The following is a 48,320-nucleotide window of genomic DNA, read 5'->3' on the forward strand; positions in this document are numbered from 1 at the left end:
CCGCCGGGCCGCCGCGCCCCGATAGGTTTTCTGCCGGACGGACCCGGCAACGTTCCCCGACCAGGAGTTTTCATGACCCCGTACTTTGCACTGGGCCGCGCCCTTGTTGCGGCCATCGCCCTGAGCCTGACCCTTGCCGCCTGCGGCGGCGACGACGACTCGGACGACGGCGCGACCTCGCCGCCCGAGACCGGACAGCCCGAGCCGCAGCCGCCCGCGCCGCAATTGCGCTGCGCGCCCTGAACGCTCGTTCCGCCCAACCCAACGCAAGAGTAGCCCCATGACCAAGACCTATTCCTCGCCTTTCGCCAGCGTGTCCCCGGCTTTGCCGGGCCGCCGGCAGTTCTTCCGCGCCTCGGCCCAGGCCGCCGGCGCCCTGTCGGCGATGGCCTTGCTGCCCGCCTCGATCCAGCGCGCGCTGGCGGTTCCCGCCGCGGTCGACAGCGGCACGATCAAGGACATCAAGCACATCGTGATCCTGATGCAGGAGAACCGTTCGTTCGACCACTATTTCGGCACCATGCGCGGCGTGCGCGGCTTCGGCGACCGTTTCCCGATTCCGCTGGCCAGCGGCAAATCGGTGTTCTTCCAGCCCGATCCCAAGGGCGGCCAGGACATCCAGCCCTTCCGCCGCGACTCCAGGACCAGCAACGCGCTGATCGGGTCCGGCACGCCGCACAATTTCCCCGATCAGCAGGCGGCCTGGAACCAGGGCAAGATGGACCAGTGGATCCAGTACAAGAACCAGGCCACCATGGGCTTCTTCATGCGCGAGGACATTCCGTACCAGTTCGCGCTGGCCGACGCCTTCACGGTTTGCGATGGCTACCACTGTTCCATCCTGACCGGCACCGACCCGAACCGCATCGTGTTCTGGTCGGGCGCGAACGCCAATCCCGAACTGCGCAAACTGGGGGTGAACAGCACGGACACCGATTCGGAACCCGTCAACTCGCGCTGCTGGCCGAGCCCGTCCAACTGGGTCGCGGGCCGGGCGCAGCTGACGGACGGTTCGGGCCAGATCGACCCCGCGACCGGCGCCTACAACTACAAGTACAAGAACAGCGCCTTCAAGTGGGACACCTTGCCCGATCTGCTGCAGCGCGCCGGCGTTAGCTGGCATATCTACCAGAACATGAACAACAACTGGACCGGCGCCATGCACGGCTGCCTGGCCTTCAAGAGCTTCCGCACCGCGCAGCCGGGCTCGCCGATCTATGAGCACGGTCTGACTGGCGGCCCGGAGAAGAACGACGGCGCCGTCAATTTCCTCGCGCAGCTCAAGCAGGACGTGGCCAATGGCACCTTGCCGCAGGTGTCGTGGGTGCTGCCCACGCAAGCCTTGGCCGAGCATCCGGGCAGTAGCGAAGGCGTGGCCGGCGCGGCCGACTTCATCGCCGACGTGCTGGACGCGCTGACCTCCAATCCCGAAGTCTGGAGCAAGACCGCGCTGTTCGTGACCTTCGACGAGAACGACGGCTTCTTCGACCACGCGGCCATGCCGGCGGTGCCGTCCTATGACGCCAACGGCGTGCTGATGGGCAAGTCCACCGTGCCGCTGGAAGGCGAGTACTTCGATGCTTCCGTGGGCAACTACCTGAAGGCCGAGGACAAGATCACCGGCAACATCCGTCCGTGGGGCCTGAGTTCGCGCGTGCCGATGTACGTGGTGTCGCCGTGGAGCAAGGGCGGTTGGGTCAACTCGCAGGTGTTCGACCACACCTCGGTGGGTCGCTTCCTGGAGCAGCGATTCGACATCAAGGTCGACGCCATCAGCCCGTGGAGCCGCGCGGTCTGCGGCGACCTGACCACCTGCTTCGACTTCGTCAGTCCCAACGATCCGCGCGTGCCCACGCTGCCCGACACTAGCAACTTTCCCGCGGTCAACGCGGCGCAGAAGCTGCTGCCCACGACCGCGGTGACCCAGGCGCCCGCCATCCCGCAGCCGCTGTTCCAGGAGACCGGCACGCGGCTGTCGCGCGCGCTGCCCTATGAGCTGCACACCAGCGCCCGGCTGGGTGCGGACGGCTCGGTCGAACTGCTGTTCAGCAACACCGGCGAAGCCGGCGCCGTGTTCCATGTGTACGACAAGCGCAACCTGGACCTGATTCCGCGGCGCTACACCGTGGAAGCGGGCAAGACGCTGTCCGACACGTGGACCGGCGGCGACTATGACCTGTGGGTCTACAGCAGCAACGGCTTCGTGCGGACCTTTTCCGGCAACACCCAGCGCGGCGCGGCGCTGGAAGTGCAGGTCTGCTACGAGCCGGCGGGCGGCGCCCTGTACGTGAAGGTTTCCAACCGCGGCACGGCCAGCCTGCAGGCAAACCTGCAGTCCAACGCCTACCGCAAGGACGGCCCCTGGACCCTGGCGGTCGAGCCGGGCAAGGTGGCTGAACACCACTGGTCCATCAAGGAAAGCGGTAATTGGTACGACTTCACCGTCACCGCAGAGGGCTTCGAGCGCCGCTTCGCCGGGCGCATGGAGAACGGCCGCGCGAGCGTCAGCGATCCCGCCATGGCGCTGCATCTGTGATGGTCCTGGCATGAACGGGCCGGGCGCGCATCGGGGTGCGCGTCCGGCCGGTCCGCAACAACAAACTACCAACATACTCATGAAGCACACATACGCAATTTTGGCCGCCAACGGTTTGTCGGTGGCGGTCCTGGTGGGCGCGCTGGCCGGGGGGGCGGCCGCGCAGGCGCAGACCGCACCGCCCGTAAAGTGGGACGGCAGCAACCTCGGCTACGGCCCAGGCGCCGGCCAGGGCGTGACCGGCAAGAGCAATCAGGCGATAGGCAAGAGCGCCGGCACCAACGTGACCGGCAGCAACAACATCGGCCTGGGCAACGGCGCCGGCAAGGACGTGAGCACCAATTGGAACGTCGCCATTGGCGAGGGCGCGGGTTCCACGGTCGGCGGCAAGAACGCCAACCAGGCCATCGGCTACTACGCCGGCACCAATGTGCAAGGCGGCTGGAACCAGTCGTTCGGCCGCAGCGCCGGCCAGAACGTCACGGGCGACTACAACGATGCCTATGGCTTCTGGGCTGGCACCGACACGGTGGGCAACAACAATGCCGCCTATGGCACCAATGCGGGGCGCAACGTCACCGGCAACGGCAACTCGGCCTTCGGCCAGGAAGCCGGCCGCAATGTCGTCGGCGACGGCAATCTGGCGCTGGGCCAGAACGCGGGCCAGAACGTGGAAGGCGAAGGCAATCTGGCGCAGGGCAAGAATGCCGGGCAGAACGTGACCGGCGCCAACAACCTGGCCGCCGGCGCCTACGCGGGCTATGGCGTGCAGGGCGACGGCAATACGGCAAGCGGCCTGGCCGCCGGCCGCGAGGTCGTCGGCAACAACAACGTGGCGCAGGGCACGGCCGCGGGTTCGGGCGTGCGCGGCAGCGACAACGTATCGATCGGCTCGAATGCCGGGCGCGGTTCGGAGGCGGATCGCAGCGTGTCGGTGGGCGCGGAATCGTCCGCGGCCACCCAGAGCGTCGCGGTGGGCACCGGCGCGGTCGCGGCGGCGCCCAACAGCGTGGCGCTGGGGGCCGGTTCCACCGCAGCGCGCGGCGCGCAGGAAAACTACGCGGCCTATGGCATGGCGCAGCCCCAAAGCTCGACAGGCGAGGTGAACGTGGGCGGGCGCCAGATGACGGGCGTGGCGGCAGGCAGCGAGGACTCCGACGCCGTCAACGTGGGGCAGCTGCGTGCCGCCAGCAGCGCGAGCGAAGCGCGAGTGGGCGCCGTCGAACACTCCTTGCAGAACCTGCGCAGCGACCTGGATTCCCAGGAGCGCATGCTGAGCGCGGGCGTGGCCGCCGCCATGGCGACGGCCTCGCTGCCGCAAGCCTACTTGCCGGGGCGCAACATGCTGTCCCTGGCCGGCGGCACCTGGAACGGCGAGTCCGGCTATGCCATGGGGCTGTCGCGGGTTTCCAGCGGCGGGCGCTGGGTCTACAAGGTGTCGGCCAACGGCACCTCCCGCGGCGACTTCGGCGGCGCGGCGGGGGTGGGATACCAGTGGTGATGGCGGGCCTGCGATAATGCCGCAAGCGCGGCGGCCTGCGATGAGACGCGGGCCGCCGCCAGCACAGGCATACCCGGATCGGCCCCATGGAAAAGCGTTTGATGCCATCGATGATGGCGCTGCAATGTTTCGAGGCGGTGGCGCGGCACATGAGCTTCACGCGCGCCGCCGAGGAACTGCATATGACCCAGAGCGCGATCAGCAAACAGATCGCGCAGCTGGAGGCGCTGCTGCGCAATCCGCTGTTCCTGCGCGTGCGGCGGCGCCTGCAACTGACGCCCGCCGGGGCCTTGTACCAGTCCGAGGTCAGGGCCATCCTGAACCAGGTGGACATGTCATCGCGCTACATCCTGACCTACGGCAGCGAGACCCAGGTGCTCACCATTGGCACCCAGCCCACCTTCGGCGCGCGCTGGCTGATCCCACGCCTGCAAGGCTTCATGGCCGCGCATCCGGACATCCAGGTCAAGGTGCGCAGCGAAACCCGGCCCTTCGACCTGATGCAGGCCAAGATCGACATCTCCTTTTTCTTCGGCCACGGCACCCTGCCGGGGGCGCAGTGCCGCGAACTGTTCGAGGCCGAGGTGGTGCCGGTGTGCGCGCCCGGCTTTCTGCCAGGCGACAGGGTCGATAGCCTGGAAGCATTGAGCGCGCAGGCGCTGATCCAGTGCGCCTCGCGCCCGGAGGCCTGGCACGACTACTTCTCGCGCCAGCAATTCCAGTCCGACCGCAGCTACCACGGTCCCCGCTTCGATACCTTCTACATGTGCGTGCGCGCCGCCGAAGGGGGTTGCGGCGTGGCGCTGACGCCGCGCCTGCTGGCCGAAGAAGAGCTGCAGGCCGGCAAACTGGTGATTCCCTGGGATTACGTGCAACCCAGTGATGGCGCGTACTTCGTCGCGTATTCCGAGCACTCGGCCGAAGTGCCCAAGATCAAGCAGTTCGTCGCCTGGGTGGAGGAAGAAGCCGCACGCAAGCGCGAGCGCGACGCCCAGCGGGCGCGGTCCATGAAAAAACGGACTGATTAAGCCGATTTTTTTCATTTGATTGCGGGCGCGGCGCATGATGTCATGCGGGCCATCCTTGTTTACCGATGTGCCGAGCCCGCCATGAGTCAGAATTTCGTCAATCCGGATCAGATCCGCGCCTGGTTCTCCCGCGCCATGTCCGACATGTACAAGTCGGAAGTGCCGCTGTACGACACGCTGCTGGACCTGGTGGCCCAGGTCAACGCCCAAACCCTGGCAGCACAACCCGAACTGGCCGCGCAACTGGCGCGCACCGGCGAGATCGAGCGCCTGGACGTCGAGCGCCACGGCGCGATCCGCGTCGGCACCGCGCAGGAGCTCGCCAATATGCGGCGCGTGTTCGCCGTGATGGGCATGCAGCCGGTAGGCTATTACGACCTGTCGCCGGCCGGCGTGCCGGTGCATTCGACCGCTTTCCGCGCCACCCACGAAGCATCGCTGCAGGCCAGCCCGTTCCGCGTCTTCACCTCGCTGCTGCGGCTGGAACTGATCGATGACGCGGCGCTGCGCGCGAAGGCCGCCCGCATCCTGGCCGCGCGCCAGATCTTCACCGCGCGCGCGCTGGAACTCGCCGCCCGCTTTGAAGCGCAGGGCGGGCTGGAAGAAGCCGATGCCTGCGAGTTCGTGGCCGAAGCCCTGCACACCTTCCGCTGGCACAGCGAGGCGACCGTCAGCCTGGACGACTACCATGAACTGCACGGCCTGCATCGCCTGATCGCCGACGTGGTGGCCTTCAAGGGCCCGCACATCAACCACCTGACGCCGCGCACGCTGGACATCGATGAGGCCCAGGCCGAGATGCCGCGCCGCGGCGTGTCCGCCAAGGCCGTTATCGAAGGCCCGCCGCCGCGCAAATGCCCGATCCTGTTGCGCCAGACCAGCTTCAAGGCGCTGGAGGAAGCGGTCCTGTTCGCCGGCGCCGCCGGCCAGTCCGCCGCCGGCAGCCACACGGCGCGCTTCGGCGAGATCGAGCAGCGCGGCGTGGCGCTGACCCGCAAGGGCCGGGCGCTGTATGACGAATTGCTGGACCTGGCCCGCAGCCGCATCAGCGGCGCGCCCAACGAAGGCAACGCCGCCGCCTACATGCAGAACCTGCAGGACTGCTTTGCCGCGTTCCCGGACGACTACGAGCAACTGCATGCGCAAGGGTTGGCGTACTTCCGCTACTTCCTGACAGGCAAGGAGGGCGGGGATCCCGACGCCGGCCTGCAAGACCTGATAGCCCAAGGCTACATCCGCTTCGAGCCGCTGGTGTACGAGGATTTCCTGCCCGTCAGCGCCGCCGGCATCTTCCAATCCAATCTGGGCGACAAGGCCCAGGCCGAGTACGCACAGAACGCCAGCCAGGCCGCCTTCGAGCAGGCCCTGGGCGCCCAGGTGCAGGACGAGCTGGCGCTCTACCAGGACACACAGGACCGTTCGCTGGATGCCTGCATGCAGGCGCTGCGCGCGCAAGCCGGCTCGCCGGTGGCTGCATGAGCCGTCTGGACCGCTGCCTGTCCGTGCGCGACTTCGAGCGCGCAGCGCGGCGCATCATGCCGCGCTGCGTCGAAGGCTACGTGTGTGGCGGCACCGAGGACGGCGCTTCGCTGACCGAGAGCGTGCGGGCGCTGGGCGACGTAGGTTTCCGGCCACGCGGCCTGCGCGTGGTCGACCAGCGCAGCAGCCAGGTCGAACTCTACGGCCAGAGCTACGCCATGCCGCTGGGGTTCGCGCCCACCGGGTTCTCCGCCATCGTTATGCACGAGTGCGACCTGGCGTTGGCGCAGGCGGCCCAGCAGGCCGGGATTCCGTTCATCATCAGCGGCGCTTCCAGCGTGCCGCTGGAACGTTTGCAGCAGGCCACCGGCAAGCGCTGCTGGTACCAGGCCTATCTGCCGGGCAACACCGAGCGCATCGGCAAGCTTATGGCGCGCTTGCGCCAGGCCGAGATCCCGGTGTTGGTGGTGACCATCGACACCTGCGTCGGCGCCAACCGCGAAAACCTGCAGAAACTGTCCTTCACCGTACCCTTCAAGATGAGCCCCAGCGTCATGCTGGACGGCATGCGGCATCCGCGCTGGAGCTTCAATGTCTTTCTGCGCACGCTGCTGGGCAGCGGCATCCCCAGGTTCTCGAACCTGTACGAGGAAATCGGTCCGCCCATCACCCAGGACCCGCCCAACGGCTTTCGCGGCGAACGCGACAAGCTCTCGTGGGAACACATCCGTTGGATCCGCGAGAACTGGCCGGGCAAGCTGGTGCTCAAGGGCGTGATGCATCCCGACGATGCGAGGCTGGCTTGCGCGGCGGGCGCCGACGGCGTGATCGTGTCGAACCACGGCGGACGCCAGCTCGACGGCTGCATTTCGCCCTTGCAGGCACTACCCGATGTGGCGGCCGCGGTGCCGTCCGGTTTCCCGGTCATGGTGGACGGCGGCTTTCGCCGCGGTTCCGACGTGCTCAAGGCCGTGGCCCTGGGCGCGCGCATGGTCTTCACCGGCCGGCCCCAGTTGTTCGGCGCGGCCGTGGCCGGCAGCGCCGGCATCCGCAAGGTCGCGGAGATATTCCGCAGCGAGATTTCGACCAACATGGCGCTGCTGGGCTGCGCCACGCTGGCCGACCTCACCCCGGACCTGATCGCGCCCTTGCGGCCCGCAGGCTCCGCCTGACCTGGGCGGCGCCGCCGCGCCGGGCAGGACTGCCCGCACAACAACAAAAAAGACGGTGCGCATGCCCATGCGCGCCCACTCGTTTTCGACAGGAGGAAACATGAAGAAGATCTATACCAAACTGGCCGGCGCGGCAGCGGTGCTGGCGTGCGTCGCCAGCGGCCCGGCGCAGGCCCAGGCCGGCGCCTATCCGACCAAGCCGGTGCGGCTGGTCGTGGGCTACGCCCCGGGCGGCACTACCGACATCAGCGCCCGCATGATCGCCGACGTGCTGGGCAAGGAATTCGGCCAGACCTTCGTGGTGGAGAACAAGCCTGGCGCCAACAGCAACATCGGCGCCGAGTCCGTCGCCCGTTCGGCGCCCGACGGCTACACCCTGTTCGTGGGATCGATTTCCACCGCGATCAACCAGTCGCTCTATTCCAAGATGTCCTATGACGCGCTCAAGGATCTGGACGCCGTCGCCTTGCTGAATGTGGTGCCCAACATCCTGGCCGTCAACGCCAGCGTGCCGGTCAAGTCGGTGCAGGAATACATCGCCTACGCCAAGAAGAATCCGGGCAAGCTGACTTGCGCCTCGCCCGGCAACGGCTCGTCCGCCCACCTGGGCTGCGAACTCTTCAAGATGAAGACCGGCATCGACATCCTGCACGTCCCGTACCGCGGCAGCGGCCCGGCCGTGGCCGACCTGTTGGGCGGACAAGTCGACTCCATCTTCGACAACCTGCCGCCGCTGCTGCCGCATGTGCGCGCCGGCAAGCTGACCGGTTTGGCAGTCACCACCGGCAGCCGCGTGCCGTTCGCCCCGGAAATCCCCACCATCGCCGAATCGGGCGTGGAAGGCTTCGACGTGGCGGCCTGGTTTGGCGTGTTTGCGCCCGCCGGCACGCCGCCGGATATCGTCCAGAAGGTCAACGCCGCCATCAACAAGGCCCTGGCCTCCGACGCCGCCCTGGCCGCCAGCTACCAGACCAACGGCTTCCTGATGCCCCCGCCGCCCAACACGCCGCAAACGTTCAAGGCCTTCATGGAAAGCGAAACCCGCAAGTGGGGCGAAGTCGTCAAGGCGACCAACCTGCAGATCAACTGATAGGCGAGGGGAGGGGCGTCCTCGGCCCCTCTGGATAGTTCTTGGGGACGGATTGGTAGCCTTCCAGCCACAAAGCGGCACGGAACCACCTGATTCCCGATTTGCGTGATAGAATGTTCGACTTTCCAGGAAAGCACGCTTTTCTGGCTGAAGTTAGCCGACGTGGTGAAATTGGTAGACACGCTATCTTGAGGGGGTAGTGGCGAAAGCTGTGCGAGTTCGAGTCTCGCCGTCGGCACCAAGAATTCGATGCTCCAGCGTTATTGCGAGCATCTGCAAAAAAACCCGCATTCTCACCAGAGTTGCGGGTTTTTTGCATTCGGCCTGGGGCAAGCTGCCCGCCTATCCCGTCATTCCTTCTTGTACGCCAGGTAATCCAGATGGATGCCGATATGGTCGGCGATGTAGCGGGCGTCGTGCCAAACCCCCCAGATGAAGGAAGAGCTGCGGTTGGTGAGGTTGGGCAGGCCGAGGAAATAGATGCCTTTTTCGGCCGAGATGCCACGCTTGTGGATGGGGTAGCCGTTCTCGTCGAAGGTGTCGACGTCGATCCAGCTGAAGTCGACCTTGAAGCCGGTCGCCCACAGTATGGTCTTGATGCCGGCCTCGGCCAGGTTCAGGCTCAGGATGGGGTAGGTAAGGCACTCCGGATCGGGCAGCAGTTTCCAGGCATCGGGCTCGGGCGGCAGGTCCAGGCCGTTCTGCTCGATGTAGGCGTCGGCTTCGCGCAGGACTTCGAAGTAGTCGGCATCGCCCTGGGCGACGTCGCGGCCGAGGTTGTCGGCGAAGTGCAGCACGCCGTTTTCGTAGGAGGTCGTGATGCCGACGAGCTGGATGCCGTCGCGGGCCAGGCGCCGGAAGTCGACGGTCTTGCCGTTTTCATAGCCGCTCACGGCGAAGGCGACGTGTTCGCGCTTGGGCTTTTTCTTGACTTCATCCCACATGCCCAGCGCGCCCAGCCACCAGCAGTAGTCGCGTTCACGGTAGGAGCGCGGCGGACGGTAGTGTTCGCCCACCGACAGGTAGACGGTGCGGCCGGCCTGGCGCAGTTCTTCGGCGATCTGCGAGCCGGAGGCCCCGGCGCCGACCACGAGCACGGCGCCGTCGGCCAGTTGGCCCGGGTTCTTGTAGGCCGAGGAATGCAGCTGCTGGATGCCGGCGCTTTCCGGCACGATTTTCGGGAAGGTGGGGACCTGGAAGGGGCCGGTCGCGGCGACCACGTGCTGGGCCTCGATAGTGCCTTCGGAGGTGGTGACGGTGAAGCCTGGGCGCTTGTCATTGCGCTTGACGCGCAGGACTTCGACGCCGGTGCGCACCGGCGCCTTGAGCATCTTGGCGTAGTCCTCGAAGTACTGGGCCATGCGCTCCTTGGGCGGAAAGACGTCGGGCCCGACGTCATCGAATTTCAAGCCGGGAAAGCGGTCGTGCCAGGCGGGGCCGTTGGCGACCAGCGAGTCCCAGCGTTCGGAGCGCCAGCGTTCGGCGATCCGCTTGCGTTCCAGCACGATATGCGGAACCCCCATGGCGCCAAGGTGCTCGCTCATCGCGATGCCGGCCTGGCCGGCGCCGATCACCAGCGTATTGGTTTTTTCAATTGACATTGCAAGATCCTAAGAAATACCGAGACCCTGGTGCGTCTCGATGCTGACACGAAGATCAAGGACAAGAAGGCCGACGAACCGCGCGCAGGCTTCAGATGCGCACTGAACGATAGGCACGCAGTGTGATCTCGAAGCGCCGAGTTGATAACTTCGTTTTTCGGACGGCTGACTTAGGAAAAAGCAAAGGTGCCGGTTTACGTGGGCGGCGAGGGCCGTCACGCCTGCGGCATCGCGATTTCGTTTTTCCGATGGCCCCCATCAGCATCGGCAACGCACTGCAAAAAGGGCTTTGCCGTATTCTTGAATCCACCAGAACGCTGACGTCGCACCCTTGCGTGCCATGCGGCCACCGCCTGTTTTTCCCGGGATTTTTGCGTCGGGAGACTGAACTCCATGAGTGCAGCAGCCATGCCGAATCGCCCCTTTGCCTCCGATAGCTCCAGCGCGGTCAGCCTGGAGGGAGTGGTCAAGAAATACCGTGATCACACGGTGCTGCAACAGGTGTCCCTGAACATCGAGCGCGGCGAGTTCCTGACGCTGCTGGGCCCGTCGGGCTGCGGCAAGACCACCTTGTTGAACCTGATCGCGGGCTTTGCCGACGCGGACGGCGGTGAGATCTTCATCGACGGCAGGCCGGTCACGGCACTGCCGCCGTATCAGCGCCAGATCGGCATCGTGTTCCAGAACTACGCGCTGTTCCCGCACATGACGGTGGAACGCAACATTGCTTATGGCCTGCGGATGCGGCGTGTGCCGGCCGCCGAGATCGAGCAGCGGGTGCGCGAAGCCATGGCCCTGGTCAAGCTGGACGGATTGGGCGAGCGCAAACCGCGCGAGCTGTCCGGCGGGCAGCAGCAGCGGGTGGCGCTGGCGCGGGCGCTGGTGATCCGTCCCAAGGTGCTGTTGCTCGACGAGCCATTCTCCGCGCTGGACAAAGGCTTGCGCGGCGCCATGCAGGTGGAGATCCGCGATATCCAGCGCAAGTTGGGTGTCACGACGATATTCGTCACCCATGACCAGGGCGAAGCCCTGAGCATGTCGGACCGCATTGCGGTCATGAGCCAGGGAGTGATCCGGCAGGTCGCAGCCCCCGACGAGCTGTATCGCAATCCGCAGGATCCTTTCGTTGCGTCGTTCCTGGGCGACGTCAACATCCTGCCCGCGCACTATCACGGCTCCAGCGCCGAAACCATCCAGTTGCGCCTGGGCGGGGGGCTGACGCATATTCCCCGCCACCGCCTGGTGGGCGGCTCGCACGAGGGACACCGGCTCGATCTCTACGTGCGGCCCGAACATATCAAGCTGGAAAACCTGCATAGCGGGTCGGTCCTGAGCGGCACGGTCGTCAATCACGTGTTCCAGGGCGACCACGTGGATCTGTACCTGGAGGTGCATATCCCCGTGGAAGGACGCCAGCACGTCATGGTGCGCACCTCCGATCTGAATTGCATCCATGAATGGCCCGTGGGCGCCGTGGCGGGGCTTGCGCTGCCCGGCCACGGGGTCAGCGTCTTCAAGGCATCGTCCTGAAGACAGGGTTATCGCACGAGGTTCCACCCTTCCTGGCGGCCGCGCCTGCGCGGCCGCCCAGTTTCCATTCGTCCGCGAGGCACAACGCCATGAACCAGATCCCTGTTGAAATGCAAGCCGTCATCGCCCGCGAGCCCGGCGATGCCACGGTGTTGACGCTGGCAGACCGGCCGGTACCCACACCGGGGCCCGGCGAAGTGTTGCTGCGCGTGCATTCGGCCGGCATCAACCGGCCCGACATCATGCAGCGCCAGGGCTTGAGCAAGCCGGCGCCGGGCGTGACCGACGTGCTCGGACTGGAGGCCTGCGGCGAGGTGGCCGCCTGCGGCCCCGGCGTGCCGGAGTCCTTGCGCGGGCAGCGTCTCATGAGCCTGCTGGCGGGCGGCGGCTATGCGCCGTGGTGCGTGGCGCGGGTGGATCATTCCCTGCCTGCGCCTCAGGGGCTGGACGACGCGGAGGCGAGCGCCCTGCCGGAAGGGCTGTTCACCGTCTGGCACAACCTGTTCGAGCTGGGCCGCTTGCGCATGGGCGAGACTGTGCTGATCCACGGCGGAGGCGGCGGCATCGGCACGCTGGCCATCCAGATGGCGCACGCCGCCGGCGCGCGGGTGGTCGTGACCGATGGCGAACGTGACCGCTTCGACGCCCTGCGCGAGCTCGGCGCCGCCGAGGTGATCTGCTTTCACGACACGGATTTTGTGGCGGCCTGCGACACCCTCACTGAAGGCCGTGGCGTCGACGTGGTGCTGGATATCGTCGGCGGCGACTATGTGCGGCGCAATCTGCAGGCGCTGGCATTCGGTGGACGCCACGTGAGCCTTTCCTTCCTGCAGGGATCGGCCGTCAACGTGGAACTGCTGACCTTGATGCAAAAGCAGTTGAGCCTGCATTCCTCGACCATGCGCCCGCAGACCGATGCCGAGAAAGCCCGCATGGCCGCCGCGCTCAGGCGTCACGTGCTGCCCTTGGTAGCCGCCGGCAGCATCCGACCCAAGATGTCGCAAAGCCTGCCCCTGGCCGATGCCGTGCGCGCGCACCAGTTGCTGGAGAGCGGCAAGGTGTTCGGCAAGCTGGTCCTCAAACCCTGACCTCCGGAGACTGGATTGAAACTACTCTATGCCCCGACATCTCCTTTCGTGCGCAAGGTGATGGCTTGCGCGCACCTGACCGGCCAGGCTGAACGGATCGAATGGCTGGCCAGCGCTGCGCATCCGGTGAACCGCGATGCGCGCATCGCCGCCCACAATCCGCTGGCCAAGGTGCCGACCCTGATCCTGCCGGACGGCAGGGCGCTCTACGACAGCCGCGTGATCTGCGAATACCTGGCCGGTGCCGCCGGTGACACGCAGCTGTTTCCGGCTGGCGAGGCGCGCTGGCTGGCATTGACGCGCCAAGCGCTGGGCGACGGCCTGCTGGATGCCGCGCTGCTGGCGCGCTACGAACACACGGCCCGGCCGGCCGAAATCCAATGGCCGCAGTGGCGCGAGGCGCAGCTGGTCAAGGTGCAGGCCTGCCTGACGGAAATCGAGGCGCAGGCCGACAGTCTGCCGCAAGCGCATCCGAGCATCGGCGACCTGACCATCGGCTGCGCCTTGGGATATCTGGATTTCCGTTTTCCCGAGCTGGACTGGCGCGCTGCGCATCCACGCGCCGCAGCGTGGTTCGCCGAGTTCAACCAATTGCCTGCCATGCAGGCGACCCTTCCCCACGAAACCTGAGACAGCCGCCATGACGACGCCGAGCGCGACCCCATCATCCTCCACCGTCTGGTTCCTCAACGGGCCGAACGCCAATCTCTACGGACTGGATGCCAACAAGACCTACGGTTCGGACAGCTTTCCCGTGTTGCAGCAGCGCTGCGAAAGCAAGGCTGCCTCGCTGGGCATCCAGCTGAACTTCGTCCAGTCCAACCACGAAGGCCAGCTGGTCGACTGGATACAGGAAGCCCGCGGCAGCGCGCAGGGCGTCATCATCAACGCGGCCGGCCTGACCTATTCATCGGTGCCCATCCTCGATGCCTTGCTATCCTTCCCGGGCAGGATCATCGAGGTCCACATGAGCAATATCTGGCGGCGCGAGGCCTTCCGCCATCATTCGTATATTTCCAAGGCCGCCGATGGCGTCATCGCGGGGCTGGGCGGCGATGGCTATGAACTGGCCATCGAGGCCATGTCCCGCCTGATAAACCGCAGTACCTGAGGTAGACCGCCCATGCATGCATCCTCCCGCCCCACCGTGTCGGGCGCCATGATCTTCTACAGCGAATTCGACGACTACACGGCCTGGCGCGACGCCATGCAGGCGCGCCTGCCGGACCTGCGCATGGTGCATGGCAGCGAAGCGCATGATCCGGCCAGCATCCATTACGCGCTGGCCTGGAAGGCGCCGCAGGGCTTCTTCGATCGCATGAAGAACCTGCGCCTTATCGTGAATCTGGGCGCGGGCGTGGATTCGCTGGTGGGCCGCGAGGACCTGCCGGCCGGCGTGCCCATCACCCGCATCACCGATCCCAATATGGCGCGCATGATGGCGGGCTACGTGCTGTTCGCCGCGTTGCGCTATGCGCGCGACATTCCATATTTCGAAGCGGCGCAGCGCCGGGGCGAGTGGGCCTACCGCCATCCGCGTTCGCCCGAGGACGTGCGCGTGGCGGTACTGGGCCTGGGCGAGCTGGGCGCCTGCGCGGCGCAGGAGCTGCGCCGCCAGGGGCTGACGGTGCTGGGCTGGTCGCGCAGTCCGCGCAACATCGAGGGCGTCGAGTGCCACAGCGGCATGGAATCGCTGGACACGGTGCTGTCGCACGCCGACATACTGGTGGTGATGCTTCCGCTGACGCCGCAGACTCGCGGCCTGCTGGATCGCGAGCGCTTGCAGCGTCTGCCCCGCGGAGCGGCCCTGATCAATGTGGCCCGGGGCGCGCTGGTGGACCAGGCCGCCCTTACCGATCTGCTGCGCAGCGGTCATCTGGGCGGCGCGACGCTGGACGTGTTCGAGCGCGAGCCCCTGCCAGCTGGCGACCCGCTCTGGGCGATGGACAACGTGCTGATCACGCCGCACCTGGCTTCGGTGGCCATTCCAGCATCGGCCGCCGGACAGATTGTCGACAACATACTGCGCGTCAGCCAGGGCCTGGAGCCCGCCAATCGCGTCGATCCCGCGCGCGGCTATTGAGGTTGGGCCTTGCGGAGGTCAGGGTTCTTTAGCCGCCGAGGCTGCCCTGCGCCATTCCGATGCTCGCCCCGGTGGGGCTGCGCTTCGGAATCCCGCAGTCCGGACGCCGGCGACTCAAGAACCCTACCTCACAGAACCGAAGTGAGGAGCGGCAGCGCTTTGAGCTTGCGGATGTCAGGGTTCTTTAGCCGCCGAGGCTGCCCTGCGCCATTCCGATGCTCGCCCCGATGGGGCTGCGCTTCGGATGGCTCCGGGGTCCTCGGCTGGCAGTCGCCCAATGCGTTGGTTTTGGACCCCGTTCATGGGCAGATAGCGTGAGTCGGTGGCCGGGCGGAGGGATCCGAAGCGCAGCCCCACCGGGGCGAGCATCGGAATCCCGCAGTCCGGACGCCGGCGGCCCAAGAACCTGACCTCACAAAGCCAATCGGCAACATTCCACCCAGAACTCTCTAGTGGTTGTCCTCGATATTGAGGATCCTGCCCAGCCCCAGGAAGCGATTGGCGAAGATCAACAGGGTGGCGGTCACCACGATGTACACCACCGACAGCGCGGCCAGGGTCGGATCGGCGAACTCGCGCACATAGTTGTACATGGTCACCGGCAGGGTCTGCGTGTTCTGGGTGGTCACGAACAGCGACGCGGTGAACTCGCTGAACGACATGATGGCCGCGAACAGCCACCCGCCGAACAGACCGGGCGCCAGCAAGGGCACCGTGATCGTGAACAGCACCCGCACCGGCGAGGCGCCCAGGCTGGCGGCGCTCTGCTCCAGGCGCTCATCCAGGTTCTCCATCGAAACATAGACGCTGCGCAGCACGAAAGGCAGGACGAGCATGACGTGGCACAGGATCACAATGCCGTAGCCGCGGTCCACGTTCAGCTGCGCCGCCAGGATCAGCAGGCCCAGCCCCACCGTGAAATGCGGAATCACCAGCGGCGAAAGCAGGATGGCTTGCAGGATGTTCTTGCCGGGGAACGCCATGCGCTTTACCGCGATCGCCAGGCCGGTCCCGATGATCAGCGCCAGCACCGATGACCAGAGCGTAACTACCATGCTGGCGTGAAAGCCGTCACGGAAATCGGAGTAGGTGAACACGCGCTCGAACCAGCGCCAGGACCAGGCCTGCGGCGGAAAGGTGAGCAAGGCCTTGTCATTGAACGAGGCCAGCACCACCACCACGACCGGCAGCAGCACGAAGGCAAGGATGAGCGTGATCAGGACGGGCGCCCCGACTCGCAGCCACAGGGGCAGGGATTTGCGGATACTCATGTCAGTGTCCTCCGATGGCCTTGAGGCGGCGCGTGACGCGGCCGAGCAGCATTAGCGAGATCGCCGTCAGGCCCAGGCCCATGACGCTCAGGCTGGCCGCCAAGGGAAAGTTCATGGATGAGAATCCCAACTGGTAGACCAGCGTGGAGACGGTCGGCACGCGGCCCCCGCCTATCATCTGCGGCGTGGCGAAGGCGCTGAAGGTCCAGGCGAAGGACGTAGTGATGCTGGCCAGGATGCCTGGCATGGACAGCGGCAGGGTAATGGTCAGGAAGGTGCGCACCGGCCCCGCGCCCAGGCTTTCGGCGGCCTTTTCGTAATCGCGGTCGATGTGCGAGATGGCGGTGGCCAGCATCAACACGACCACGGGGATGGTGACATGCACCAGCGCCACCAGCACGCCGAGGTGGCTGAACATCAGCGTCAGCGGCGTGTCTATCATGCCCAGCTTGAGCAGCATCGAATTGATGAATCCCGTGCTGCCCAGCACGATGATCCAGGAATAGGTGCGCACGATTTCGCCCAGGAAGAGCGGCGTGATGGAAACGATCAGGATGAAAGACTTGATGTAGCGGTTGCGTACCCTGACCAGGGCGTACGCCAGCGGATAGGCCACGAGCAGGGAGCAGACCGTGGTTTCGACGCTCAGGCGCAGGGTGTTGGTAAAGGCATCGAGATAGATCTGCTTGCCCAGGCCCGAGAAGTTATTCAGCGTCAGGCCGCCGACATCCAAGGAGCCGGGAATGAAGGTGCGCAAGCTGTACTGCAGCACGGCCGCCATGGCGACGCAGATGCACAGCGCGATGAAGCTTGCCGGGGAGATCAGCCATCCCCTCAGTGTGGAACGCGCATCCATGGTGTACCCATCCATCGTGTACGGTGAGAACGAGGAGAGGCCGCGGACCGTGAGGCCGCGGCGTCCGGCAATCAGTTCATGATGTTCTCGGTGAACCACTTGCGCCACTCGGCGGTCTTCTCGGCGCGCAGCTTGTCGTCGATGACGATGGCCTGGGTATCCCATTGCTGCTTGGTCGTGAATACGCCAGGAAGCGCGGCGTCTTCGGGCGAGACCTTGGCGTCGTCGACCACCGGGCTGGCTTTCTTGGCGGCCACGATCTTGGCCTGCACCTCTGGCGACAGCGCGATGTTCATGAACTTATAGGCCAGGTCGGTTTTGGCGCTGCCTTTCATGATGGCCATGGTGTCCACGCCCAGCACCGCGCCTTCCTTGGGCATTGCCACCTTGATCGGCACGCCTTGGCCGATCATGTAGTACGCATTCATGGACAGCACGATCTGCACCGGCGTCTCGCCGGCGGCGATCAGTTGCTGGCTGTTGGCGTCGTTGGTGTAGAAGGCCTTGAAGTTGGGTTTCAGGGCCTTGAGCTTGTCCTGGCCTTTTTCCCAAGTGCGGGCGTCGCCGCCAGAGAGCAAGGCTGAAATGTCGATGATGTGGCTGGGATCGAAATCCGGCGCCGACAGCTTGTTTTTCAGCGCCGGATTCCAGAGGTCGTTCCAGCTGTTGAAGGTGATGCCGGGTGGAATCAGGTCGGGGCGATAGCCGATGGTGTACACATACGCCCAGCTGCCGATGTGGTACGGGCTGATCCTGGCCCGGTCGACCAGGTGCGAGTAATTGGGAATCTTGCTCAGGTCGAGCTTCTCGTACAGGCCGGCATTGACATAAAGCCAGCCGATGTGCGACGTGGTGAAGGTGATGTCGCTTTCCGGCTTGGTGGCGAGTTTGGCTTTGTTCAGGCGGTCTATGGTGCCGCCCGTGATGTACTTCACCGGCACGCCGGTCTGCCGTGTGAACTCCTTGCCGATGCTCTCGTCGATGAGATCGCGGAAGCTTCCGCCCCAGGTGCTTACCACCAGGGCATCCTGCGCTTGCGCCGTGCCGGCGAGAGCCGCGCCGGCAAGCATGCCCGCGCAAATGAGTCTTTTGATCATGACAACCCCTTGTCTATGTGGCCGACTACAAAACCTGCTCCAGGAAATTCCTCAGGCGCTCGCTCCTGGGCGAGGCAAAGAACTGTTCGGCGGGCGCCGTCTCGATGATTTCGCCCCGCTCCATGAAGACGCAGCGGTCAGCGACTTTGCGGGCGAAGCCGATCTCGTGGGTGACGCAGATCATGGTGATCCCGGTCTGCGCCAGGTCCTCCATGATGCGCAATACGGAGCCGACCGACTCCGGATCGAGCGCCGATGTCGGTTCGTCGAAAAGCATGATGCGCGGACGCAGGCAAAGGGCGCGGGCGATGGCCACGCGCTGCTGCTGTCCGCCAGAAAGCTGGATCGGATACTTGTCGGCCTGTTCGATCACATTGACCTTGGCGAGGTACTCGCGTGCCGTCTGTTCGGCCTCGGGCGTGGACATCTTCAAGGCGACCTTCAACGCGAAGGTGCAATTGGCCAGCACCGTCATGTGCGGAAAAAGATTGAAGTTCTGGAACACCATGCCCAATTGGCACCGGACTTTTTCCACGTCCTGGGGGTGGCGGGTCAGCGCGGTGCCATTGACGTGGATGTCGCCGGAGTCATGCTGCTCCAGATGGTTGATGCAGCGGATGAGCGATGACTTTCCGGATCCGGAAGGCCCGCAAAGGACGACGATTTCGCCATTGGACACCTCGAGGTGGATATCCCGCAGGGCGTGGAAGGCGCCGTAGAACTTGTTCAATCCCGAGATGGATACCGCGGGCGCGCAGTCGGCAAGGGCGGAGGAGTAAGGCGGCGTGATGCTGGACAGGATGGCAGTCATGATGATTCGCGCTCTGGTGGACGGTCGGCCGGGGCGGTTCAGATTCTGACGAGATAGCGGTTCAGCCTGCGATCCGCGATCGAGAACCCAAGACGTATGCTGTTGGTGATGCACCAATAAATGGCCGCCGCCGTGATCAAGGGCGTGAACGGGTCATAGGTATAGTCGAATACGGTGTTGGCGGCCGCGGTAAGGTCGACCAGCGTGATGGCGCTGACGGCCGCCGTGCTCTTCACCATGATCAGCAACTCATTCTGATAGGCGCGCAGCACGTAGCGCGCGACCAGAGGGATGCGCAGGCGGAACAGGATTTGCGCAGGCTTCAGGCCCAGGGTCTGTGCGGCTTCGATGGTGCCCTTGGGAATCGCCGCCAGCCCGCCACGGATGATCTCGGCCATGAAGCCCGAGTGGGTCAGTGCCAGGCCCAGCCACGCGCAGACATAGGCGTTGGAAAAGACGTTCCAAAGAAAGGTGTCGCGCACGATGGAGAACTGGGGCAGTCCGCTGTAGATCAGATACAGCAGCACCAGGCTGGGCACGCCGCGGAAGAAGCCGATGTAGCTGCTGGCGAAGAGGGCGCGCGGGCCTGGCCGGAAGCTCGCCAGGGCGACCGGCAGCGCCAGCAGCAGGCCGATGACCAGCACAGGCAGCAGCACGGCGAATGTGGTGCCGGCGCCCGCCAGCAATTTGGGCAAGCTGTCCCAGGCTACCTGGAAGTCAAAGTGCATGCGAGGCTCCCTTGGTCACGACGGGATGGAAGCCGCGCGCCGCCCATGTTTCGACGCGGCGGGCCACGTAATAGGTGAGCCAGGTCATCATGAGGAAGAAGGCGGCGGCGAGCAGGTAGTAGACGAAGGGTTCCTTGGTCACGCCGGACGCGAGCTTGGCGTAGGCCATGATTTCCTTCAGGCCGATCAGGGAAATGAGGGCGGTGTCCTTGAGCACGACGATCCACATATTGGTCATGCCGGGCAGGGCCAGGCGCAGCATCTGCGGCAGGATCACCTTCAGCCAGATGGTGGTGCGCGGCACCAGCAGCACCCGTGCGGCTTCGAACTGTCCGTGGGGCACGTTCTGGATCGCGCTGCGTATCAGGTCGGCCAGGTAGGCGCCGTAGACCATGCCCAGCGCCGCCACCGCGGCCATGAAGGGCGTGATCTCGACACGCTGGCCGACGCCGAACGGCGCGAGCAGGCTGGCGACAATCTCCGAGCCGCCGTAGTAGAACAGGAAGCCGACCAGCAGCGAGGGCACGCCCGTGAAGATGGAGGCGTACGGAATCCAGATGATCCTGGCCAGCAGTGTTGGCCGCAGCGTGATCAGGGCAAAGAACGTTCCAATTGCGAGCGCCAGCAGATAGGCGCAGACGGCGACCTGGATCGTCATCAGCGCGCCGGTCGCGAGTTGCTGCACGAAACCCATCGAAGGCATGAGGCAGTCCTTGCAAGCATATGAAGAATTCCGCCCAGGCCCCGGCGGTCTGACGCCGGACGGCCCTGGCGGTGTGCGCGGATCCGGCTAGCGGCAGGCCGCCTCTTCGGGCAGGAGCTCCACTTCCATGTAGGGTTTGCGCAGCTTGGTGAAGGTGCAGTCCTTGATGATGGCGTCGACCGTGGCGCTCATGCGGTTGAGCAGTTCGCCGCTGTCCTTGCGGGCGATCCAGCTTGAGCCGGCTTCGCCGCCGCCGGTCCACAGGTCGCCGCCGGCGAATTTCCAGCCCTTGCCCTGGGGCTTGGACAGGAACTCGTTGGTCCAGCTGATCTTGGGGCCGAGACTCATATCCAGCCGGCCATTGGCCAGGTCGAGCCGGATCTGGTCGGGGTTGTCGTAGAACACGATCTGCACCGCGTTGCCGAATGTCTCGCCCACGTACTTGGCTTGCGCCGATCCGCGTTGCAGGCCGATGCGCACACCTTTGAGGCCTTCAGGCGTGAAGGTGTAGTTCTTCGCTTCTGGCACCACATAGGAGTCCGGGTTGAACAGCACCGGACGTCCGAACAGTACTTTTTCCTTGCGCTCCGGCAACGGTTTGGTCTGGCTGACCACGGCATCCAGCTTCTTCTGCAGCAGCGCCGGGATCAGGGCCTTGAAGTCCATCACCACGATTTCGCAATCGGCTTTCATCCGCTTGCACATCTCGCGCGCCAGATCGGGTTCGAAGCCCGTCAGGCGGCCCGAGGGGTCGACCATGCTGAACGGCGGATAGCTCCCCTCGTTGCCCAGCACCAGTTTCTCGGCCTGGGCGGGCGCCAGGGCGAACAGCGAGGCGCCCGCGAGCGTCAGCACCGTGATGGTTTTTTGAAGATGCATTTTTATTCCCCTTGTTTATTGGTCATGCACTTCGGCGAAGTGCTTACATCGTGTTGTCCCTGGACAGGTTGGCGTTGAACAGCGACCCGTAGCCGGGCTTGGCGCCTGCCGCGCCGGTGAGATCCAGGCAGTGCCAGAACGAGGCCTGGATGGCCGAGATCACCGGCTTGCCGAGCTTCTGCTCCAGCGCCTCGATGGCCCCGACGGTCCTGAAGTTGGTGCACGAGACGAAGATGGCCGTCGCGTCGGGGTGGTCGACCGAGAGCACGTGGTCGTAGACTTTCTCCAGCGATACCTCGGCCAGCGCGTGGTCATCCGAGATGCCGAGGCAGGCGCTCTTGACGACCTCGTGGCCGTTTTCCTGCAGGAAGCGGATGGCGCGCTCGTGGATCTCCGGGAGATAGGGCGTGGCCAGCGCAACCTTGCCGGCCTTGACCTTCTTCAATGCTGCGAGCGTGGCGGTGGAGGCCGTGGTGATCATCGGCCCCGGCACCCACTGCCGCAGCTTCTGGATCAGAGCCTGGTCGTAGGCCGTGCCATGCAGAAAGGAGGCGCTGGTCCCGCCGAACAGCAGCACGTCGATCGGGGCGGCGCCGGCCAGGCGAGCGGCCTGTTCGAGCTCGGGGGCGTTCATCATCTCCTCGATGCCCTGCACGGTGACCTTGGGCAGCTTGATGCGCGCCGTATGGGTGGACACGCCGCGGGCGGACATGGCCCACATTTCTTCTTCCATCACGACGCTGGAGGCGATGTAGATCAGGCCGATGCGGGCAAGGTCGCCAGAGCCGTCGTAGCGGAATCGGGGATAGGCGGCTTGCGCGGGAGTTGAGGCGGTGTTCATCCGGATCCTCTGTAAGGGGAGGTTGCTTCAGATGGCGTCGGTCATCGATCCGGGGCCGGGCATCGCCGCGACTGCCGCACCGGCCGCGCCAGCGAAAGCCAATAATGAGAGAGACGATCCGAGGGACCAAGTCGCCTTTTCCGTTGGCATGAATAGATTTTCCTGATGGCCTGGCGAGGCCCCCGAAGGCATGGTGAGGCTCATCGTCGCGAGCGTCGCCCGCGTCAGGATTTCCGAGACGGGACACCAGAAAAAACAAATAGGCTGCGGCCCCGCTTGGGCAGACCATCAGCGGGCAGGTCAAGGCCTTGGGCCATGCTGTTAGCCAGGCAGGCGTGGGGTCTCCGGATAAACCCTAATACTGATACGAGCCATGAAGCATAAGCGCATACGCACCTTCAATACCAAGGCGACCTACCCCGAACAGAAACTCGACAACGATCTGTGCCAGGCCGTCGTCGCGCGCGGCAGTACGGTCTTCTTGCGCGGGCAGATCGGCCAGAACCTGGACACGTCCGAGAGCGTCTGCATCGGCGATGCCGCAGGCCAGACCGAGCAGGCGATGAAGAACATCGACATGTTGCTCAAGGAGGCCGGCGGCGAACTGCAGGACATCTGCAAGATCACGATCTACATCATCGACCCCCGTTATCGCGAGGAGGTCTATCGCGTGGTCGGAAAATGGCTCAAGGGCGTGTTCCCGGTATCCACCGGCATCGTGGTATCGGCGCTGGCGCGTCCCGAATGGCTGGTGGAAATCGACGCGACTGCCGTTATTCCGGATTGACGCCACAGGAGGCCCAGGTCATGACTTTCTCCATTATTGCCCGCTGTCCGGCCACCGGCCAATTCGGCGCGGCCGTTTCGTCCTCTTCGCCCGCGGTCGCGGCGCGCTGCATCCGCGCGCGAGCGGGAGTGGGCGCGGCGGTCAGCCAGAACATCACCGATCCCGCCCTGGGGCCGCTCATCCTTGATGCAATGGGCCAGGGCCACTCGCCCCAGCGCGCCTTGCAAGTCCTGGCCGAACGCCCCTTTATCAGCTACCGGCAATTGATGGCGATCGACGCCACGCAGGCGCCGGCCATCTTCACGGGCGCGAACGCGTTGGGCCGGCTGGCCAGCGCGCAGGGCGAGCACGCCGCGTGCGCCGGCAATATGCTGGCGTCGCTGGATGTACCCGCCGCCATGCTGGCGGCATTCGAGCAAGCGTCGGGCGCGCTGGCCGAGCGCCTGATGCAGGCCATGTTGGCGGGCCAGGCTGCTGGCGGCGAAGAGGGGCCGGTGCATTCGGCCGGGCTGCTGGTGGTGGCGGACCTGGACTGGCCCATCGTCGACCTGCGCATGGACTGGGTGGAGCAATGTCCAGTCGAAACGCTTTACGAGGCCTGGAAGGTCTACGAGCCGCAGATCCAGGATTACATCACCCGCGCCAGGGACCCGCGCGCCGCGCCGAGTTTCGGCGTGCCAGGCAATCTGTGACCGCTTGCGCCAGCCGGCTAGTGCGAGAAAACCCGAGGAGCGCCATGCCCCCTTATCCGGGCATAGTGGATACACTTTTGCTCGGTGCGGCTGATGCCAGCGCCGGGCCACGGTGGCGGCCCGCAAGGCGGAACGCCACCTCCCTCCAGCCTGCTCCAGTTTTCTCATTTCGGACTATGCTCAATCGCATTTCGCTGCGCCAGATGGAGTACTTCGTTGCCACGGCCAAGCATGGCAGTATCGCCGCGGCATCCAGCCAGATCCACATCTCGGCGCCTTCGATTTCGGCCGCCATCGCGCATGTCGAAACCGAGCTGGACGTGCAGTTGTTCGTGCGGCATCCGTCCAAGGGCCTGGCCCTGACGGTGCTCGGCCAGCAGGTCATGAGCGAATGCGAAGACCTGCTCGAGCGCGCGTCGCGTCTCTACAAGATCGCGTCGGTTTCCAGCAATGCCATCCAGGGCACCTTGCGCGTGGGCTGCTTCCAGTCGCTCACGGCCATGATCGCGCCCGAGGTGATCTTCGGATTTTCACGGGCATTCGCCAAAGTCGAGCTGCATATGACCGAAGGCGACCAGCAGTTGCTGATCGACAAGCTGCACTCGCTGGAGATCGACGTTGCGCTGAGTTACGACCTGAGACTGGGCGACGAAATATCGTTCGAGGCGCTAGCGCGCCTGCCGCCGCATGTGGTGGTCAGCGAACTGCATCCGCTGTCGCAGCAGATCGCGGTGACGCTGGAAGAGCTGGCCCGCCTGCCCATGGTGTTGCTGGACCTGCCCTTGAGCCGCGATTACTTCATGTCGCTATTCGCGAAGTTCGGCCTGGAGCCGAACATCGTGGCGCGCTCACGCTCGGAGGAAGTGGTGCGGTCCATGGTCGCCAACGGAATCGGCTATGCCTTGTTCAACGTGCGGCCGAAGTCCACGCAAGCGCTGGATGGCAAGAGGCTGGTGCGGCTGCGCCTGGTGGGTGAACACCGCCCCATGCTGCTGGGCCTCACCACTTACAAGCCGATGAAACCGTCGCGCCTGACGGAGGTGTTCATGCAGCGCTGCCGCGCCTATATCTCCGATCAGTACATTCCAGGCATGAGCGAAGGCAGTTTCTTCGACCCGTACGTGCCTCCTGAAAGCAAATGAACCGGCGGCGCGCTCGTGCGCCGTCCGCCTCCTGCAGGTCCATGCCATGAGCACACCGACCCCCGACAACAGTCCAGACCTATTGCGCGAGCTGCTCGCGTTTCAATCCGTCACGTTGACGCCCAATATCGAACTGATCGAGCGCGTGCGGGAGCTGCTGGCGCAGGCCGGCATCGCGTCCACGCTGGCGGCGGACCCGCAAGACGCCCGGCGGAGCAATCTGTTCGCGTCCGTCGGCCCCTTGGATGTACCCGGCATCCTGCTCTCCGGCCACACCGACGTGGTCCCCGTGGCAGGCCAGCCCTGGACCTCGCCGCCCTTCGAGGCGACCGTGCGCGATGGGCGCATCTATGGGCGGGGCAGCGCGGACATGAAGGGCTTCGTCGCCTGCGCCGTGATGGCCATGATCCGCGCGGCCCATCAGCCTCTTGCGCGGCCCTTGCATCTGGCGCTTTCGTTCGATGAGGAAATCGGCTGCGTAGGGGTGCGCCATCTGCTGCGCGCGCTGGAACACATGAAGCCGGCTCCGCTGCTCTGCGTGGTGGGCGAGCCCACGCTGATGAAGATCGGCACCGGCAACAAAGGCAAGGCGGCCTATCGGGCCATGTGCTGCGGCCAGGCGGGCCACTCCGGGCTGGCGCCGTTTTTCGTCAATGCCATCCATACGGCCAGCGATCTGATCGGCGCGCTGCGTGACGTGCAGCAGGACCTTGCCGAACACGGTCCGCGCGAAGCCGGCTATGACGTGCCGTACACGACGGTGCATGCAGGCACCATCAAGGGCGGCACGGCGCTCAACATCGTGCCGGCGGAATGCGAAGTCAATTTCGAGATCCGCAACGTCGCGCAGGATGACCCGAATCGGATCCTGGCGCGGGTGCTGGAGTTGACCAGGGCGAAAATGCGCGCCGCGGGCGCGCGGGCGGATGCCGCCCCGCCTCGGATCGAGCTGGTCAACAGCTATCCTGGCCTTGCCACGGCGGACGATTCGGCGGCCGTCGCGCTGCTGGCCTCATGGCTGCCGCCAGACACGCCGCTCACCAAGGCCGCCTTCGGTACCGAAGGCGGGCTGTTCCAGCAGCTATGGGCGCAAACCTCGGTGCTGATCTGTGGGCCTGGCAGCATCGAGGTGGCGCACAAGGCCGATGAGTACGTCGAGCTTTCGCAGCTGGAGGCCTGCGACGCCATGCTGGAGAAGTTGACGCAGTATCTGACGATTTGATCCGCTTACAAATCACGACGCGGCTCGCACCTGGCGGCCGGCAACGTTTCGAAGCAATTGCCCGTGGAACCCTGAATTCAAGAGCCTGCTATAAAGTCGGCTACAGCTTTTCTGTAGGGCCAGGAAATGTCCATTCAAATGTTGAGCCGCTGGGGTGTGGCGCTTTTTGCGGCTGTGCTGATGGCCGGCTGCTCTTCGAGCGGTCCCAAGACTTCGGATCAAGGTTCCAAATCGTATTCCGCCACCGCCCGCGCCGAAGGCGAGTGTGCGAAGCGCAGCAAGTGCATCTATAAAGGCGCGTACGAATCAGGCGAACGCAACTACGCCGAAGCGGAAGCCAAGCGCCTGAACATCGCCGAACTGGAGCGCCTGCGCCGCGCTTTCGGCAATTGAAACTGGCAGGAAACCGGCGCGCGCCCACGCCCGAAGAAATCATGCGGCACTACGACGCGGACCCGGACGAGGATCCCTGGGTTCGGGGCAAGCCTGCGCCGGAACTGGTCGCGGTCGTACCCTATGACCCCGATTGGCCGGTCCGCTATGGCCGGCTTGAGTCGCAGGTGCGCGAGGCGTTGGGACCGGTCGCGCTGGCGGTCGAGCATATGGGTTCGACGGCGGTGCCGGGCCTGCCGGCCAAGCCGGTGATAGATATCGATCTGACGGTAGCCGACCCCGTGCAGGAGGACGCTTATGTCCCCGCCCTGGAGGCGGCGGGTTATCTGCTGGTCTTGCGGGAGCCGTCCTGGCACCAGCACCGCCTGCTGCAGTTGGCCGCTCCGCGCGTGAACCTGCACGTGTTTGGTCCGGATTGCCCCGAGAACATCCGGCACCGGATGTTCCGCGACTGGCTGCGCCAGCATGATGCCGACCGCGATCTGTACGCCCAGGCCAAGCGCGAGGCGGCGGCCGGGGTGATGCAGGTCATGGAGTACAACAAGCGCAAGGAGGCGGTCCTGCGCCAGATCTACGAGCGCATGTTCCGCGCCGCCGGCTTCATCTGAGGCGCGGCGGCCCGGATCATCCCTGTCCGCTTCAGTAGTGGCTCTTGAGTGGTACGGCCGGGTCGGCCAGCACGTCACGGGGCAGGTTCAGCCCCAGTTCCAGCAGCTTGCGCGCGGCCAGGTGGTCCATTGGCGCGTTGATCGATTCGACGCAGACCAGATGGCCGTCGGCGAAGTGCAGAATCGAGAAGCTGCCGGGCTTGGCGCCCGGACGCAGGACGCGTTCGGTATCCGGCGGCGCCAGGCCGGCGATCTGCAGGCGCAAAGCGCCTTGATCGGACCAGAACCAGGGCAGGGCGTGATACGGCGTCTTCGTGCCGAGCAGGACGCCGGCCAGGGTGCGGGCCTGGTCGTTGGCGTTCTGCACCGATTCCAGCCGCAAGGTCTTGCCCCAGCGCGCATACGGAAAGGACGTGCAGTCGCCGATGGCGTAGATGCCCGGCGCCGAGGTCTGCATCAGTCCGTCGACCACGATGCCGTTCAGGCAGTCCAGGCCGGCGGCTTGCGCCAGCGTGATCTCCGGTACCGCGCCGATGCCGGCGACCAGCAGGTCCACGGGATGTTCCACGTCATTGACCACGACGCTGCGCACGCGGCCGTTTTCCGTGCGGATGTGTTGCAGGTCGGAGGATAGGCGCAGGTCGACGCCGGAATCGTGCAGCACGCGGGCGACGTGTTCCGAGGCTTCGGGCGATACGGAGCGCGCCAGCAGGCGCGGCGCGGATTCGAAGACGGTGACCGGGCGGCCCAGGGCGCCAGCCGTCGCGGCGATTTCCAGGCCGATGAAGCCACCGCCCACGACCGTGACCGAAGGCGCATCCGCGATCGCGGCGCGCAGGCGCGCGGCGTCGTCGGCGTTGCGCAGGTAGATCAGGTTCTGCAGTTCGTCGGGCACGTCGGGCAGGCGCCGCGCGCGTGTGCCGGTGGCCAGCACCAGTGCGTCATAGTCGAGTTGCTTGCCTGAAGCCAGCGTCAGCCGGCGCGCGTCGCGGTCAATGCCGACCGCGGGGTCCGCCAGCAGGACTTGCACGCCGGCGTCGGCGTAGACCGCCTCGGCGCGCAGCAGCTGGATCGGAGCTTCCGGATCCTTGATGTAGGTCTTGGAGAGCGGCGGCCGGTGGTAGGGCAGCGAGGCCTCTTCGCACACCAGCGTCAGGCTGCCGGGAAAGCCGCCTTCTATCAGGCTGGCGCACAATTGCGCCGCCGCGTGGCCGCCGCCCACGATTACCACCTTCTCCATGCATGACTCCTGTTCTGCCTGGCCCGGTTTCGGGCCGAATCGGCAATCCTACCGCAGGTGGCGGTGGGAGGGGCTGCATGAAGGCGGCGGCGGGCGTTGCGTGTCTTGGGGGAAGGGTCAGGCTGGGGTGTTCGGTGCAGTTTTTGGGGACAGGGTCAAGCGCCTGGCAACATGTAGCGGGCGGAAACGGCCAGGATGCGCTGGGCCGATTCGCGCAGCCTGCGGGCTTCGCGGTGGGCGTTGAGGGAAACCGCGGCGTCGTAGCGGCGCGCGCTGAGCGGACCGGCCAGCAGCACCGGACGGCGGGTAAGGATGGGGGATATCAAGCGTTGCATGTGGAGCATTCCTGCGGGCGCCAGGCCCAGTCGATGCCAGCTATCGTAAGGCGGCCAGGGGCGGCGGCCAACGAATTACCTTTTATATGAATATCCGGCGCGTTCCTGGAAGTCAGGCGGGCTGGCGGATATCCGAACGGCAGTATCGCCCGCGAGTGTGACAGCCATATGCCAATGCTCCGCCACGTTCCAGGCGCGGCCGGAGCCGGGGCTTGTCAGTTCTAATACTACGCGGTAGCATTAAAAAAACGAATGCTGGATCGGAGACAAAAATGGCATTGCCCCTGGAAGGTCTGCTGGTGATCGCTGTGGAGCAGGCAGCCGCAGCGCCGTATGCCTCGTCGCGGCTGGCTGATGCCGGCGCGCGCGTCATCAAGATCGAACGCGCGGCCGGCGATTTCGCGCGCGGCTATGACGGGGCGGTCATGGGCGACAGCACATATTTCGTCTGGCTCAATCGGGGCAAGGAATCAATCGTTCTCGATTTCTCGCAGCCTGAGGATCTGGCGCTGCTGCGCACGCTGATCTTGCAGGCTGACGTGCTGATCCAGAACCTGGGCCCGGGCGCGGCGGAACGCGCCGGCTTCGGCTGGAAGGAAATGCGGGCCGCCAATCCCCGGCTGATTACCTGCGACATCACGGGCTATGGCGAGTCGGGCCCCTATGCGGAGATGCGCGCCTACGACCTGCTGGTGCAGGCCGAATCGGGCATCGCGTCGGTGACCGGCACGCCGGAGGCCCCGGGCAGAGTGGGCATATCCGCCTGCGATATCGGCACCGGCATGTATGCGCACGCGGCCATCCTGGAGGCGCTGTTGCAGCGCGAGCGGACAGGGCAGGGCAGCGCCCTGCACGTGTCGTTGTTCGACGCCATGGCCGACTGGATGACCGTGCCCCTGCTGCACTACGACTACGCCGGCACGGTGTGGCCGCGCGTAGGCCTCGGACATCCGACCATCGCTCCCTATGGCGCCTTCGCCTGCCAGGGCGGCCAGTCGCTCCTGATCGGCGTGCAGAACGACGGCGAATGGCGCCGCTTCGCTTGCGATGTGCTGCTGAAGCCCGAATGGGTCGACGACGAGCGCTACCGCAGCAATCGCGACCGCGTGCTGCATGCCGAGGAATTGAAAGCCGCAATCGAAGCTCTGCTGAGTACGGTGGCGCTGGAGGAATTGCGGCGGCGTCTGACGCTGGCGAAGATTGCCTATGCGTCAGTCAACGGCGTCAAGGAATTGTCGGCGCATCCGCACCTGCGCCGCTCGGAGGTACGCACCGCGCACGGGGTGGCGTCCATCGTGGCGCCGCCAGTCCAGATCCGGGGCGAGCCGCGCCGCCTGGGCGAAGTGCCCGCCATAGGCGCCCATACGCAGGCGGTCCGCGATGAGTTCGCGGGCGCCGGCCGGCAGGCCTGAGGGTAGAATTTCGCGTTTATTTCCGCCACAGCAAGGACATTATGGGACGGCCCAGCCTGATAGACAGCACGGAAGGGATCGAGAAGCGGCTCGCCATTCTCGATGCGGCCGCGTCCGTGTTCATGAACCTGGGCTTTTCAGCGGCGTCGCTGGACGACATCAGCGTAGCCTACGGTGCGACCAAAGGCATCATCTATTACTACTACCGCAATAAGTCGGCGCTGTTCTTCGCCGTGCAGCGGCGCGCGATGGAACTGACCCGCGAAGCGATCGAGCCGCATGCGCTGTCGGCCGAACGGCCGGCCGTCAAGCTGCGGAAGATGGCGCATGACCATACCGTGCTGATGATGGAGCATCTGGCCTACCTGCGCGTCGCGGCGCAAGGGTTGGAACTGCATCTGACGGGGCGCACCACCGCGTCCGAACGTGCCGAACTGGAGGAAATCCTCAAGTTGCGGGCGGCGAATGAAGCCTTGTATATGCGTGTAATCGAGGAAGGCGTGCAGTGCGGCGATTTCCGCGCCATGGACGCCAAGCTGCTGGTCAAGCCGCTGCTGGGGGCTTTGAACTGGACTTCGCGCTGGTATCACCCGCGCAAGAACGAAACCGCCAAGGACCGCGAGCGCGTTGCCAGCGAACTGGCCGGCTTTGCGGTCAGCGCCTTGTTGCCGCATCCGCAGTAAAGCCGGGCCGCGCGAACGGACCGTTCCGCGCGGCTTTTTTTCTAATCATTTTAATACTGCTTGGTATTATTCAAACTACAGGACGACAGCGATTCATGGCTCCGAAAATCCTGGTGGAACGCGCCGGTTTTGTGACCACGGTAATCATCAACCGGCCCGAGGTGCGCAATGCGTTGGATCGCGAGGCGGCCTCCGAACTGGCGCGAGCGCTGCGCGAATTCGATGCGGACGAACAGGCCCGGGTGGCCGTGCTGTGCGGCGCCGGCGGCGCCTTCTGCTCAGGCGCTGATCTGAAGGAATTGGCGGGAGGCACCGACTACGAGCCCTGGGCAGGCAGCCCGGACGGCCCTTTGCATGCGCCGCTGTCCAAGCCCGTCATCGCGGCGGTGGCGGGGCATGCCTGCGCGGGCGGGTTGGGCGTGGCGCTGTGGTGCGATCTGCGCGTCGCGGAGGAAAGCGCCTCGTTCGCCGTACTGTCGCGCCGTTGGGGCGTGCCGATGAGCGATGGCACGACCGTGCGGCTGCCACGCCTGATAGGCATGAGCCGCGCCCTGGACATGTTGCTGACCGCCCGTATTGTGCTGGCTCCGGAAGCCGAGCGCTTCGGGCTGGTAAACCGAGTGGTGCCGGATGGACAAGCGCGTGCCGAGGCCGAGGCGTTGGCACGTCAGATGGCGCAATTCCCGCAGATCGCGATGCGCTCGGACCGGCAATCGGCCTATGCCCAGATCGCCTTGTCCGAGCGCGATGCGGTGGCTGCGGAGATGGCCTACGCCGCCGCCGCGCGCAAGCTGGAGGCGCGCGCTGGCGCACAACGTTTCGAGCAGGGCGCGGGGCGCCATGGCGCCTTGCCCGAAGCCGATTAGGAGAGAACCATGCGAGCCGTCATCTGCCGCGGGCTGGACGATCCCAGCCAAGTCAGCGTCGAGACCTGCGCCGCGCCGCCTTTGCGGGCGGACAGCGTGCGCATCGAAGTGCATTCCTGCGGCGTCAGTTTCGCCAACCTGCTGGTGTTGCAGGGCAAGCACCAGAACCGGCCGCCGCTACCCCTGACGCCAGGCACCGAGGTGGCGGGCATCGTGCGGGAATGCGCCCCGGGCGTGACGCTGTTCCGTCCGGGCGACCGGGTGGTGGCGGGCGTGCAGTCGGGCGGCTTTGCCAGCGAAGTGGTGGCGCCGGTCGACACGACATTCGCTCTGCCCGACGGTGTGGATTTCGATAGCGCCGTACAGTTTCCAACCATCTACGCCACGGCCTATGGCGCGCTGCGCTGGCGCGCGCATTTGCAGCCGGGCGAGACGGTGCTGGTGCACGGGGCCAGCGGCGGCAGCGGGCTGGCGGCCATCGAGATCGCCAAGCGGCTGGGCGCGCGCGTGATCGCGTGCGCCAGCACCCAGGCCAAGCTCGACGCGGCGCGGGCGCACGGTGCTGACCACGGGCACAACTACCGGGAAGGCGGCTTCCGCGACGCGGTGCTGGCCCTGACGGATGGGCGCGGCGCCGATGTGATCTTCGATCCGGTGGGCGGCAAGGTGTTCGAGGAGTCGTTGCGTTGTGTCGCGCCTGAAGGACGCTTGATTCCGATGGGATTCGCTGGCGGTGACATTCCGCAGATTCCCGCCAACATCCTGCTGGTCAAGAACGCCACCGCGATCGGCATCTATTGGGGCTACTACATGGGCTGGGGCAGGGTGCCTGTCCCGCCCGAGCGCAGGGCGGCGGTGCGCGCCGCCTTCGCCACGATGTTCGATTGGGTCGTCGAAGGGGCGCTGAAACCCTACACCCAGCAGACCTACCCGTTGGAGGCATACGCGGCTGCATTGGCCGCGCTGGCCTCCCGCGAGGTCATCGGACGGGTCGCCTTGCATCCGCAGTCATCTTCCTGACCGCGAAACGCTGGCGCCCGCAATTCCAAAAGACAACAGAGCACACAAAGGAGTTGGAGACATGAAGCGATTGACCACTTTGCTCGCAGGCGCCGTGCTGGCGCTGGGCGCCCAGATCAGCCACGCCTATCCCGACAAGCCGATCCGGCTGATCGTCCCGTATCCTCCCGGCACGGGCACCGATACCTTGGCGCGCTACACCGCCCGCCAGCTGGAGGCCAAGCTGGGGCAACCCGTGATCGCCGAGAACCGTCCCGGAGCTAGCGGCATCATCGCGACCCAGGCCGTCGTGTCGGCAGCGCCCGATGGCTACACGCTGCTGCTGGCGGCCAATGCGCCTGTGGCGACCAACGTCGCCGCATTCGCCAAGCTGCCCTACGACCCCTTGGTCGATCTGGCGCCGGTGGCGGTGCTGGCGCAGGCGCCCATGGGCTTTTATGTTTACCAGGATTCGCCCTACAAGACGGTCGCGGACCTGGTGGCGGCCGCCAGGAAGGACCCGAAGAAGCTGAACTACGGGGCGGGCAGCGCCACCTACCAGATTGCCAGCGAATGGTTCCTGTCGCTGGCGCAGGCCAGCGCCAACGGCATTTCCTACAAGGGCGCGGGGCCGGCCTTGAATGATCTGGCGGGCAAGCAAGTTGACTTCGTGATCGCTGAGTACAGCGGCGCGCAGGCCCTGGTGCAGGCGGGCAAGCTGCGCTTGCTGGCCGTGACGACCGATAAGCGATTGGCCAGCGCGCCGGACGTGCCTACCTTGCAGGAACTGGGCTACAAGGACTTCTTCAAGGTGGCGTGGTGGGCAATGTTCGCGCCGGCCAAGACGCCCGCGCCGGTCGTGAAGACCCTGCAGGACGCGCTGCTGGAGATCTACGCCGATCCCAAGACGCAAGCCTTCCTGGCGCAGAGCAATTTCATCTCCTTCATTGGCGACGCAGCCGCGCTGGCCAAGTTCCAGAGGAAAGAGATCGAGCTTGAGATTGCCACGGCCCAGAGCGCCAACATCCCCAAGCAATAGCGCCCAGCCCACACGACAGGACGCTTCTCCATGAACATGCAAGCTACGCTCGCGTGGCCGTTCTTCGAGCCCCGGCATCGGGACCTGCTGCGGCAGGCCGACGCCTGGCTGGAGGCAAGGCCCGCCTGGACCGCGCCGCAAAGCCGGGCGGAGATGGACGAGCAATGCCGCCGCCTGGTGGCCGGCATGGGCCAGGCGGGCCTGCTGGCTCACGCCGTGCCCGACCCGTTCGACGCCAGCGCCCGCATCGACACGCGCGCGGTCTGCCTGCTGCGCGACCGGCTGGCGCAACATGGCGCGCTGTTGGATTTCGCGTTCGCCATGCAAGGCCTGGGTTCGGCCGCCATTGCGCTGGACGGTACGCCCGCGCAGCGGCAACGGTATCTGGCTCCCGCCCGGGCAGGTCGCCGCATTGCGGCGTTCGCGCTGTCGGAGGCGCAGGCGGGTTCCGACGTGGGCGCCTTGTCGTGCGCGGCCAGGCAGGATGGCGACGCCTATGTCCTGGACGGCGAGAAAACCTGGATTTCCAACGGCGGCATTGCCGACCACTATGTCGTCTTTGCGCGCGATCCGCGCAGTGCAGGCGCCAAGGGGATATCGGCTTTCATCGTGGACGCGGATACGCCGGGACTGGAGATTGCGGAGCGCATCGACGTCCTATCCCCGCATCCGCTGGCCACTCTGAAGTTCACCGCCTGCCGTGTCGCGGGCGGGCAATCGCTGGGCGAGTTGGGGCAGGGCTTCAAGCTCGCGATGCGCACGCTGGATATCTTCCGGACCTCGGTGGGCGCGGCGGCGCTGGGCTTTTCGCGCCGGGCGCTGCAAGAGGCCACGCAGCATGCGCTGCAACGCGAGATGTTCGGCAAGACGCTGGCCGATTTCCAGCTGACCCAGGCCAGGCTGAGCCAGATGGCAACCCAGACCGACGCCTCGGCGCTGCTGGTCTATCGCGCCGCCTGGGCCCGCGATGCGGGGCAGGGTTCGTCACGCGATGCGGCCATGGCAAAGCTGGCCGCCACCGAGCATGCGCAGCAGGTGGTGGATGCCGCCTTGCAGATGCATGGCGGGTTGGGCGTGCGGACCGGGCACATCATGGAGCAGCTGTACCGCGACGTGCGGGCGCTGCGCATCTACGAGGGCGCGACCGAGGTCCAGCATCTGATCATTGGACGCGATCTGTTGCGCGAGGCGCGCGAGCAGTCCGCGCCGGCGGCAGCCCTCCAATCCACTCCAGGCCCGAACAGGGCAACCCCTAATCAGGAACGAGCATGACAGGCCCTTTGTCCGGTATGCGCGTCATAGACGCCAGTAACTTCGTGTTTGGACCGATGGCGACCCAGTTGCTTGCCGACATGGGCGCCGATGTGATCAAGATCGAGCCGCCGCAGGGCGACCCGATGCGCATGGTCGGCAAGTCGCGCAACGCCAGGATGGGATCGTTCTTCCTGAACCTGAACCGCGGCAAGCGCAGCGTGGTCCTGGACTTGAAAAATGCCGCCGACGTGGCGCGGCTGGACACATTGCTGGCCAGCGCCGACGTCTTCGTGCACAACATGCGGCCCGCTGCCGCCAGGCGCCTGGGCATAGACTACGACAGCCTGGCGCAGCGTCATCCACGGCTGGTCTATGCCGTGGCTCTCGGTTTTCACCAGGACGGCCGCTACGCCGAGCGTCCTGCCTACGACGACGTGATCCAGGGCATGAGCGGCGTGTCCGGCCTGCATGCCAGGATGTATGGCGAGCCGGGCTTCATTCCGATGCTGTTCACCGACAAGCTCTGCGGCGTCTATCTGGCGGGCGCCATCGCGTCGGCGCTGGTGGCGCGAGCCGCCAGCGGGAAAGGGCAGCAGGTGGAGGTTCCCATGTTCGAAACCATGGCCTCTTTCAATCTGGTCGAACATCTGGCCGACAGCATCTTCAGCGGCTCGGAGACGGCGGCCGCGCCGCGCGGCTATGAGCGGGTCTTCAGTCGCTACCACCGGCCCTTGAAGACCCGCGAGGGCCATGTCTGCCTGGTGGCCAACACGGACGGGCAGTGGCAGCGCTTGTTCGCCTTGCTGGGTCGGCCCGATTTGGCCGCCGACTCGCGGTTCCTGACCATGGGGGATCGTATCCGCCACGCCGAACCCTTATATGAGGAAGTCAGCCGCAGCCTGCTGGAACGCGACGCGGCAGAATGGCTGGCGCTGTTCCTGGCGCACGACATTCCCGCGGGACCGGCCAACAGCCTGGATGACCTGTTGCGCGACCCGCATCTGGCCGACGTGGGCTTCTTCGAGACCGTGGAGCACCCGACCGAAGGCGAACTGCTTTGCGCGACCACGCCGCTGCGGTTCTCCGCAAGCCCCAGAGCGTCCGCGGGCGCGGCGCCCGGGCTGGGCGAGCACAGCGCCGAACTGCTGGGCTAGGGGCTGCGCAGCGCTAAATCACGGATCATTCGGGCGGTTTCAGCCGCGACGGCACCTCGCCCACGTCGCTGCACACCGCCAGCACTTCCGCGGGCTTCCTGCTCATGGACAGGTAGACATGGCCGATACTGCTGTCGAAGTAGGCGGTCTCCAGCTTGCCCAGCACGACGCTGTCGCCGTTTTCGAACTGGATGCGGACCTTGCCCGACAGCACCACCGCGAATTCCTGGCCCGGATGCCGGATGTAGTCCTCGAACTCGACCACCTTGCGCGAGTCGATGAGCGCCAGCATGGGCGTCATCTTCTTGCCGGGGTACTCGCCCATCAGCAGGCGGTAGTGGTAGTTCTCGGTGACGTAGTCGCGGGCGTCGCTGAGCTTGTTCTTGACGAAGGTGGGGGCGACGGCGGCCTGCGAGGCGTCCGGCAGCATGAACATGCGGGTCATGTCTATGCCCAGCGCGCCCGCCAGCGCGGCGAATTTCTCGTAGCTCAGGGCGATCTGCCCGAGCTCTGCTTTCGACAGCGTCGACACCGCGATGCCGCTGGCGCGGGACAGCGCCTGCAAGGTCATCTTGCGCGCCTTGCGCTCGGCCCGCAGGCGAGCGCCCATTTCTTCCTTGCCCACGATCTCGGGCGGGGATGTAGTGCCGGGTAGGGCCATGTAGCGATCTGGCAGGTAGGAGTTGGTTGGGGGCAGGGCCCGCAAGCCCCGCCGCGTATGCCGGATTGTAAGGGCTGGCGGGGCTCAGGCTGCCGTCCGGTTGAGGACGCGGCCGGCGTGCTGGCCGGTGAAGGACTGGTCTACCCAGACGGGCGCGCCGTTGACGTAGACCGAGTGGATGCCCGCGGCGCGCTCGGTGGGGCGCTCGAAGGTGGCCGAGTCGGCCACGGTGGCGGGGTCGAAGACCACCAGGTCGGCGTAGTAGCCGGGCAACACCTGGCCGCGCTCGGCCAGGCCGAACTTGGCGGCGGTCAGGCCGGTCATTTTCCAGACCGCGGTTTCCAGCGGGAACAGGCCCAGGTCGCGCGAATAGTGGCCCAGTACGCGGGGGAAGGTGCCCCACAGGCGCGGATGGGGGCGTTCGTCGTGGGGCAGGCCGTCGGACCCGATCATGGTGGGGCCGAACGCCAGGATGCGCTGCACGTCGGGCTCGTCCATCATGAAGTAGATGGCGCCGGCGGGTTGCAGCTCCGGCACCACGTCGTACTTGGACTTGCCACGTTCGGCGGCGATTTCTTCCAGGCCGCGTCCACTCAGCTCGGGATAAGGCTTGCACCAGGTTATCAGCGTGCGGCCCGCCAGCAGCACGCGGTCTTGCTTGAGCATGGTGGAGCCGGCCACGTAGGGATAGGCGTCCAGCGACACGTCCTGGCTGGCCATGGCGGCCTCGATCAGGGCCAGCGTCTCTTTGGAGCGGCCGAAGTTGGGCTTGCCCATGACCTTGTGGTGCGAAATCACGACCGGCACGTCCAGTTCGCGGCCGATGCGGAAGGTTTCTTCCAGCGCCTCCACGATGTGCTCGCCTTCATCGCGCATGTGGGTGGCGTAGACGCCGCCATGCGTGCCCAGCGGGCGGCAGACCTCGATGATTTCCTCGGTGCTGGCATGGGCGGCGGGCGGGTAGAACGCGCCGGTGGAGATGCCTATCGCGCCGCTGGCCAAAGCGTCGTCGGCCAGCGCCTGCATGGCCTGGATCTCTTCGGCCGTGGCTTCCCGCTTCAGGTCGGGCATGACGGCGGCGCGCAGGGTGGAATGACCCACCATGCAGGCGGCGTTGACGGCCGGCGGCGCGGCGCGCAAGGCTTCCAGGTAGTCGGAGAAGCGCCCGAAGCGGAACGAGCCGCCCTCGTCCAGCAGGTCCAGCGGCGCGGGCGGGCTGGCATGCGCCAACGGCGCCAGGCTGATGCCGCAGTTGCCGGTGACCACGGTGGTGACGCCCTGCGAGATCTTGGGCGTCATGTCACGATGCCTGAGCAGATAGTTGTCGTCGTGCGTGTGCGAGTCGATGAAGCCCGGCGACACCACCTTGCCCGCCACGTCGATGCGGCGGCGGGAGCTGCTGGCGCTCAGGTCGCCGACGGCGGCGATCCGGTCGCCGCGCACGCCGACGTCGGCAAGCCGGCCCGGCGAGTTGGTGCCGTCGATGACGGTGCCGCCGGCAAGGATGTAGTCGAACGAGGTGGCGTCGGTCTGGGACATGGGTATCTCCGGCTAGGCGTGGATGGCGAAATGGCAGGCGACCTGCTGTTCGGGGGCGATCTGGCGGGGTTGCGGCGCTTCCTCGGCGCAGCGCGGCTGCGCCAGCGGGCAGCGGGTGCGGAAGGCGCAACCCGAGGGCGGCGACAGCGGGCTGGGGATCTCGCCCTTGAGGACTTCCACGGGCTTGCGTTCGCCCTGGCGGGCCGATGGCACCGCGGCCAGCAGGGCGCGGGTATAGGGGTGGGCGGGGCGTTCGAAGATGGCTTCGCGCGTGCCGGTCTCGACGATCTTGCCCAGGTACATCACGGCGACGCGGTGGCTGATGTGCCGCACCACACTCAGGTCGTGCGAAATGAAGACGTAGGTCAGCCCCAGGTCGCGTTGCAGGTCCATCAGCAGGTTGATGACTTGCGCCTGCACCGACACGTCCAGCGCCGACACCGGTTCGTCGCAGACGATCAGGCCCGGGTCCAGCGCCAGTGCGCGGGCGATAACGATGCGCTGGCGCTGGCCGCCGGAGAACTCGTGGGGATAGCGGTCGGCGGCATCCGGGCGCAGGCTGACGCGCGCCAGCAGCTGCGCGACGCGGTCGCGGATGGCGGCGCGGCCGTGGCCGAAGGCACGCAGCGGCTCGCCGATGATGTCGCGTACCCGCATGCGCGGGTTCATCGACGAGAACGGATCCTGGAAGATGAACTGCATGCGTTGGCGCATGGCGCGCAGTTCGCGGCTGTTCATGGCGGCCAGGTCGCGGCCTTCCAGCAGGATGCGGCCCTCGGTGGGATCGGTCAGGCGGATCAGGCATTTGCCGGTGGTGGACTTGCCGCAGCCGGATTCGCCCACCAGGCTCAGCGTCTGGCCGCGCGGCACCGACAGGGACACGCCGTCGACCGCGCGCAGCACCTTGGCGCCGCTGCCGCTGTCCACGGGGTAGTGCTTCTTCAAGCCGATGACTTCCAGCATGGGTGCAGCCTCGGCGGCGGGCGCGGCTACGGCGCTCGAAAGAGGAATGTCGTGCAGGTTCATGGCGGGCCTCAGGCGGTCAGGGCGGCGGGGGCGGGTTCGGCCGCGCGGGCCCAGCACCAGACTCGGTGGCGGCTGCCGGCGTCGGCGGCGGGCGGCGCCTGCTCGGTGCAGCGCGGCTGCGCTTCCGGGCAGCGCGCCGCGAAGGCGCAACCACGCGACTCGGGCGTCATGACCGGCACGATGCCGGGCAACTCGGCCAGCCGCGCCGTGTGGTCCTGGCCTGCGGCAAAGTCGGGGAGGGAGCGGATCAGCGCCTGGGTGTAAGGATGCTGGGCGTGGTCCAGGATGTCGTCGACGCTGCCTTCCTCTACTTTGCGCCCGGCGTACATCACGATGACGCGCTGGCACATCTGCGCCACCACGCCCAGGTCATGGGTGATCAGCACGATGGAGGTGCCCAGCCGTTGCTGGATTTCCCGCAGCAGGTGCAGGATCTGCGCCTGGATGGTGACGTCCAGCGCGGTGGTGGGCTCGTCGGCGATCAGGATCTTGGGCTGGCAAGCCAGCGCCATGGCGATCATGGCGCGTTGGCGCATGCCGCCGGACAGCTGATAGGGATACTCGCGCACGCGGCGCGCCGGGTCGGATATCTGCACCAGTTCCAGCAGCGATTCGGCCTGCGCCATGGCCTCGCGCCGCGACAGACCCTGGTGCAGCATGAGGGATTCGCTGATCTGCTTACCCACCGTGAACACGGGGTTCAGCGAGGTCATGGGTTCCTGGAAAATCATCGAGATCTGGTTGCCGCGGATCGCGCGCATGGCTTTTTCAGAAAGCCCCAGCAGATCCTGGCCGTCAAACTCGATGCGGCCGCCGGCCACGCGTCCGGGGGCGCGCAAGAGGCGCATGATGGACAGGGACGTGACGCTCTTGCCGCAGCCGGATTCGCCGACCAGGCCCAGGGTTTCGCCGGGCATCAGGTCGAAGGAGAGCCGGTCCACGGCGACTACCGTGGTTTCGTCGCCGTCGAAACAGGTGGTGAGGTCATGCACGCGCAAGACAGGTTGGGTTTGCATGTGCGCTCCTACAGTTTCTTGGCCAGGCGGGGATCGAGCATGTCGCGCAGCCCGTCGCCCATCAGATTGACGGCCAGGACGGCCACGCCCAGGAACAGGCCTGGATACAGGATGATGTGGAAGGCCACGGCCACGAAGTTGCGGCCTTCGGCCATGATGTTGCCCCAGCTGGGGATGTGGGGCGGTATGCCCACGCCCAGGAAGCTCAATACGGCTTCGGTCAGGATGGCGGATGCCGCGATGAAGGTGGCCTGCACCATCAGCGGCGCGAACAGGTTGGGCAGGATGTGGCGCAGCAGGATCGCGGGCACGCGCGTGCCGGACGAAATCGCGGCCTCGATATAAGGCTGCTCGCGTATCGTCAGTACCAGCGCCCGCACCAGCCGCACCACGCGCGGCACTTCCGGGATGACGATGGCAATGATCACGGTGCCCAGGCCGCCCTTCAGGGTGGCCATCAGGGCGATGGCCAGCAGTACCCCGGGTATGGCCATCAGGCCGTCCATGATGCGCATGATGAAGGCGTCGATGCGGCGGAAGTAGCCCGCCGCCATGCCCAGGGCCACGCCGGCGACGGTGGAGACCACCGCCACCACGATGCCGACCACCAGCGAGACGCGGGCGCCCCAGACGGTGCGCGAATAGACGTCGCGGCCCAGCGCGTCGGTGCCGAAGAAGTGTTCGGACGAAGGCGGCTTCATGCGCGCCAGCGGATTGATGTCCTGCGGGTCGACGGTGGCCAGCCAGGGCGCGGCCAGCGCGATCGCGGCCAGGGCCAGCAGGATGGCGCCGCCGATATACAGCATGGGATGGCGGCGCAGCGCGCGCAGGATGCGGCGGTGGCGCGGCCGCCGCGCGGGCAGGGACAGGGTATCGGTAGTCATGCGTAGCCCCGGTTCAATAGCGTATGCGCGGATCGAAGAGCCGGTAGCTCAGGTCGACCAGCAGGTTGATCAGGACATAGATGCCCGAGGCCACCAGCAGCACGCCCTGGATGACGGGGTAGTCATGGCGCAGCACGGCATCGATGGTGAGGCGGCCCAGGCCGGGAATCGCGAACACGGTTTCCGTGACCACCACGCCGCCGATCAGCAGGGCCACGCCCACGCCGATGGTCGTGACGATGGGATTGGCGGCATTCTTCAGCGCATGCCACACGATGGGGCCCGCAGCCAGGCCCTTGGCGCGGGCAGTGCGGATGTAGTCCTCGGACAGGGCTTCCAGCATGGTGGCGCGCGTCATGCGCGTGAGCAGCGCCATATAGACCAGGCCCAGGGACAGACAGGGCAGCACCAGGTGGCGCAGGTAGGGCACCACGCCGTCCGCCAGCGGCTTGTAGCCCTGCACCGGCAGCCAGCCCAGCTTGATCGAAAACCCATAGACCAGGCTGTAGCCGATCAGGAACACCGGCACCGAGAACGCGCAGACCGCGCCTATCATGACCAGCCGGTCCAGCCAGCGCCCCGCGTGCCAGGCCGCCAGCACACCCAGCGGAATCGCCACGATCACCGCGAACAGCATGGTGAAGATGGCGATGGACAGCGTCGGCCCCATGCGTTGGCCGATCAGCTGCGAGACCGGCATCTGCGTCGACATGGACGTACCCAGGTCGCCGGTGGCGATGTGGCTGACCCAGATGCCGAACTGCTGCAGCAGCGGCTTGTCCAGCCCCAGGTTCTGGCGGATCTTCTCCACGTCGTCGGCGGTGGCGTTGTCGCCCGCGATCACGGCCGCGGGATCGCCCGGCGACAGATGGATCAGCAGGAACACCACGACCGCGACCACGGCCATGACAGGAATGACGGCCGCGATGCGGCGCAATATGTATTTCACGCTGGTTTCCCCCGGCTTGCGGCCGGACGCAAGCGGCGTCCGGCCCCTGCCTTACGGCTTCTCGATGTTCCACATCACCGGGATGCCGGTCTTCAGCAGCTCGGTGTGCGTGAGGCCGCGGAACGCGGACACGGGCTTGAACTCGCCCCACATGACGTAGGGCACGCTCTGGTAGGCGCGCGCCTGCATCTGCGCGGCGATGTCCTTGCGCTTGGCCGGGTCCGTTTCGCGGATCCAGCTGGTGCGCAGCGCGTCGAGCTCCTTGTCGCAGGGCCAGCCGGGCAGGCTGTTGCCGCAAGCGGCGGACATCCAGGGGTTGGTCACCGGCGTGCTGGCGTCGTAATAGCCGCCCCAGGTCAGGAACACGTTCCAGCCGCCTTGCGCCGGCGGATCCTTCTTCAGGCGGCGTCCGGCCAGCGAGGCCCAGTCCATGGATTGCAGGTCGACGTTGATGCCGGCCTTCTTCATGTTCTGCGTCAGCACCATGACGGCGGGCGCGCTCAGGTGGTCCGTGGGATACAGGATCACGACCTTCTCGCCCTTGTAGCCGGCCTCCTGCAGCAACTGCTTGGCGCGCGCCGGATCGGTCTTGGCGTAGGGCGCCGCGCCCGCGTCGCTGGCCAGGGGCGAGCCGCAGACGAAGAGGCTGGGGCAATAGTCGACGCGGTATTTCTCCGGGTAGCCCATGGCCGACAGCATTTCTTTCTGGTTCACCAGGTGGTACAGCGCCTGGCGCGCAAGCGGGTTGTCGAACGGCGGATGCAGCGAATTTAGGATGACCATGCCCTGCGTCGCGACAGACGTGTTCAGGGTGATGTCCTTATTGGTTTCCAGGACGGGCAGGAAGTCGGGCGTGGTCTGTTCGATCATGTCGACTTCGCCGTTCATCAGGGCGGCGGTGGCCGTGTTGCCGTCGGGGATGTAGACCCATTCGACCCGGTCCACCTTGACGTTCTTGCCGCCCGCCAGGCCGTCGGCCGGTTCGGCGCGCGGCACGTAGGCCGGGTTCTTCACGTACACGACCTTGTTGCCCGGCACCCATTCGTCGCGCTTGAAGAGGAAGGGACCCGAGCCGACCATTTCGGTGACCTGGGTGTTCGGGTCCGTCATGGCCAGGCGCTTGGGCATGATGAAGGGCGGCATGCCGGAAGGCTTGGACAAGGCGTCCAGCACCAGGCCGAACGGCTCCTTGAGCGTCAGGGTGAAGGTGTTGTCGCCGGTGGCGGCGAGTTCGGCGCCGGCGGCCATCATGGCTTGGCCCAGCGTGTCCTTCTTGGCCCAGCGCTGGATCGACGCCACGCAGTCCTCGGCCTTGACCGGCGTGCCGTCGTTGAACTTCAGGCCGGCACGCAAGGTGAAGGTCCAGGTCTTGCCGTCCTCGGACGTGGTCCAGCTATCCACCATCTGCGGCTTGACCTGGCCGCGGCTGTCCTGCGAGAACAGGGTGTCGAACACCATGTAGCCGTGGTTGCGCGTGATGTAGGCCGTGTTGAACAGCGGGTCCAGCGTCTTGAGGTCCGCGTGCGGCACCAGGCGCAGGGTTTTGGTCTGCGCCAGCGCGCCGGTGGCGGCTCCCATGGCCAGCAGGGCGGCTGCGCCCAGCAAACTGAAACGTCTGATCATTGTTATCCCCTTGGTTATTCCTGCGCCCATGCCGGGCGGTGATGGATCGCGCCTCAGGCCGTGAACGGCCACTTCGGCAATTTGCGCTTGGTGTAGGGCAGCGCGTTGTAGTCGGTCGTGATGGCGCCCGGCGTCTCCACGTAGATGACGTGGCGGCCGACCTTCGAATACGAGGCGTAGAAGTGCTGCGACGATTTCACGATGACGAGTTTCATGGCCTGCAGGTCCACGCCGAACTGCGTGAACAGGTCGGTGCCCATGGCCTGGGTGCGGTTGGTGGTCAGCGCGAGGGTCACGCCCTGGCTGCGCACGATGGCGGTGTCGCCCAGCAGCGCGGGCGTGCCGGCCAGTCCAGTCATGACGGCATCGCGCTTGAGAGCCAGGATTTCGCAGTCCAGGTCCAGCGGCTGGCCGGACACTGGCGCGACCTTGCCGCCGATGCGCAGCTGGATGCGCGCGCCCGCGCCGGCCTCGAAACAGAGCTGCACGGCCACCGGGTCCCAGAACGGGCCGGTTGCGACGTTGCTGATGCCGCGCGCCAGCACGCGCTCCAGGATGAAGGTGGCGTCGCTGGGCGCGCCGCCGCCGGCGTTGTCGGCGGAATCCGCCAGCACCACCGGAAAGTCGTTCAGCGCCAGCGCCTGGTCCAGCGCTTCGTCGGCGCCGGGATAAGGCGGCGCCAATTGTTCGCGAAAGCCGATGATCTCTTCGCCCAGCGCGCGTGCCAGGGCTTCGGCCTGGGCCTGGTCGCCGTCGGTGTAGACCAGCACCTTGGAACCCATGTCGGGCGTGTCTCCCCAGGGGAAGCCATGCGCGATGGATACCGACAGCACGCCTTCCTTGCCCTCCATGGCGAGCAGGCGGTCCACGAAGCCGCGCATGGGTTCGCGGCTGGTGTGCATGATGGAAATCATCTCGCAGTCGTATACGGCGCGCGTGGGTTTGATGCGGCCTTCGGCCCGGGCCACGCACAGGTCCACCAGGTCGTAGGCGCGTTCCAGGATGTCGGTGTGCGGATACTCCTTGAAGCAGACCAGGAAGTCGGCGCTTTCCACCATGTCTGCCGTCATGTGGCAATGCGGATCCAGTTCGGCGCCGATCACGGCATCGGGACCGACGATCTCGCGCGCGCGGCGCAGCAGGTCGCCTTCGCAATCGTCATAGCCGTCGGCCACCATGGCGCCGTGCAGGCCGAACAGGGCGATGTCGACCTTGCCCGCGCGGCGCAAATCGTCCAGCAGTTCGTCGCGCAGGGTTTCGTAGGCGTGGCGGGTGGTGATGCCGGCCGGCGTCGCGCCCGCGGTCAGACCCTCTATCAGGGTCCAGTCCTTGCCCTGCGCGCGCTGGCGCGCCGCCCACAGCGGTCCCGAGAACATCTGCATGCGGTCCGGATGCTGGCCCGCGGGGTAATAGCCGCGAGCCCGGTAGGCGGACAGCCCGGTCGGGATGGGAGAGAAGGTGTTCGTCTCGGTCGCCAGGGACCCGGAAAATATTTTCATGCTGCCGCTCCGCGTAAGGGTGTGCTCAGGGGGGCGCAGGCGTTGCCGCGAGCGCGAGGGAAAGGCCGCACCGCCCGGCGTCGGCCCGGCGGCGTCAAGCAATCGAACCGGCCCGCGTTGCGGGCTCAGGCTTCGGACACGGGGCCCGGCGTGTAGCCGCCGTGGGTCGCCGCCGCGCCCAGCCAGGCCTGCACTTCGATCTCCACGTCCACGCCCATGGCCAGCTTGGCCTCGACCGTCGAGCGCGAGGGGAAGTCAGAGGAAAAATGGCTGCGGTAGGCGTCGTTGAACTGTGCGAACAGTTCCAGGTCTGTCAGCCACACCGTGACGCGCACCACGTCCTTGAGCGTGGCGCCCGCCAGGGCCAGCGTTTCCTTGATGCGCTCGATGGCGGCATGGGTCTGGACGGTGATGTCGCCGCGCACGACCTGGCCGTTGGCGTCCATCGGGATCTGGCCCGACAGGAACAAAAAGCCGCCGGCCTGGGTGGCGCGGGAGAACGGCAGGGGCAGGGGGCTGGGATAACGGGCTATGGTGGTCATGATGGACTCTCGCAGGCTAGGGGGAGGTTCAGCGCAGGCGCGCGGGACGCACGGCTTCGGCATCCACGCCGTGCGCATGCAGATGGGCCGGCAGCGGCTGGCGCGTGAGCAGCGCGGCGGCCAGTTCGGAGGTCGCCGCGGCCGTCTGGATACCATAGCCGCCTTGCGCCGCCAGCCAGAAGAAGGCGGGCGCATCGGCGTCCCAGCCGACCACGAAATCGCCGTCGCGCACAAAGGAGCGCAGGCCGGCCCAGGTGTGCTTGGGGCGGCGGATGGTGAGCGAGGTCGCGGTTTCGATGCGGTAGATGCCGGTGGCCACGTCCAGTTCTTCCGGCACCACGTCGTGCGCGGCGACCGGATCGGCGTTGGCCGGAGAACCCAGCAACTGGCCGGCGTCGGGCTTGAAGTAATAGCTTTCGTCGACCCCGACCACGGCCGGCCAATGGGCAAAGTCCACATCCGGCGGACCGGAGAACGTAAAGGCGGTGCGCCGGCACGGCTGCAGGCCGACCGGCGAGGCGCCGCAGAGAGCCGCGGCGTGGTCCGCCCAGGCACCGGCGGCGTTGACCAGCGCCCGCGCCCGCAGGCTGCGGCCGTCGGCCAAGGTCAGGGTCCAGACGCCGTCCGCGTGCGCGGCCGACACGACTTCGGCTTGGTTGTGCAGCACCGCGCCCTGGCGCGTCATGCCGCGCAGGAACCCCTGATGCAGGGCATGCACGTCGATGTCGCGGGCGTCCGGTTCCTCGATGGCGCCGCAGATCTGCTCGCCGCGCAGGCAGGGCACGCGTTCGACGGCCTGGGCGGCGTCGATCAGCGTCACATTGGGCGATTGGCTGCGGAAATCGTCGTAGACCTCGTGCAGCAGGTCCTGCTGCTCGGGCGTGGCGATGTACAGCACGCCGCGCGGGCTGAGCAGCGGATGCTCGCTGAAGCCCTGCGGCGGATTTTCGTAGAAGGCGCGGCTGGCGCGGGTGAGCGCCTTGATCTGGGCCGTGCCGTAGGTTTCCATGAACATGGCCGCGGACCGGCCGGTGGAGTGGTAGCCCGGCTGGGCCTCGCGTTCCAACACGGCGACCGAGGCCGTGGCGCTCAGGCGGTAGGCCACGGAAGCGCCGGCGATGCCGGCGCCGATCACGGCGTAATCGTATAGGGGTTCTGCTGTCATTTTGTCGGAAGCGAGAATTCTCTTATTTGATAATTCTCGAATACGATAGTTTTTTGACGGCAGACAAGTAATAGGGGAAAGCCCCGATAGAGGAGCTCAGGGGGTCAGGTCAAGCGCGTGCCGTTGGGAACCTGGTCGTCCGGCACCGCCAGCACGATGCCGCCGGCTTCGTCCGCGAAACCCAGCACCAGCACCTCGGATCTCATTGGCCCGATCTGGCGCGGCGGGAAATTCACCACCGCCATGACCCGCTTGCCGGCCAGTTCTTCCAACGTATAGCGCGCCGTGATCTGCGCCGAACTTTTCCGGATGCCCACGCCCGCGCCGAAATCTATCGTCAGTTTGTAGGCGGGCTTGCGCGCCTCGGGAAAGGCCTGCGCCGATTGGATCGTGCCGATGCGGATGTCGACCTTGAGGAAGTCGTCAAAGCCGATGTCCGCGGCGGCTGGGATGTTCGGGTCCTGGATGTAGTGCACGCTGAGTCCTTTATTTGGGCTGTCTCTTGTCTGGCACCGAGCCGATTTGGTTCATGAACAGAACAGTTTGTTCTGCTTGATAGGGTGTTTTTTTGGCTCTGGTACGTATTCGGAACAATCGTGGGTCGTTAGAATTCCTCAAGCATTTTCCCCTATCTACTCGTCGGAAGGCCATATCGCCATGAGCAACGCATATCTGGACGCCCTCAAGCAGCGTCGCACGCAGTATTCGCTGGGCCGCAACCTGTCGATCTCCAAGGAGGAACTGACCTCCCTGATCCAGGACGCAATCAAGCACAGCCCCTCGTCGTTCAATTCGCAAAGCTCGCGCGCCGTGATCCTGTTCGGCGCCGAGAGCGAAAAGCTCTGGAACATCGCCATCGACGAAGTGCGCAAGGTCGCGCCGGCCGAGAGCTTCGCCCAGACCGAAGCCAAGCTCAAGAGCTTCGCCGCGGGCGTGGGTACCGTGCTGTTCTACGAAGACCAGGGCGTGGTGCAGGGCCTGCAGGAAAAATTCGCGTTGTACGCGGACAACTTCCCGGTCTGGTCCGAGCAGGCGGGCGGCATGGCCCAACTGTCGGTCTGGAGCACCCTGGCCAACGCCGGCGTGGGCGCCAGCCTGCAGCACTACAACCCGCTGATCGATGCCCCGGTCGCGCGTGAATGGAACGTTCCGGCCTACTGGAAGCTGCGCGCGCAGATGCCGTTCGGCTCCAACGAAAACGGCTTCGGCGAAAAGGCGTTCATGGACGACGCCGAGCGTTTCCGCGTAGCCGGCTGAGGTGTTGGCGCGCCTTCAACGGCGCCCAAATGAAAAGCC

49 protein-coding genes and 1 tRNA gene are annotated in these 48,320 nt (G+C 66.0%); 27 read left to right on the forward strand and 23 right to left on the reverse strand.

Annotated features, from left to right (window positions below; genetic code table 11):
- Positions 1–72 precede the first annotated feature (72 nt).
- The 8 genes from AC6LKD_RS20285 to AC6LKD_RS20320 all read left to right on the forward strand — a co-directional run bounded on the left by AC6LKD_RS20285 (position 73) and on the right by AC6LKD_RS20320 (position 9,047).
- Positions 73–243, forward strand: coding sequence for a hypothetical protein (locus tag AC6LKD_RS20285; protein ID WP_013391955.1), 171 nt, complete (start codon positions 73–75; stop codon positions 241–243).
- Between the two features lie 37 nt (positions 244–280).
- A complete protein-coding gene (locus tag AC6LKD_RS20290) occupies positions 281–2,536 on the forward strand; it encodes a phosphocholine-specific phospholipase C (RefSeq protein WP_498117278.1) in 2,256 nt (751 codons plus the stop codon).
- A gap of 79 nt (positions 2,537–2,615) precedes the next feature.
- A complete protein-coding gene (locus AC6LKD_RS20295; RefSeq protein WP_498117279.1) occupies positions 2,616–4,037 on the forward strand; it encodes a YadA family autotransporter adhesin in 1,422 nt (473 codons plus the stop codon).
- An 86-nt stretch (positions 4,038–4,123) separates the two neighbouring features.
- Entirely contained in the window at positions 4,124–5,065 is a 942-nt protein-coding gene (locus tag AC6LKD_RS20300; protein WP_119450858.1) for a LysR substrate-binding domain-containing protein, read from the forward strand.
- Between the two features lie 81 nt (positions 5,066–5,146).
- Entirely contained in the window at positions 5,147–6,544 is a 1,398-nt protein-coding gene (hglS, locus tag AC6LKD_RS20305; protein ID WP_498117280.1) for a 2-oxoadipate dioxygenase/decarboxylase HglS, read from the forward strand.
- Complete coding sequence (locus AC6LKD_RS20310) at positions 6,541–7,716, forward strand: alpha-hydroxy acid oxidase (protein ID WP_498117282.1); 1,176 nt, start codon at positions 6,541–6,543, stop codon at positions 7,714–7,716. Before hglS ends, AC6LKD_RS20310 begins: the two co-directional genes overlap by 4 nt.
- 100 nt (positions 7,717–7,816) lie before the next feature.
- Positions 7,817–8,806, forward strand: coding sequence for a Bug family tripartite tricarboxylate transporter substrate binding protein (locus tag AC6LKD_RS20315; RefSeq protein WP_498117283.1), 990 nt, complete (start codon positions 7,817–7,819; stop codon positions 8,804–8,806).
- A 156-nt stretch (positions 8,807–8,962) separates the two neighbouring features.
- Positions 8,963–9,047: transfer RNA gene (locus AC6LKD_RS20320), tRNA-Leu, on the forward strand.
- Between the two features lie 109 nt (positions 9,048–9,156).
- Here the strand turns inward: AC6LKD_RS20320 and AC6LKD_RS20325 are convergent.
- Complete coding sequence (locus tag AC6LKD_RS20325; protein ID WP_492277233.1) at positions 9,157–10,407, reverse strand: flavin-containing monooxygenase; 1,251 nt, start codon at positions 10,405–10,407, stop codon at positions 9,157–9,159.
- Between the two features lie 215 nt (positions 10,408–10,622).
- On the reverse strand, positions 10,623–10,817 hold the full coding sequence (locus AC6LKD_RS20330; RefSeq protein ID WP_492277232.1) for a hypothetical protein: 195 nt from the start codon (positions 10,815–10,817) through the stop codon (positions 10,623–10,625).
- On the opposite strand from AC6LKD_RS20330, the gene AC6LKD_RS20335 reads away from it, so the two are divergent.
- From AC6LKD_RS20335 to AC6LKD_RS20355, 5 genes are all read left to right on the forward strand, one after another.
- Positions 10,816–11,937 carry an ABC transporter ATP-binding protein gene (locus tag AC6LKD_RS20335; protein ID WP_041652541.1) on the forward strand — a complete coding sequence of 374 codons (1,122 nt, stop codon included), beginning with the start codon at positions 10,816–10,818 and terminating at the stop codon, positions 11,935–11,937. The two genes, AC6LKD_RS20330 and AC6LKD_RS20335, sit on opposite strands and share 2 nt — an antisense overlap.
- 89 nt (positions 11,938–12,026) lie before the next feature.
- Complete coding sequence (locus AC6LKD_RS20340) at positions 12,027–13,025, forward strand: NAD(P)H-quinone oxidoreductase (protein WP_498117284.1); 999 nt, start codon at positions 12,027–12,029, stop codon at positions 13,023–13,025.
- 15 nt (positions 13,026–13,040) lie between these two features.
- Entirely contained in the window at positions 13,041–13,655 is a 615-nt protein-coding gene (locus tag AC6LKD_RS20345) for a glutathione S-transferase (RefSeq protein ID WP_207468655.1), read from the forward strand.
- Positions 13,656–13,665: 10 nt separating this feature from the next.
- Entirely contained in the window at positions 13,666–14,136 is a 471-nt protein-coding gene (locus AC6LKD_RS20350) for a type II 3-dehydroquinate dehydratase (RefSeq protein ID WP_013391966.1), read from the forward strand.
- Positions 14,137–14,148: 12 nt separating this feature from the next.
- Entirely contained in the window at positions 14,149–15,108 is a 960-nt protein-coding gene (locus tag AC6LKD_RS20355; RefSeq protein ID WP_498117285.1) for a 2-hydroxyacid dehydrogenase, read from the forward strand.
- Between the two features lie 449 nt (positions 15,109–15,557).
- Here the strand turns inward: AC6LKD_RS20355 and AC6LKD_RS20360 are convergent, their stop codons facing one another.
- From AC6LKD_RS20360 to AC6LKD_RS20395, 8 genes are all read right to left on the reverse strand, one after another.
- The gene (locus tag AC6LKD_RS20360; RefSeq protein ID WP_013391968.1) at positions 15,558–16,379 is read right to left on the reverse strand and encodes an ABC transporter permease; all 822 of its coding nucleotides are present in this window, start codon (positions 16,377–16,379) and stop codon (positions 15,558–15,560) included.
- Between the two features lies 1 nt (position 16,380).
- Positions 16,381–17,235 (reverse strand): ABC transporter permease, encoded by an 855-nt coding sequence (locus AC6LKD_RS20365; protein ID WP_013391969.1) that lies wholly within the window; start codon positions 17,233–17,235, stop codon positions 16,381–16,383.
- 71 nt (positions 17,236–17,306) lie between these two features.
- A complete protein-coding gene (locus AC6LKD_RS20370; RefSeq protein ID WP_013391970.1) occupies positions 17,307–18,332 on the reverse strand; it encodes an ABC transporter substrate-binding protein in 1,026 nt (341 codons plus the stop codon).
- Positions 18,333–18,357: 25 nt separating this feature from the next.
- On the reverse strand, positions 18,358–19,143 hold the full coding sequence (locus AC6LKD_RS20375) for an amino acid ABC transporter ATP-binding protein (protein WP_498117287.1): 786 nt from the start codon (positions 19,141–19,143) through the stop codon (positions 18,358–18,360).
- 38 nt (positions 19,144–19,181) lie between these two features.
- Positions 19,182–19,871 carry an ABC transporter permease gene (locus AC6LKD_RS20380; RefSeq protein WP_013391972.1) on the reverse strand — a complete coding sequence of 230 codons (690 nt, stop codon included), beginning with the start codon at positions 19,869–19,871 and terminating at the stop codon, positions 19,182–19,184.
- On the reverse strand, positions 19,861–20,574 hold the full coding sequence (locus AC6LKD_RS20385) for an ABC transporter permease (RefSeq protein ID WP_332012208.1): 714 nt from the start codon (positions 20,572–20,574) through the stop codon (positions 19,861–19,863). The genes AC6LKD_RS20380 and AC6LKD_RS20385 overlap by 11 nt, the downstream gene beginning before the upstream one ends.
- An 87-nt stretch (positions 20,575–20,661) precedes the next feature.
- Positions 20,662–21,453 (reverse strand): transporter substrate-binding domain-containing protein, encoded by a 792-nt coding sequence (locus tag AC6LKD_RS20390; protein ID WP_013391974.1) that lies wholly within the window; start codon positions 21,451–21,453, stop codon positions 20,662–20,664.
- Between the two features lie 43 nt (positions 21,454–21,496).
- Positions 21,497–22,294 (reverse strand): maleate cis-trans isomerase family protein, encoded by a 798-nt coding sequence (locus AC6LKD_RS20395; RefSeq protein WP_013391975.1) that lies wholly within the window; start codon positions 22,292–22,294, stop codon positions 21,497–21,499.
- Positions 22,295–22,667: 373 nt separating this feature from the next.
- Here AC6LKD_RS20395 and AC6LKD_RS20400 point away from each other — a divergent pair, with 373 nt between their 5' ends.
- From AC6LKD_RS20400 to AC6LKD_RS20425, 6 genes are all read left to right on the forward strand, one after another.
- Positions 22,668–23,081 carry a RidA family protein gene (locus AC6LKD_RS20400; RefSeq protein ID WP_013391976.1) on the forward strand — a complete coding sequence of 138 codons (414 nt, stop codon included), beginning with the start codon at positions 22,668–22,670 and terminating at the stop codon, positions 23,079–23,081.
- 20 nt (positions 23,082–23,101) lie between these two features.
- Positions 23,102–23,773, forward strand: a complete 672-nt coding sequence (locus tag AC6LKD_RS20405) for a DUF1028 domain-containing protein (protein WP_498117288.1) — start codon at positions 23,102–23,104, stop codon at positions 23,771–23,773.
- A gap of 176 nt (positions 23,774–23,949) precedes the next feature.
- Positions 23,950–24,915, forward strand: coding sequence for a LysR substrate-binding domain-containing protein (locus tag AC6LKD_RS20410; protein WP_498117289.1), 966 nt, complete (start codon positions 23,950–23,952; stop codon positions 24,913–24,915).
- Between the two features lie 46 nt (positions 24,916–24,961).
- Positions 24,962–26,137 carry an acetylornithine deacetylase gene (gene argE / locus AC6LKD_RS20415; RefSeq protein WP_498117290.1) on the forward strand — a complete coding sequence of 392 codons (1,176 nt, stop codon included), beginning with the start codon at positions 24,962–24,964 and terminating at the stop codon, positions 26,135–26,137.
- A 126-nt stretch (positions 26,138–26,263) separates the two neighbouring features.
- The gene (locus AC6LKD_RS20420) at positions 26,264–26,530 is read left to right on the forward strand and encodes a hypothetical protein (RefSeq protein WP_498117291.1); all 267 of its coding nucleotides are present in this window, start codon (positions 26,264–26,266) and stop codon (positions 26,528–26,530) included.
- 41 nt (positions 26,531–26,571) lie between these two features.
- Positions 26,572–27,138 (forward strand): GrpB family protein, encoded by a 567-nt coding sequence (locus tag AC6LKD_RS20425; protein ID WP_498117292.1) that lies wholly within the window; start codon positions 26,572–26,574, stop codon positions 27,136–27,138.
- A gap of 31 nt (positions 27,139–27,169) precedes the next feature.
- Here the strand turns inward: AC6LKD_RS20425 and AC6LKD_RS20430 are convergent, their stop codons facing one another.
- Together AC6LKD_RS20430 and AC6LKD_RS20435 are read right to left on the reverse strand one after the other, a co-directional pair.
- Entirely contained in the window at positions 27,170–28,378 is a 1,209-nt protein-coding gene (locus tag AC6LKD_RS20430; protein ID WP_498117293.1) for an NAD(P)/FAD-dependent oxidoreductase, read from the reverse strand.
- 155 nt (positions 28,379–28,533) lie between these two features.
- Complete coding sequence (locus AC6LKD_RS20435; protein ID WP_498117294.1) at positions 28,534–28,713, reverse strand: hypothetical protein; 180 nt, start codon at positions 28,711–28,713, stop codon at positions 28,534–28,536.
- Between the two features lie 272 nt (positions 28,714–28,985).
- On the opposite strand from AC6LKD_RS20435, the gene AC6LKD_RS20440 reads away from it, so the two are divergent.
- The 7 genes from AC6LKD_RS20440 (at position 28,986) to AC6LKD_RS20470 (ending at position 36,120) form a co-directional block, all read left to right on the forward strand.
- A complete protein-coding gene (locus AC6LKD_RS20440; RefSeq protein ID WP_175213885.1) occupies positions 28,986–30,125 on the forward strand; it encodes a CaiB/BaiF CoA transferase family protein in 1,140 nt (379 codons plus the stop codon).
- Positions 30,126–30,166: 41 nt separating this feature from the next.
- Complete coding sequence (locus tag AC6LKD_RS20445; RefSeq protein WP_013391985.1) at positions 30,167–30,808, forward strand: TetR-type transcription factor C-terminal domain-containing protein; 642 nt, start codon at positions 30,167–30,169, stop codon at positions 30,806–30,808.
- Positions 30,809–30,903: 95 nt separating this feature from the next.
- Positions 30,904–31,674: a crotonase/enoyl-CoA hydratase family protein gene (locus tag AC6LKD_RS20450; RefSeq protein WP_013391986.1), complete on the forward strand. Its 771-nt coding sequence runs from the start codon at positions 30,904–30,906 to the stop codon at positions 31,672–31,674.
- 9 nt (positions 31,675–31,683) lie between these two features.
- Positions 31,684–32,694, forward strand: a complete 1,011-nt coding sequence (locus tag AC6LKD_RS20455; protein WP_498117295.1) for an NADPH:quinone oxidoreductase family protein — start codon at positions 31,684–31,686, stop codon at positions 32,692–32,694.
- Positions 32,695–32,755: 61 nt separating this feature from the next.
- Positions 32,756–33,712 carry a Bug family tripartite tricarboxylate transporter substrate binding protein gene (locus AC6LKD_RS20460; protein ID WP_498117296.1) on the forward strand — a complete coding sequence of 319 codons (957 nt, stop codon included), beginning with the start codon at positions 32,756–32,758 and terminating at the stop codon, positions 33,710–33,712.
- A gap of 30 nt (positions 33,713–33,742) precedes the next feature.
- Positions 33,743–34,984 carry an acyl-CoA dehydrogenase family protein gene (locus tag AC6LKD_RS20465; RefSeq protein ID WP_498117297.1) on the forward strand — a complete coding sequence of 414 codons (1,242 nt, stop codon included), beginning with the start codon at positions 33,743–33,745 and terminating at the stop codon, positions 34,982–34,984.
- Positions 34,981–36,120: a CaiB/BaiF CoA transferase family protein gene (locus AC6LKD_RS20470; RefSeq protein WP_498117298.1), complete on the forward strand. Its 1,140-nt coding sequence runs from the start codon at positions 34,981–34,983 to the stop codon at positions 36,118–36,120. The genes AC6LKD_RS20465 and AC6LKD_RS20470 overlap by 4 nt, the downstream gene beginning before the upstream one ends.
- Positions 36,121–36,145: 25 nt before the next feature.
- On the opposite strand, the gene AC6LKD_RS20475 is transcribed toward AC6LKD_RS20470, so the two are convergent.
- The 11 genes from AC6LKD_RS20475 to AC6LKD_RS20525 form a co-directional block, all read right to left on the reverse strand.
- Positions 36,146–36,781 carry a helix-turn-helix domain-containing protein gene (locus AC6LKD_RS20475; RefSeq protein ID WP_041652551.1) on the reverse strand — a complete coding sequence of 212 codons (636 nt, stop codon included), beginning with the start codon at positions 36,779–36,781 and terminating at the stop codon, positions 36,146–36,148.
- 84 nt (positions 36,782–36,865) lie between these two features.
- Complete coding sequence (locus tag AC6LKD_RS20480) at positions 36,866–38,320, reverse strand: N-acyl-D-amino-acid deacylase family protein (RefSeq protein ID WP_498117299.1); 1,455 nt, start codon at positions 38,318–38,320, stop codon at positions 36,866–36,868.
- A gap of 12 nt (positions 38,321–38,332) precedes the next feature.
- Entirely contained in the window at positions 38,333–39,346 is a 1,014-nt protein-coding gene (locus AC6LKD_RS20485; protein WP_492274939.1) for an ABC transporter ATP-binding protein, read from the reverse strand.
- 8 nt (positions 39,347–39,354) lie between these two features.
- The gene (locus AC6LKD_RS20490; RefSeq protein ID WP_498117300.1) at positions 39,355–40,362 is read right to left on the reverse strand and encodes an ABC transporter ATP-binding protein; all 1,008 of its coding nucleotides are present in this window, start codon (positions 40,360–40,362) and stop codon (positions 39,355–39,357) included.
- Between the two features lie 8 nt (positions 40,363–40,370).
- Complete coding sequence (locus AC6LKD_RS20495; RefSeq protein WP_498117301.1) at positions 40,371–41,246, reverse strand: ABC transporter permease; 876 nt, start codon at positions 41,244–41,246, stop codon at positions 40,371–40,373.
- Positions 41,247–41,259: 13 nt separating this feature from the next.
- Entirely contained in the window at positions 41,260–42,195 is a 936-nt protein-coding gene (locus tag AC6LKD_RS20500; protein ID WP_013391996.1) for an ABC transporter permease, read from the reverse strand.
- Between the two features lie 51 nt (positions 42,196–42,246).
- A complete protein-coding gene (locus AC6LKD_RS20505; RefSeq protein WP_013391997.1) occupies positions 42,247–43,818 on the reverse strand; it encodes an ABC transporter substrate-binding protein in 1,572 nt (523 codons plus the stop codon).
- A 53-nt stretch (positions 43,819–43,871) separates the two neighbouring features.
- The gene (locus AC6LKD_RS20510) at positions 43,872–45,317 is read right to left on the reverse strand and encodes a M81 family metallopeptidase (RefSeq protein ID WP_498117302.1); all 1,446 of its coding nucleotides are present in this window, start codon (positions 45,315–45,317) and stop codon (positions 43,872–43,874) included.
- 125 nt (positions 45,318–45,442) lie between these two features.
- On the reverse strand, positions 45,443–45,859 hold the full coding sequence (locus AC6LKD_RS20515) for a RidA family protein (RefSeq protein ID WP_013391999.1): 417 nt from the start codon (positions 45,857–45,859) through the stop codon (positions 45,443–45,445).
- Positions 45,860–45,887: 28 nt separating this feature from the next.
- Positions 45,888–47,024 (reverse strand): NAD(P)/FAD-dependent oxidoreductase, encoded by a 1,137-nt coding sequence (locus tag AC6LKD_RS20520; protein ID WP_498117303.1) that lies wholly within the window; start codon positions 47,022–47,024, stop codon positions 45,888–45,890.
- Between the two features lie 104 nt (positions 47,025–47,128).
- Entirely contained in the window at positions 47,129–47,500 is a 372-nt protein-coding gene (locus tag AC6LKD_RS20525; RefSeq protein ID WP_498117304.1) for a tRNA-binding protein, read from the reverse strand.
- Positions 47,501–47,681: 181 nt separating this feature from the next.
- On the opposite strand from AC6LKD_RS20525, the gene AC6LKD_RS20530 reads away from it, so the two are divergent.
- The gene (locus AC6LKD_RS20530; protein ID WP_498117305.1) at positions 47,682–48,281 is read left to right on the forward strand and encodes a nitroreductase family protein; all 600 of its coding nucleotides are present in this window, start codon (positions 47,682–47,684) and stop codon (positions 48,279–48,281) included.
- Positions 48,282–48,320 lie beyond the last annotated feature (39 nt).

Source organism: Achromobacter sp. D7-1, assembly GCF_059760445.1.

Excerpts from the sequence above, each read along its gene's own strand:
- AC6LKD_RS20285 (WP_013391955.1), top strand. The coding sequence starts at position 73 with ATGACCCCGTACTTTGCACTGGGCCGCGCCCTTGTTGCGGCCATCGCC.
- AC6LKD_RS20290 (WP_498117278.1), top strand. The coding sequence starts at position 281 with ATGACCAAGACCTATTCCTCGCCTTTCGCCAGCGTGTCCCCGGCTTTG.
- AC6LKD_RS20295 (WP_498117279.1), top strand. The coding sequence starts at position 2,616 with ATGAAGCACACATACGCAATTTTGGCCGCCAACGGTTTGTCGGTGGCG.
- AC6LKD_RS20300 (WP_119450858.1), top strand. The coding sequence starts at position 4,124 with ATGGAAAAGCGTTTGATGCCATCGATGATGGCGCTGCAATGTTTCGAG.
- hglS (WP_498117280.1), top strand. The coding sequence starts at position 5,147 with ATGAGTCAGAATTTCGTCAATCCGGATCAGATCCGCGCCTGGTTCTCC.
- AC6LKD_RS20310 (WP_498117282.1), top strand. The coding sequence starts at position 6,541 with ATGAGCCGTCTGGACCGCTGCCTGTCCGTGCGCGACTTCGAGCGCGCA.
- AC6LKD_RS20315 (WP_498117283.1), top strand. The coding sequence starts at position 7,817 with ATGAAGAAGATCTATACCAAACTGGCCGGCGCGGCAGCGGTGCTGGCG.
- AC6LKD_RS20325 (WP_492277233.1), bottom strand. The coding sequence starts at position 10,407 with ATGTCAATTGAAAAAACCAATACGCTGGTGATCGGCGCCGGCCAGGCC.
- AC6LKD_RS20335 (WP_041652541.1), top strand. The coding sequence starts at position 10,816 with ATGCCGAATCGCCCCTTTGCCTCCGATAGCTCCAGCGCGGTCAGCCTG.
- AC6LKD_RS20330 (WP_492277232.1), bottom strand. The coding sequence starts at position 10,817 with ATGGCTGCTGCACTCATGGAGTTCAGTCTCCCGACGCAAAAATCCCGG.
- AC6LKD_RS20340 (WP_498117284.1), top strand. The coding sequence starts at position 12,027 with ATGAACCAGATCCCTGTTGAAATGCAAGCCGTCATCGCCCGCGAGCCC.
- AC6LKD_RS20350 (WP_013391966.1), top strand. The coding sequence starts at position 13,666 with ATGACGACGCCGAGCGCGACCCCATCATCCTCCACCGTCTGGTTCCTC.
- AC6LKD_RS20355 (WP_498117285.1), top strand. The coding sequence starts at position 14,149 with ATGCATGCATCCTCCCGCCCCACCGTGTCGGGCGCCATGATCTTCTAC.
- AC6LKD_RS20360 (WP_013391968.1), bottom strand. The coding sequence starts at position 16,379 with ATGAGTATCCGCAAATCCCTGCCCCTGTGGCTGCGAGTCGGGGCGCCC.
- AC6LKD_RS20365 (WP_013391969.1), bottom strand. The coding sequence starts at position 17,235 with ATGGATGCGCGTTCCACACTGAGGGGATGGCTGATCTCCCCGGCAAGC.
- AC6LKD_RS20370 (WP_013391970.1), bottom strand. The coding sequence starts at position 18,332 with ATGATCAAAAGACTCATTTGCGCGGGCATGCTTGCCGGCGCGGCTCTC.
- AC6LKD_RS20375 (WP_498117287.1), bottom strand. The coding sequence starts at position 19,143 with ATGACTGCCATCCTGTCCAGCATCACGCCGCCTTACTCCTCCGCCCTT.
- AC6LKD_RS20380 (WP_013391972.1), bottom strand. The coding sequence starts at position 19,871 with ATGCACTTTGACTTCCAGGTAGCCTGGGACAGCTTGCCCAAATTGCTG.
- AC6LKD_RS20385 (WP_332012208.1), bottom strand. The coding sequence starts at position 20,574 with ATGCCTTCGATGGGTTTCGTGCAGCAACTCGCGACCGGCGCGCTGATG.
- AC6LKD_RS20390 (WP_013391974.1), bottom strand. The coding sequence starts at position 21,453 with ATGCATCTTCAAAAAACCATCACGGTGCTGACGCTCGCGGGCGCCTCG.
- AC6LKD_RS20395 (WP_013391975.1), bottom strand. The coding sequence starts at position 22,294 with ATGAACACCGCCTCAACTCCCGCGCAAGCCGCCTATCCCCGATTCCGC.
- AC6LKD_RS20400 (WP_013391976.1), top strand. The coding sequence starts at position 22,668 with ATGAAGCATAAGCGCATACGCACCTTCAATACCAAGGCGACCTACCCC.
- AC6LKD_RS20405 (WP_498117288.1), top strand. The coding sequence starts at position 23,102 with ATGACTTTCTCCATTATTGCCCGCTGTCCGGCCACCGGCCAATTCGGC.
- AC6LKD_RS20410 (WP_498117289.1), top strand. The coding sequence starts at position 23,950 with ATGCTCAATCGCATTTCGCTGCGCCAGATGGAGTACTTCGTTGCCACG.
- argE (WP_498117290.1), top strand. The coding sequence starts at position 24,962 with ATGAGCACACCGACCCCCGACAACAGTCCAGACCTATTGCGCGAGCTG.
- AC6LKD_RS20420 (WP_498117291.1), top strand. The coding sequence starts at position 26,264 with ATGTCCATTCAAATGTTGAGCCGCTGGGGTGTGGCGCTTTTTGCGGCT.
- AC6LKD_RS20425 (WP_498117292.1), top strand. The coding sequence starts at position 26,572 with ATGCGGCACTACGACGCGGACCCGGACGAGGATCCCTGGGTTCGGGGC.
- AC6LKD_RS20430 (WP_498117293.1), bottom strand. The coding sequence starts at position 28,378 with ATGGAGAAGGTGGTAATCGTGGGCGGCGGCCACGCGGCGGCGCAATTG.
- AC6LKD_RS20435 (WP_498117294.1), bottom strand. The coding sequence starts at position 28,713 with ATGCAACGCTTGATATCCCCCATCCTTACCCGCCGTCCGGTGCTGCTG.
- AC6LKD_RS20440 (WP_175213885.1), top strand. The coding sequence starts at position 28,986 with ATGGCATTGCCCCTGGAAGGTCTGCTGGTGATCGCTGTGGAGCAGGCA.
- AC6LKD_RS20445 (WP_013391985.1), top strand. The coding sequence starts at position 30,167 with ATGGGACGGCCCAGCCTGATAGACAGCACGGAAGGGATCGAGAAGCGG.
- AC6LKD_RS20450 (WP_013391986.1), top strand. The coding sequence starts at position 30,904 with ATGGCTCCGAAAATCCTGGTGGAACGCGCCGGTTTTGTGACCACGGTA.
- AC6LKD_RS20455 (WP_498117295.1), top strand. The coding sequence starts at position 31,684 with ATGCGAGCCGTCATCTGCCGCGGGCTGGACGATCCCAGCCAAGTCAGC.
- AC6LKD_RS20460 (WP_498117296.1), top strand. The coding sequence starts at position 32,756 with ATGAAGCGATTGACCACTTTGCTCGCAGGCGCCGTGCTGGCGCTGGGC.
- AC6LKD_RS20465 (WP_498117297.1), top strand. The coding sequence starts at position 33,743 with ATGAACATGCAAGCTACGCTCGCGTGGCCGTTCTTCGAGCCCCGGCAT.
- AC6LKD_RS20470 (WP_498117298.1), top strand. The coding sequence starts at position 34,981 with ATGACAGGCCCTTTGTCCGGTATGCGCGTCATAGACGCCAGTAACTTC.
- AC6LKD_RS20475 (WP_041652551.1), bottom strand. The coding sequence starts at position 36,781 with ATGGCCCTACCCGGCACTACATCCCCGCCCGAGATCGTGGGCAAGGAA.
- AC6LKD_RS20480 (WP_498117299.1), bottom strand. The coding sequence starts at position 38,320 with ATGTCCCAGACCGACGCCACCTCGTTCGACTACATCCTTGCCGGCGGC.
- AC6LKD_RS20485 (WP_492274939.1), bottom strand. The coding sequence starts at position 39,346 with ATGAACCTGCACGACATTCCTCTTTCGAGCGCCGTAGCCGCGCCCGCC.
- AC6LKD_RS20490 (WP_498117300.1), bottom strand. The coding sequence starts at position 40,362 with ATGCAAACCCAACCTGTCTTGCGCGTGCATGACCTCACCACCTGTTTC.
- AC6LKD_RS20495 (WP_498117301.1), bottom strand. The coding sequence starts at position 41,246 with ATGACTACCGATACCCTGTCCCTGCCCGCGCGGCGGCCGCGCCACCGC.
- AC6LKD_RS20505 (WP_013391997.1), bottom strand. The coding sequence starts at position 43,818 with ATGATCAGACGTTTCAGTTTGCTGGGCGCAGCCGCCCTGCTGGCCATG.
- AC6LKD_RS20510 (WP_498117302.1), bottom strand. The coding sequence starts at position 45,317 with ATGAAAATATTTTCCGGGTCCCTGGCGACCGAGACGAACACCTTCTCT.
- AC6LKD_RS20515 (WP_013391999.1), bottom strand. The coding sequence starts at position 45,859 with ATGACCACCATAGCCCGTTATCCCAGCCCCCTGCCCCTGCCGTTCTCC.
- AC6LKD_RS20520 (WP_498117303.1), bottom strand. The coding sequence starts at position 47,024 with ATGACAGCAGAACCCCTATACGATTACGCCGTGATCGGCGCCGGCATC.
- AC6LKD_RS20530 (WP_498117305.1), top strand. The coding sequence starts at position 47,682 with ATGAGCAACGCATATCTGGACGCCCTCAAGCAGCGTCGCACGCAGTAT.